We start from the raw sequence: 57,671 nt of genomic DNA on the forward strand, positions 1-57,671 counted from the left end.
CATCTAAGCGCGAAGCAAACCCCAAGATAAGGTCTCCCACTCGAAAGAGGTAAGGGTGGTTCGAGAACAGGACCTTGATAGGCCGGAGGTGGAGGCATGGCGACATGTAGAGCCGACCGGTACTAATAACCCGAGGCCTTAACCTAAAGCTCTATTCAGTTTTGAATGACTGATATGCCGGGTGGTGATACCGGACTGGGAAACACCCGTTCCCATTCCGAATACGGCCGTTAAGCCAGTTCGGGCCGATGGTAGTAAGGGGGCGACCCTTTGCGAGAGTAGGTTGTTGCCCGGCTTAGTTACAAAACTGCGGAACTCATCTTGAGTCCCGCTTTGTTTTTATTTCCTTACTGCTTTTTGATGGTAAAATATACACTATACTTAACTTATTTTAAAAGCCGAATGTTCATTTAATTTAAGCAGAGGGTAGGATGCCTCCGAGATGGCCTCCGCAGCAGCGCGAGGACCAGACATCGAGTGGGGCACCTGCCGGAGCGATGATTTTGTTAAAGTTGATCGCCTAAAAAGTCAAGAGGTTAATGGAACATATTCTTCGCCTGTTTTCAGAATATGAAAAATTTCGAAGGTAAAGGAAGGAAATGCCAATGAAAGTAATCGATGCGATGAAAAAACAGCGTATATTGTCTCTTGAAATTCTACCGCCTGACAGAGGTCAGGATATAGATGAAATTTTTTTCACGATAGACGAACTTATGAAATTTTCTCCTTCATTTATAAACATAACAAGACACGCTCCAGAGATAAGTTACGTTGAGATTGGCGATCGAATAGTAAAGATCCCAAAAGTAAGAAAGCCAGGCACCGTAGGCGTAAGTGCGGCCATTAAGAACAGATATAACGTGGATGTGGTGCCTCACGTGCTTTGCATGGGAATGAGTAAGTTTGAGATAGAAGATATGCTAATAGATTTCAAATATCTCGATATAGAAAATGTCTTTGTCATAAGAGGAGAGATCGAAAACAAAAGAGAATTTACCTTTGAAAAAGACAATTATTACCATGCGAATGAATTGGTTGAACAGATTTCAAACATGAATAAAGGAATATATCTTTATCCTGTTGACAACCCAAAGCCTACCAATTTTTGCATAGGAATTGCAGGTTATCCGGAAAAGCACTATGAGGCTATGAATTTCGATGAAGACATGAAAAATTTAAAGAAAAAAGTTGATGCGGGCGCAAATTACATAATAACTCAGATGTTTTTCGATTTCAACGTTTACAAAAACTTCGTTGAAAGGGCAAGAGAATTCGGAATAAATGTTCCGATAATTCCCGGAATAAAGCCAATAGTTCAAACAAAATCGATGTTAAAAATACCAAGCACCTTTTTTGTCGATATTCCAAATGATCTTGTTGTAGCCATGGAAGAAGCAAGAAGCCCGAAGGAAGAGTTTGAAGTTGGTACGAAATACATGGCAAGACTCGTTGAAAAACTTTTCGATTACGGTGTTTCGGGAATACACGTTTTTACCATGGGAAAAGGAAAATCGACGAAAGCCTTGCTTGAAAGAGTTTCTTACGCTTGAAATTCCGAATCTGATCACCTAAAAAGCGCCGGCTCTTTGCTTCTCTGTTCACTGATCACGCGTTACCTGTCATTGTTTTTTTCCACGTGCCACCGGCTACCCGCCATATGCTTTTTTGCTGATTACTCGTCACTTTTTACCATTTGTGGTGTTGACATTTGTGTTTTTAGGTGTTATAATCATAAAGTAAGTTAATTAACGGAGGTGAGTATGTTGAAAGTTCCTCTTTTTGATTTGACAAGGCAGTACAAAGGTATGCGAGAAGAAATGCTAAAGAAAATAGATGAAACGATATCAAACGGCGTTGTCATTTTAGGTCAAAATGTGGAAGAAATAGAAGAAAAAATAGCAAATTACGTTGGCACAAATTACGCCGTGGCTGTTGGCAACGGAAGTGATGCTTTGCTTTTGGCTCTGCAATCAATGGGAATAGAAAAAGGGGATCATGTTCTCACCACGCCTTACACTTTTTTTGCAACTGCAAGTGCCATAACAAGACTTGGCGCAATTCCGATTTTTGTAGATGTGAACGAAGATTTCAACATAAACGTCGATCTCGTTAAAAAACAAATAGAATCTGACAAATCGATAAAGGTCGTCATACCGGTTCATCTTTTTGGGAAAAGCGTAAACATGGATTATCTTAAATCGGTGTGTGACGAACATGGAATAAAAATACTTGAAGATGCGGCTCAATCGATAGGATCCGAAGCATTGGTTGATGGCAAAAAATTCAAAACAGGTGCTATCGGAGAAGCCGGTATCCTTTCTTTTTTTCCAACGAAAAATCTTGGTGCTTACGGAGATGCGGGAATGGTGCTTACCAATTCAGAAGAAATTGCAAAAAGAGTTAAATCCTTAAGAGTGCATGGTGCACGTCAGAAGTACGTTCACGAAGAGATCGGATACAATTCCCGTATGGATGAAATTCAGGCCGCCGTGTTGAACGTCAAATTTTCTCACCTTGATGAATGGATAGATGCAAGAATCAAGGTTGCAAAAAGATATTCCAATCTTCTTGGCGATTTTGTACAATGTCCCGAAGTGCCCGGAGACAGAACATACGTTTTTCATCAATATGTTATCAAAACTAAAGCGCGTGATGATTTGAGAGAATATCTCACAAATGAAGGTGTGGGCACAGCCATATACTATCCAATTCCTTTGCATCTTCAAAAATGTTTTTCGTTTCTCGGATATAAAAACGGAGATTTTCCGGTTGCGGAAAAACTTTCTCGGGAATCACTTGCCATTCCGATTTTTCCAGAAATTAAACCTGATGAACAAGAATACGTTGCGAATAAAATAAAATCTTACATGGAGGTAAGATCATGACTTTATTTGAAAAGATAACTTCAAGAAAAGCAACTGTCGGGGTAATAGGCCTCGGCTATGTTGGATTACCGCTGGCCGTCGAAAAAGCAAAAGCAGGTTTCAACGTTGTTGGATTTGATGTGCAAAAGATCAAAGTTGACATGGTGAATGCAGGCCACAATTACATAGGTGATATCGTCGATTCAGATCTCGAAAAACTTGTCAAGGAGAAAAAATTAAGAGCGACGATCGATTTTGATGAGATAAAAAATTGTGATGTGGTTACCATTTGTGTACCCACTCCTCTTGATAAGTTCAAGCAACCGGATCTTACATACATAATTGACAGCACAAAAGAAATAAAGCCACGCCTTCACAAAGGGATGCTTGTCACACTTGAATCCACAACTTACCCGGGTACGACAAATGAAGTTGTGCTTCCGATACTTGAAGAAACTGGTCTGAAAGTGGGAAAAGATTTCTTTCTTGCCTTCAGTCCGGAAAGAGTAGATCCGGGAAATCTTATGTATAAAACCAAAAATACGCCGAAAATAGTCGGTGGGGTAACTGGTGAGTGCACGAAACATGCAAAGGCGATGTATGAAGCCATATTAGAAGCACCGGTTAAAGTGGTTTCTTCACCGAGAGAGGCCGAGATGGCCAAAATACTTGAAAATACTTTCAGAATAGTGAATATAGCACTTGCAAATGAGATGGCACTTGTCTCGAATAAAATGGGAATAAATTACTGGGAAGTTGTAGATGCGGCCGCGACAAAGCCTTTCGGATTTATGCCATTTTATCCCGGTCCTGGTGTTGGGGGCCATTGCATACCAATAGATCCGTTTTATCTTACTTACAAAGCAAGGGAATACGATTATCACACAAGGTTGATAGAACTGGCAGGAGAAATAAACGATTCTATGTCTGAATATGTCGTTGAAAGACTTTCCGATCTTTTGAATGAAAGAAAAAAATGTCTTAACGGTTCTAAAATTCTTGTTATGGGAGTTGCTTACAAAGGAGATATAGATGATATAAGAGAATCGCCGGCACTTAAAGTTGTTGAGCATCTCGAGAAAAAAGGATCTATTTTGATTTACCATGATCCTTACATACCACAATTTACCCACCACGACAAAATCTACAAGAGCGTTGCGCTTACTCAGGAACTTTTAAAGTCTTTGGATGGTGTCATAATAACAACGGCACACAAGAAACATGTTGATTACAAATTTTTACTTGACAATGCCCCGCTTGTTTTTGACACGAAGAATGTCACAAAAGAATTATCTTCAGAACATGGATACCCGAACCTTTACGTTATATGAAGGTGATTCGATGAAATTAAAAGGTGGCCTTATTGGCTGTGGAAGAATAGGAACTCAAAAACATCTTGAATCTGCCATTAAAAATGCCGACATCTTTGAATTCGCCGCTGTTTGCGATCCGGTAAAGGAAAGAGCGGAAAATGCCGCTGCGATACTGGAAAAAGCAGGATTGAAAAGGCCTAAAGTTTACACGGATCACAAAAAGATGCTCGAAGAAAAGTTGGATTTTGTTTCAATTGCAACGGAATCGGGTAAGCACAAAGATTTAACGATTGAATCTTTGAAATCCGGAAAGCACGTACTCGTTGAAAAGCCAATGGCTTTATCTGTTAAAGATGCTCGTGAGATGTGTGACGTAGCCAGAACCGAGAATTTGAACTTTGGTGTTTGTTTTCAAAATAGATTTAATCCAGCCATTCAAGAATTAAGAAAAAAAATAGAGTCTGGTGCCTTCGGAAAGATCTTCCACGCTCATATCGCTGTAAGGTGGAATAGAAACAAAGCATATTACGATCAGGCTCCGTGGCGAGGTACATGGTCAATGGATGGTGGAGTGCTTTCAAATCAGTCAACACATGGCATAGATCTGCTTCAGTGGATGCTTGGTGGAAAAATGACTGAAATATATGGTTACATAACCAACCTTAATCATCCTTACATAGAAGCGGAAGATCTGGGAGTTGGAATAGTTAAATTTTCAAATGGTGCCGTCGGTATAGTGGAAGGCACATCAAATGTCTATCCAAAAAATCTTGAAGAGGTTTTTTCGATTTTCGGTGAGCGCGGTACAGTCGTAATAGGCGGTCTTGCCACAAACAGAATTTTAACTTGGAAATTCGAAAATGAAGACAAACATCCATTCATGGATCTGCCGGATCCGGAAACTGTTTATGGATCAGGCCACGTTCCGCTTTACAAAGATTTTATCGATTCTATAAAAAACGGACATCCTCCTTACATTACCGGTGAAGAGGGAATGAAGGCGCTTGAGATAATATTGGGCATCTATCAATCTTCTCTTTATGGGCGACCGGTACAATTTCCAATTGATTTTTCAACATCTTCCATGTCCCCCCTTCGAAAGTGAGAAGCACGGATTTCCGTGCTTCTTCATTTATACCAAACAAAATTCCAATTAAGAATCATCGCTGCGGTGGATATCCTCCGCTTTGGTAAATAAGCATTCGACTTTTAAAGTGAATTAAAAATTGGAGAGGTGAAATGATCGATAAAATAATTGAATTTACAAAAGGAAAGATGAATTCGGATTCGTCTCACGGCTTTGATCATGTCTTGAGAGTGGTTAAATTTTGTGAGATTATAGGAAAAAATGAAAATGCAGAAATGGAGATATTGATCCCTGCCGCATACCTTCATGATATAGCAAGGCCTCTTGAAGAAAAAGATGAATCAATAGATCATGCGAAGGTTGGATCTCAAATGGCCTTTGAATTTTTAAAAACTATCGGGTATCCTCATGCTGAAGAAATATCTTATGCTATATCGGCTCATAGATTTTCGAAGGGTCTTATTCCTCAAACGGTCGAGGCAAAGATTTTACAGGATGCCGACAAACTCGATGCGATGGGTGCGATGGGAATATACAGGACAATAGCGTATTCCGTTTTGAACAACAGAAGTTTCGAGGAAACGATAGCACATTTTGAGAATAAGATCTTAAAACTCAAAGATTTGATGTACACAAAAACGGCCAAGAAAATGGCTGAAAAGCGTTATGCAATTGTATTTGAATTCGTTCAATCGCTTAAAGAGGACATTACTTATCATTGAAATGTAATTTCATGTTAACTTTTTTGATTTATTAAATCTCTTTTAAAAGTGAAATGCAAATTTGAGTTTGGCGGAGGACAGACACCGAAAGGCAAATGCCGGAGCCAACGATATTTCACATTTAAGATGATCACTTATAAAATCAAGAAATTAATGGAATATATTCTTTTCCATATCTATTTTACACATGATTTGGTATAATTTCAAATATGGAGAAGAATTTTGATCTTATGGCTTTGACAGCCTTTGGTATTGAGAGCGTTACAAAGTTAGAATTGCAAAAACTCGGGTACGAAACGAAAGTTGAAGACGGTCGTGTGAATTTTGCCGGCGATTTTGAAGATATCGTACACGCCAATTTGTGGTTAAGGACGGCAAACCGCGTCATGATAAAAGTTGGAGATTTCGATGCTTCGGATTTTGGTACACTCTTCGATAAAACTTTTAAAATCGATTGGAGTGATTTTCTTACAATAGATGCGAAATTTCCAGTCGAAGTTTCGTCCGTTAAATCGACGCTTTCAAGTGAGCCAGCCTGTCAATCGATAATAAAAAAGGCTATCGTTGAAAAACTTAAAACACGCTACCATGTGCAAAAATTTTCTGAAGATGGAGCATTGTACAGGATCAAAGTTTATATACTCAAAGATCATGTTACAATTGGTATCGATACAACCGGTGACAGTTTAAATAAAAGAGGCTACAGAACGGAAATTTCAGAAGCCCCTTTGAAAGAAACGATGGCAGCCGCAATCATCATGTTAAGCAAATGGAATGATAGGTTCCCGCTTTGGGATGGCTTTTGCGGAGCCGGTACGATTCCAATTGAAGCCATGATGATGGCAAAAAACATTGCGCCAGGAATTTTACGTAAATTTGCATATGAAGCATGGGAAAATTTTCCAAAAGACATTGTTGCTACTGAAAAAAGAGAGGCAAAAAAGGCCGTAGTTGATTCTGAAGCGAAGATAACCGGTTCGGATATGGATAAAAAAATTATAGATTCCGCAATAAGAAACGCAGGAAGAATGGGCCTTGAAAAATACATAGATTTTCGTGCCGTAAGCGTTGAAAGATTCACGCCAAAGGATTCAAACGGTTTTTTCATCTCCAATCTACCTTACGGGAAAAGAATGGAAATTGACGCCGAAATTTACAAAACCTTAAGAGATAAATTCATCTTTCTTAAGGATTGGAATTTTTATCTTTTAACGGCCGACATAAATTTTGAAAAATCATTTCTTAAATCCAACGGAAACAGAAAGATGTTCAACGGAAGAATAGAGGTCAGGCTTTACAAGTATGAAAGGAGGAATTTGAATTGATCTTCACATTGACAATGAATCCAAGTCTCGATAGATATCTTTACATCGATGAATTGGTTCCAGATGATTCGATAAGGGTAAAAGACACTCAAGAATACGCGGCTGGTAAAGGTATAGATGTTTCACGCGTCATAAAGGAAATAGGTGGAACATCGATAGCGATATGTCCTTTGGGTGGATCAAACGGAGAAAGAATGGAATTCATGTTAGATAACGAAAGAGTGCTTTACGCGGCTGTAAGGGTGAAGCACGAAACAAGAATGAACATCATCGTTCAGAGTCGTAAAAACCAATATAGACTTAATCTTCCGGGTAAACCTCTGACCGAAACTGAATATGAGATGATAATAGATATGCTCAAGACGGTCTTAAGAGAAAAAGATGTACTTGTTGCATCCGGCAGTTTACCTTTAGGCCTTCAATCAAGTGTTTACGGTGATATCGTCAAAATTGCAAAGTCAAAAAATGTCAAAATCTACGTTGATACGGACGGTGAAAACCTCAAAGAAGCCGTTAAAGCAGGACCTTTCGGAATAAAGCCGAACATCCATGAATTGTCGCGCCTTGTTGGAAAAGAGGTTAAATTCGAAGAAGTTGAAAAATCTGCCGAAGAAGTGGCAAAAAAATATAAAATTTCGAATGTACTTGTGACTTTGGGTGGAAAAGGATCCGTATCATATATCGATGGTCATCTTTACAGGATAAAGCCAATAAACGTTAAAGTTAAAGGCGGTGTTGGTGCGGGCGATTCATTTTTGGCCGGTTTTGTATCTAAAAGGGATGAATCAATTGAAGATGCACTTAAACTCGCAAGTGCGTGCGGTGCAGCGGCCGTTATGAACGAAGGCACAACACTTTCTAAAAGATCGGATGTTGAAAAGATAATAAAAGAAGTGGAGATAGAAAAGATAAGATAAATGGATATTTTAAGAAAGATAACGATCAGACTTTCCAAAGAATGGCTTTTTTTAATTGCCTCTGCTTTTGCAATTCTGACGATCTTAATTGTCGGAAAAAATCCGGTAACTTTTATAGGGTCGGATCAGATAAGAGTACTTTGGATATTGCTTATAATGATGATCATAAATTCAGGGCTGAAAGAAAAAGGAGTCCTTGATTACTGGGGCATTCATTTGATCTCGCGATCTCAGGATATACGCAAACTTTCGGTTTTACTCTTAATTTTGACCGCGATACTCGCTCCGCTTGTCACGAACGATGTAACGTTGCTTGTCATAGTTCCTCTTACGATCAGCGTTGCAAAAAGATCCGATTTTGATCCAATGTGGCTCGTCATACTTGAATCGGTGGTGGCGAATGGAATGAGTTCGTTTACGCCTTTTGGAAATCCGCAAAATATTTACATTTACACACACTATCAATCGCCGGCAATAGAGTTCATGCTGTATGTGGGGTTATTTTCGGTTATTGCACTTGCAATTGCGATCGTTACCATCTTGTTCGTCAAAAACAGGCCCGTGAGCCGTGTTTCAAGAATCGTAACGCTTCAAAAACAATGGTGGATGTATTTACTGCTACTTTTTTTGATGATCGCGTCGATATTGAGACTTGGAGATATTTTCGTGATAGGAAGTTTTATACTTGCTTACGTGGTTCTGTCTGATAGAAAATTACTTTTTGGCGTTGATTATTTCCTGCTTGGCACCTTCATTGCGTTTTTCGTCTTATCCGGAGAGATAACTTCTATGACATGGCTCCAGAATCTTCCCTCTTTTCTGAACAACGGAAGAAATGTGTTTTTAACATCGGCATTGCTTTCTCAGATCATAAGCAACGTACCTTCGGCCATAGTTATTTCGGCCTTCACAAATCTCTGGAAACCTTTGCTTTTAGGGGTAAGTGTCGGCGGATTTGGAACTTTGGTCGGATCTTTGGCGAACATAATAGCCTTCTCCATATACAAAAAAGATTTCAAATCCAATTACCTGAAATACTTTCACCTTTACTCCATACCTTTATTTTTGGGAATGCTTGTTCTTTTCTCCTTTGTTTAAAATAAAAAGCCGGGTCTTTCGACCCGGTTATTTTGTTTCTTTGTTTTACTGGGCGGTGTCAACTGCTTTTACAAACCCCTGTTCACCATAAACATTTTGAATTCCACCGAGCGTGTGAGTGTATGCGAATTGTACTTTATCAGGTCTATATGCCTCCATAAGATTGGATGAGTATATCACAACGTACGGAACATCGTCTTCCAACATCTGCTCAAGTTGGAATGCATATTGGCGTGCCTTGCTCATATCGGTCTGTGCTATAAACTCACGTGCAATTTGCTCGAATTGTGGATTGTCATATCCTGGCGAATTGAATCCGCCGGGTACATTTTGTGATTGTGCAAAGAAGTCGTGGATGTAACTTGGATATATCGTTATACCCCAGCCAAGCATGTAGATATCGAAATTGAAATTTTCATTCCATACGGCATTAACGATGTTGTTGAAACTTGTGAGATCGGCGTAAAGCGGAATGCCTATATCGTTTGCCCATTTCTCTATCCACAAGGCTATCGTTGCCCTTATCGGGTCATACCCTGCGGATGGTGCAAGCATCGTTATTTGCTTTACGAGTTTCCCATCCGGCCCCATAAGCCCTTCTCCACGCTGGACAAGTTGCCCATTTTCTATCTTCGGTGAAATAAGCCATGTAAAGCCTGCTTTTTTAAGCACGTCTATGGCCGATTCGTACCTTTGTGCCGTATCCATGCCTTCTCCGTAATATTTAAGGTTTGGATTGTACCAGAAAGTATTTCCGGGAGGCACCAAAGAGGCAAGAGGCACTATAGAGCCCGGCAGAATTTTGTTTGCAAGCATGTTTCTGTCTATCAAATAGGCTATGGCGACTCTGAATGCTTTGTTGTTCATAGGATACTTTCTCATGTTAAATGCTATGTAATCGAAGCCAAGGTCCTGGTTTTGGACTATCTTGACATTTGGATTCGTTTGAAGTTCCTGCACAAAACCTTTCTCAAGGCCGTTCGGACTGAGCATGTAGCCGATTGTGCCATTCATGAGCGCAGCAACGGCTGCGGTCTGATTCTGGTAGATATCGTAAACTATCGAATCGACGTAAGGGCCTGTGACAAACGTATGATCGACAGTGCCTTCGGGTGTACCGTAATACGTCGCATTTATGCCGAGCGCCGGATCAACGTACTGAATGGCACCGTTGGCATATTCTATCTCTTGCTCGCCCTTAAAAGAATAATTTTGAATGGCCGTATCTTTTATAAATGCACCATGTTGCCATTGAGAAACCGTTATAGGTCCTATCGATGGCTCATCGTAGAGATTCGTATCGTAATTCATCATGTACTGGGCAGGATTGGAAGTTTTGAGAGCCGCTTCGTAAACTGGTTCCCAGAATTTTTCCTGCACTATTGGAGCCATAAGCGTTTCATATATGAATTCTCCGCTTGGCTGTTTGACGTAAAGATCGACGGTGTAGTCATTAACCTTTGTCGCCTCTATGAAGTTGTAAGGTGCCGGCGGATAATCTCCACCCCAGTTGCCGGGCATGTTTAGTTCATATGGCACGTTATAGGAGAAGACCACGTCATTTGCGGTGAAAGGTGTTCCATCCGACCATTTTACGCCTTTGAGCAAATGCACGGTTGTAACGTATGCGGATGTTCCCTCTACGGTAGTTGCTTCAAATGTTGACCACATTCCATCCGCAAGAGATGGCACCAACTGATTTGTGACGTCCGACAAGCCGTAAAGCGATCCATACTTGTCAATTGCCGGATAAAAGTTCCACGAAGTTGCGTTCGGTCCTAACATGGACCAGATGTTTAGAGATGTGATATCGGAGTACATTCCGAAATTCACAACTCCGCCTGCGAGTGCTACACCAATGAACATACTGCCAATCAATAATAATACAAGCACTCTTTTCATTACCAAAGACCTCCCTTCAAAATGTAAAGATGCGGCGAATACCGCCATAATATTCAAAATAACCGTAAAAGCAGAATTAAAGGGATGTTGTTTACTTTAATTGACATAATTGTTTAATATTTATTACTTACAAGTACCTGCAACTTAATCTATATCTTAACTCTTAACAAATTTGATGTCAATTAAGAAATGTTGTAGAATAAGTAAAAAAAAAATTACGATCATGATTTGAATCGTAATTTGCTAAATTTTAATCAATTGTTCTTTTTCTATTTCCGTTTTACCTACTTCAACATGGCTGAGATCTATCTTTTCGTCTTCGGGGATAAAGAGTTTTATCTTCACATTTTCACCGAAGACAGGCGGAGATAAGTAAAAATATCCTGATTTCTTGAATTTGTATCTTAACTTATCGAATTCATCGTATTTACATTGAATCTCGACTATGCGCCCTTCAAGAAATCTTTTTTTTGTTCCATCTTCAAGGGCGATTTTTGTGGCATAACAGTAAGCATCGATTAAGCCTCTTATGCCAAGTTTTATTCCACCGAAATATCTTGTCACGACTACAACAATTCTGTCTAAATTGGAGGACTTTATCGCGTTAAGAATGGGCTTGCCCGCCGTTCCGGATGGCTCACCGTTATCTGAGCACAATTCAAATTCTCCAACCTTGTAAGCCCAGCAGTTGTGATTTGCATCGTTGAATTCTTTTGAAACCGCGGATATAAATGATTTCGCTTCGTCGACGTTTTCAACGTGTTCTGCCGTTGATATGAAGATCGATCTTTGAATCGTTACCTTTTCTCTTGTTCTTTCGATAGATAGGAATGAACCGAAATTTTTTTCGTTTTCATCCTTCATAGATAATGGGTTTTCTGAAATCATCTTTGCAAATATTCGTGTTGGATTTCAAATGAAGTTTGTAAAGATTGGAAACTTTAAGATCGAAGTTTAATTGTTCCTGAGCAAGTGCTATATCGACATTCCTGTTTTGGATTGCGCTTTTAAATTCGGAAAGATTTGAGATCAAAGGTATCGAAGATCTGTCAGAGATAAGTCGTAAAACGCCTCTTGATTGTTTTCTGAAACCTAAAAGTCTTAAATATTGAGGTCCTGACTCGTTTGACCTCGAAATGAATGATTTTTCAATTTCAAAGATGACATATACCATTCTTCTTTTTATCCTTGTGATGGTAAAACGTTTTGTGTTGACGAGTTGGAGAAAGGATTTTGAATCCTTTGCAAAACAGGCTGCCCTGAAAAATCTTTCGGATAATCCTTCGTTGAAGCCATAGATGTTTTCAAGGCCTTCCCTTCTCAAGAGTATGATCTTTTGGCGCACAAGATCGAAAAAATCTTCAAAAAATACCGGCCCTCTGCCGTTTGAAAACTCCCTTTGAAGTATCTCAGCGGAAAAATCAGGTAAACCTTCGATCTGTTTTCCCTGAAATATTGCTTTTCTTATCGCCGTCGCACTCGGAATGGAAGTTATGTTTTCATCGTTGTAATTTGATCCTATTCTTTTTATGGTATGGGGCGTAATTTTAGATCTCAATTTTTTTAAAGCGACCACATATTCTATGCCAAGAATGTTGTTTGAATATCTCATCTCTTCGGCTTTTTCATCTATTAACCTCGAAATTGCAAGTCTTCTTGCGTTTGGAAAAGATAAACCCGCCTTAAGATTTTCTTTGAGTCCGTTTTTGAATTCTTCAGGCTCTTCAAAGACCAAAGATGCTATTTTTTCAATATTTTCGATATCATTGCTTTCAGAACCAAAGACGATATCGTCAACCACATTTGTGGAATTGAGTATTCCAATGGCACCCTTTGCAAAACCGCTTGCGTCCTGAATCGCGTAAATGGCCGGAAGTTCAAAAACAACGTCCACTCCGGCACGCAAAGCCATCTCCGTTCTTGCAAACTTTTCAACGATCGCGGGTTCTCCCCTTTGAACAAAATTGCCGCTCATCACGGCAATCGTGAAGTCAGGCTTTACAAGATCGATGGCATTTCTCAAATGGTACAGATGGCCTGCGTGAAACGGGTTGTATTCGACTACTACGCCGAGCACTTTCATGATTCACCAACTGCGTATATGAGATCAAGCATGGAAATGATTGTCATCAGAACGGTGTAAAGAAAGATAAGAAACCCTATCAGATCCAAAAGAGAATTGTCCGTCTGAACTCTGAGAAAATCAAATCCAAACCAGTTCATGCCGTATAATAGCATCTCAAAGGTTTCAAATATCACGGCAATTGAATTCGCTATAACGGCAATAGAAGAGAAAAGATACCCTTCATACCCATCTGTTAACCTTTTAACGTTTGATAATTGGATGGATATGCCTGCGATTACCATTGAAATCAAAATAACCAAAAAAAATCGAGAAAGGTAGACAGTTGAGCCAAAAAATTGACTCATCGAAAGCGACAACGTGATTATCGTTATGAAAAGCACAAGAATAGCACCCGCAACGAAAATCTCGATTTCACCCGAAAAGAAATTGATGAATGTCCTTAAAGTTTGCAAAGTTAAAACACCTCGAAATCTTTATACCCATGAACTGGAAATTCTTCAAATTCAACAGAGTCAACTGTTGAAAAAGCAGAACCTTCATACAGATACCCCTCAAATGCCGACAAATCGGAATCTTCTCCTTCGGCAACCACTTTGACCGATCCATCGTCAAGATTTTCAACATATCCCTTTATTTCCAGTGCTTTCGCACGGTTGTATATGAAAGATCTGAAGCCAACACCCTGAACGGTTCCCTTGATGATGTAAACTCTTGAAATCATCATATCTCTCCAATCGATTCAAGATATTTAAGAGATCTGAATGCACCCATTCCATCATCGTTATCGGTTATGTAAGTCGCAACTTTTCTAAGTTTTTCATTTCCCGGAACCATGGCAAAACTTATTCCAGATTTTTCAAGCAATTCCGAATCATTTTCCCCATCTCCGAAAGATATCGTATCTTTGAAAGAAAAATTCAATTTTTTGGAAACGAATTCTACGGCGGATCTTTTGTTGACGCCCTTTTTTACGAACTCAAGGTAAACCTTTGAAGATGTGAAAATATCGGCATTTTGTTGAATGGCTTTAACTGCCTTTGTTTTTGTGAGATCGATTTTGTCTGACGTATCGAAAGCAAGAATTTTAAATATACATCCCGATTTAGCGACTTCGTCAAGATTTTGAACAACTTTGTATTCGATCTCAGCCTGTTGAGAATAAGCACGGGAAAATTCATTTTCTTCTTCGACATAAAGCAGATCATCAACATAAATTTGCCTGTGAATTTTTTCTTTCCTCAGGAAATTCAAGATTGAAAGTGTATCGACTTTATCAAGGCAAAATTTGTAAAAGGTACCGTCGAAATAAATCAAAGACCCGTTGTAAGCGATCTCTATTCCCGAAAGATCATTTTTTTTGAGCAGTTGATCCATAGATGAAAACATTCTTCCGGACGCGAAGATCACCGTGTGTGATTGTGACAAATTTTTAATCAGATCTCTTAATTTTGGATCTATTCGAGAATTAACGACAATTGTCCCGTCAAGATCAAAAATGAGGATCTTTTTCATTTTATAAGCCCCGCTTTGCATTCAAATCAATCAAATTATACCAAATATCCTTTAAAATTAAACAGTGACGCGTGACGCGTAATCAGTGATCGGCAAAAAGCGATTCCTTGTTGAGCGATGATTCGGAATTTAAAACTGGTTCAGTATATTTCAACGAACAATTGTCTGTCCTCATCTTTCTGGCTTCAGATCGGGAGATTTTTCAAATATGGCGTAAGACAAACCTATGACAATGGAAAATATCCCAAAAAAGAGGTATCCATTTGCCACTCCAAAAGTGTTTGAAATCCATCCGCCGAATATATCTCCAAAAACCATTGATAAGCCACTCGTTGTCATCCAGAAGAGTGCGTGAGCATCAGACCTTTTGGATGAATTGATTTTTGAATTGACATAGTAAAAGACGGCATAATATATGGCCACCCAGTTGAAAAATTCAAAAGATTGAAGTGCCACGACTATGAAAGGATTCATGATCAAAAAGGTCAAAATCCATCTTATTCCGAAGGTGATGGCTCCTATCACGAGCATTCTCTTAACTCCTAATTTTTTTACTATTCTGTCGGCCAGAAAGAAAAAAGGAATTTCTGCCAGCGCTTGTATGGCTATGGATATACCTGCAAATGATACTGGATATCCCCTCGATTTCATAAAAATTGGCATGAAATAAAGTCCAAAGGCATTTGAAGAGACTATGAGAATTTCAAAGATCAACATTCTGTAAAATTGAACAGGCAAAGAAAATGAAAATTTTGTTCTCTGACCCGTGTTGTAACCTTGAGTTTTTGGAACCAAAAAAGAAATAATTCCTATAAAGGCAAAAGAAAGAGATCCCATCATAAAGAATGTGAAATTGTTTGTGACGTAACCGAAGGCAAACATCACGAGCGCATAACCCAAAGATCCCATCATACGGGCTTTTCCAAAAGAAAAGCCAAATTTATTTGCGTTGTAACTTGCCATGGATTCTGCAACGGGAATTATAGAAGTCCATAAAAATCCTATTGATGTGGCAAATATGAAAATCAACCAAAAATCTTTGAAGATGTAAATTAACCATAAAGATAAAGCCGTTGTGAAAGAAAGGAGGGCGAGAATTGAATTTTTAACCCTTCTATCGGATACATGCATCCAAAAAGGATTTGAAACTAAAATGATGATCGCTGCCGTACTTCCAAGTAAACCATTCTGAAGATCCGAAAAACCAAGTTGGTTAAAATAATTGCCTATAAATGTAAAAAAAGCCATGGGAATGTATATCGAAAACTCAAGAAGCCAAAAAGACCAGATCATAAAACCTCCAATTAAAATGAGGAAATGGAACTGTAAGCCGGATTCTGTTTTAGATGATCATCTATCTTGGAGATACGTTTCCGTATCCCTCGAGCGACCTACCAGAGGGATTGGCGGGCCACCTTATAGCCCCTCGACTTGGTCTTGCTTCGGGTGGAGGTTACCAGGCCGGTCCGTTACCAGACCGCCGGTGAGCTCTTACCTCGCCTTTCCATCCTTGCCCTTTCGGGCGGTTTTCGTTTCTATGGCCCTGTTCAAGGATCACTCCTTCCGGGCGTTACCCGGCACCCTGCCCTTAGAAGTCCGGACTTTCCTCGGCTTTCGCCGCGATCATCTGTTCCATTTCCTCTTCTCAATGTTCAAAAAAACTTTCTTTTTTCAAAATCTTCATGAATTCGGGATCGTTGTGAAACATCGTTATAGGTGTTACGGAAACATATCCCTGTTCAACCGCATGATAATCTGCCTGTGGATCTCTGTCATCCTCTACGATCTCACCCAACATCCAGTAGTATGTATTTCCAAAAGGATCTTGCCTTGCTTCAAAAAAGTCTCTGAACCTTCTCTTCGATTGATGAGTTAACTTGAATCCTTTGAGATCATCGTAATCGACTGCCGGGACGTTCAAATTTATGGCAGAAAATTTTGGAAAATTACTGAAATCTATGTGCTTTATCAATTCAACAAGCGCTTTGGTGGCCGACATAAAATTAGGATTGCTTGTCGAACAACTTGAAATCGCTATCGATGGCACTTCCATCATGGCACCTTCAAGTGCTCCAGAAACTGTTCCTGAATACATAACATCTGTTCCCAAATTTGCTCCTTTATTTACGCCACTCAAAACAAGATCAACTTTTTTGTCACCTAAAATAGCCTGAATTCCGAGTTTGACGCAATCTGCAGGCGTCCCGTTAACGGCATATCCAAAAAATTCATTGCCAAATTTAACCTCTTTGGCCCATAAAGGATTTCTTATGGTTATCGCATGCCCTGTTGCACTTCTTTCTATGTCCGGCGCGACAACGTGCACCTCTCCTACTTCTGATAACTTTCTGGCAAGAATTATAATTCCCTCTGACATTATACCATCATCATTCGTTATGAGTATTCTCATCAGATCACCTCCAAAATTTGTTCATTTATTTTACAACAAAAACCCACCTCTTAACAAGAGGTGGGTAACGTGGCGCGCCTGACAGGAGTTGAACCCGCAACATTCGGATCCGAAGTCCGACGCTCTATCCAATTGAGCTACAGGCGCAACTTTGGGGTGGCTGGTGGGGCTTGAACCCACAACATTCGGATCCACAGTCCGACACTCTACCAATTGAGCTACAACCACCACGCTCTGGCGCGCCCAGCAGGAATTGAACCTGCAACCTACGGATTAGAAGTCCGTTGCTCTATCCAATTGAGCTATGGGCGCTTACGTGAAAAATTATATCACATCGTTTTTTCGATTACAAGTTCAATCTGAATTTTTCCATTAAATCTTTTGATATAATCCCATCTATTTCAAACATGGTGAGTCTTGTGTTTATTTCTTCGATCGGCGTCGATAAAAGCATCGAAATTTCTTCTGAAGTTTTTGGCCCGTCCTTCAGAGTATCGAGAATCGGATCGGAAGGAGATCTTTTATTTTCAACTCTTTTTACGTAACCAAATTCTTCTAATATATCTTCCACCGAAGAGACGCATTTCGCTCCATGCTTTATAAGATTATTTGTACCCTCGCTTGTTGCGGAGAAAATAGAACCTGGGACCGCGAAAACCTCTCTTCCTTCTTCGAGAGCAAGGCGTGCCGTTATCAAAGAACCACTTTTGTAAGATGCCTCAACGACGACAACACCCATTGAAAGGCCTGCTATGATTCTGTTCCTTTTCGGGAAAGTCCATTTATTCGGTTGAGTTCCAAGCGGAAATTCACTTATCAAGCATCCTTTTTCCATGACTTTCTGAAAAAGCGTGGCCTTCGATCTGGGATAAATTATGTCTATTCCCGTTCCCAACACACCTATCGTAAGGCCATTTTTCACCGCTTCTTCGTGTGCCACCGAATCTATGCCGTGTGCAAGGCCGCTTACTATCACAACGCCTGCTTTGGAAAGTTCGGCGGATATTTTAGCCGCAACAGCCCTTCCGTAAGAAGTAGCCATCCTTGAACCAACTATGGCTATCGAAAAATTGTTCATCGCACTCTTTTCATTTCCAATAACGTAAAGTACCGACGGTGGATCGCTTATCTGTGAGAGCGTAACTGGATATCTTTCGTCTCCGATCGGAATAAGATCGATCTTAAGTGCCTCACATCTTCTTATTTCTTCACTTACCTCTTTTGAATAGGTGCTTTTGTTTAAAAGTTTTGAAATCGCCTCTTCTACTCTCATGATATCCCCCATGAATTTACTATCGATCAATCACAAAGGTGAAGTGCTTTTTCTGCTCACTGCTTACTCGTTACCCGTGACTGTTTTTTTTCACGTGCTACCCGCCACCTGCTATGCGTTGCTTTGCTGATCACGCGTTACGTGTCATAAATTTCTCTAATCTCTGATCCCTGATCTCTTTTTACTACGTGCTACCGGCTACGAACCAGGCGCCGTATTTCTTCGGCTCTTACCATATTGATGATATCACAACAGATGACATAATTTTCTCTTCAAATGGAATTATGATATAATTTTTTCAGATTTCGATGTGTGGTGATCTGAGTGGGAATGATCAAAAGTCCTGAATTTGTTAATCTTGTATGTGTTGTTTTTGGAAATGATGTAAATTACAGGATAAAGGATGTAGTTGATACTTTAGAGTATAGATTTGGAAAGATCGATTTTATATCCAGACCTTTAGATTTCTCTGAATTCACGTCTTACTACGAAGAAGAGATGGGTAAACCACTTCAAAGCAGAATATTGAGTTTTGAAATTCTTATTCATCCTTCCGAACTTGCTGACGTAAAGTTGATCACAAATCAAATAGAGATGGACTTTTCGATCAACGGAAAAAGAGTTTTTAACATAGATGCCGGTTACATCTATCACAGTCAATTTGTGCTTGCATCCACAAAGTCATGGGGAAGCAGGATATATCTTAAGAATGGCATATATGCGGAAATAACCTTACTTTTTCTCAACGGTCATTTTCGTGCCTGGGAAATGACCTATCCCAATTACAGAACGCCAGAGTACATCGAAGAACTTGAAAAAATAAGGACTTTGTACATGGAAAAGAAGAGAGATTTAAAAAGGTCATGAAAGTATGGATGGATGTACTTGGTTGCCCAAAAAACGAAGCAGATTCTGACGTCGTAAAAGCCATACTGATGGGAAGAGGTCATGAAATTGTAGATGATCTTGAGGATGCAAACGTGGCTGTAATAAACACGTGTGCTTTTGTGTCCGACGCAAAAAAAGAATCCATTGATGAGATATTCGATGTTATAAAATTCAGAAAAAATAAGTCATTTAAAATAATAGTGCATGGATGTTTGGCGCAACGTTATTTTAAAGCGCTCAAAGTGCAAATACCGGAAGTTGATGCATTTCTTGGCGTAGTGTCGCCCCAGCGTGTTGCCGATGCGGTAGAAAATTTTTCTGAATTTTATGGATCACCGGAACCCGTTTACGGTTTTTTGGGAAGGACTTCAACCGATACGCCTTACGCTTATGTCAAGATCGGAGATGGATGTGACAGAAAGTGTACGTTTTGTGCCATCCCGTCAATAAAAGGTCCTCTGAAAAACAGGGATTACGAAGACATTCTCAAAGAAGTTGAATTTTTGGTTAAGACCGGTAAAAAAGAGATCATACTCGTTTCACAGGATTCCACGGGATATGCTGACGGGGGGAAAACTTTAATCGACTTGCTTTTGGATATGGATAATATACCGGGAGATTTTTGGATTCGCCTGCTTTACCTTTATCCAGACGGTGTGAATGAAGCATTGGTCGAAACTATTGCAAAATCGCGAAAAATTCTTCACTACTTTGACATACCCGTTCAACATGCCTCAGAAAGAATTCTCAAAATGATGAAAAGAAATCCGGATGTCAAACTTTTAGAGGATAAAATTTCTTACATCAGAGAACGCATTCCAGATGCGATCTTTAGGACGTCGTTCATAACCGGATTTCCGTCCGAAAATGATGAGGATTTCGAAAAAATTCTCAATTTTCTCGGAGATGTGAAATTCGACAGAGTAGGTGTTTTCATTTATTCTGACGAAGAAGGAACGGTAGCGCATGGTTTGCTGCCAAAGGTCAAGAAGACCGTTGCACAGTCAAGATTTGAAGGCATTATGGATTTTCAAAGAGAGATAAATATTCAAAAAAACAAATCTTTCGTTGGTAAGCAGTTCAAAGTGATCGTTGAAGGAATTGAAGATGGGATGTATGTAGGAAGAACTTACATGGATGCACCCGAAATTGATGGTGCAATACATTTCTCTTCGGCAAACAAGGTTGAAATGGGAGAATTTGCGAATGTGGCCGTGAAATCATATGAATTCTACGATCTTGAAGGAGAGGTTGTATGAAAATCACCCTTGCCACAAGACTTACCCTTTTGAGAATTTTGTTTGTAATTCCTTTCATGTACACCGCATTGATTCATGATAAAAGTATGGCTCTTGCCGCTCTTATATTTTTTGTCGTAGCGTCTATAACGGATTTTCTTGACGGAAGAGTTGCAAGATCCATGAACGAAGTCACAACGCTTGGAAAGTTTTTCGATCAGATGGCCGATAAAATACTTGTAGATGCGGCTTTGCTTGTTTTTCTTCAGATGGGTTACGTTGCAAGTTGGTTTGTGATAACCATAATAGCAAGAGATTCCGCCGTTAGTGGTCTCAGGATGATGGGAGCAGCCAACGGAAAAGTGATCGCGGCAAGTTGGTGGGGCAAGTTCAAGACGACATTCCAGATGCTTTTCATAATTTTTGTGCTATTTTACAACGTGAATTCCGTCTTTGGATGGACTTTAAACATCATTTTGATGTGGATTGCCCTGATCATGACGGTCGTATCTGGAATCGAGTATTTCGTCAAAAATTGGGAGGTACTCAAAGATTGAGAACGTTCATGGCCATAAGAACAAATGTAGGAGTGGAAACACAGATAACGAAAATACAAGATTTTCTCAAAACCAACGGCTTTTTCGGCAGTTGGCCAAAAAAAGAAAATGCCCATCTCACGCTTTTCTTTTTTGGAGATATCGACAACCGAGAAATCTCAGTTGTCAAAGTCCTTATGGACAGGATAATTCCGCCCTTTAAACCATTTTTGATGAAGGTAAGCGGAATAGGTTTATTTCCTTCCAAGGGGCTTCCCCGTGTCGTTTGGTTGAAATGCGAAGGAAGTGAAGTTTTAAATCTTTACGAAGAATTGAATGTTGAACTGAAAAAGCATGGTTTTGCGTTTCAAGAAAAATTTACACCTCATCTTACAGTTGGAAGGTTGAAAGGAATACCGAAAAACTGGGGCGAGATTATCTCTAACATCACTTACGAGCCTGTGAGTTTTGAATGCAATGCTGTCGAACTTTTTTCATCGACTTTAACTCACAACGGCTCGGTGTACAGTTCCGTTCACAAAAGCATATTTGGAGGTTAAAAATGGCTGAAGATTCAACTGGAAAGGAAAAGGCTCTTGAAAGCGCTATAAAACAGATAGAAAGGGATTTTGGAAAAGGATCGATAATGATATTGGGTGAAGAAGAGATCGTCAAGAATATAGAAACGATTCCAACGGGTTCTATATCGCTCGACATAGCACTCGGAGTCGGAGGATATCCTCGTGGCAGGGTTGTGGAGATATACGGTCCTGAATCAAGCGGAAAAACAACCCTTACGCTTCATGCCCTTGCTCAGGCTCAAAAACTTGGGGGAACGGTTGCTTTCATAGATGTTGAACATGCCCTTGATCCATCTTACGCGCGAAATCTTGGCGTTGATGTGGGAAGACTCGTGATATCGCAGCCTGACAGTGGAGAACAGGCCTTGGAAATAGTCGACACTTTGGTGAGATCGAATGCCATAGATATGGTCGTCATAGACTCTGTCGCTGCCCTGACACCAAGAGCCGAAATTGAAGGAGCCATGGGAGATACTCAAATAGGCCTTCAAGCCCGTCTCATGTCACAGGCTTTAAGAAAACTCACCTCAAATGTCAGTAAGTCAAGGTCGATAGTACTCTTCACAAACCAGATCAGAATGAAGATCGGAGTTATGTTTGGAAATCCGGAAACCACCTCGGGTGGCAACGCCCTTAAATTTTACGCGACCGTGAGGCTTGATATAAGACGCGGAGAAGCAATAAAAGAAGGCGACAAGGTAATTGGAAATGAAACAAGGGTTAAAGTTGTTAAAAACAAGGTTGCTCCCCCGTTTAAAGAAGCGCATTTCGATATAATCTACGGAAGAGGCATAGTCAGGGAGAATGAACTCGTTGACTTAGGCGTTAACGAAGGATTCATATCGAAGAAAGGATCATGGTTCAGTTATACCGGCCTTGACGGAAAAGAAATAAGCATAGGGCAAGGTAAAAACAACGTAGTTCAATATCTTGTAGACAACAAAGATATTGCAGATGAAATTGAAAAAAGAATAAGAGAGGCTCACGGCCTTTTGAGAGTTTCCGATGGAGAAGGAAAAGAATCTTGAAAACGCAAGGAAAGATGCCTTTAGACTTTTGAAATCAAGGGCTCGATCCGAATTTGAAATTTCTAACAGATTGAAAGAAAAAGGATACGATCAAAATATCGTAAATGATTTGGTTTCAGAACTTAAGCGGAAAGGTTTTTTAGACGATCTTAAATTCGCGAAACTTTACGCTTCAGATCAGATCGAAATTAGATTTAAAGGGCCAAAATACGTTGAATATGAATTAAAAGAATTTGGAATAGAAAGGGAGATCATCGCAAAGGTAATTGATGAAGTTTTAAATGACATCGATCTCAAAGAAATTTTTAAGCGCTTTAAAAAAGCGCATCAAAAAGATCCGGAAGACAAACTTTTTCAAAAACTTGTAAACAGAGGATTCGATCCTTACATCGTAAAACGATTGTTGCGTGAGATCTCCAAAGAAATGGAGGCATGATGATGAATAATGTAATTTTGATGATAATTATTCTGGTTCCAAGTGTGATACTTGCAGCCTTAATAGGATATCAATTCGGAAAGTCAAAAATTCTCAAAGATCAAAGAATTGCAAAATCAGATGCAGATAGCATCGTTAAAAATGCACAAGAAGAAGCCCAAAAAACAAAGAAAGAGATGATCATAGAGGCAAAACAGGAAATAACCACTTTACGGGAATCTTTCTCAAAAGAGGTCAAAAAACAGCAGGATGATCTAAAACAGGTCGAAGACAGGCTTGTAAGACGTGAAGAAACCGTAGCCAAAAGAGAAGAATCGCTTTCTAAAAAGGAAGAAAAGATAGAAGATTTGAGGTTGAACCTTGAGAAAGAAAAAGATAGAGTAGGCCAACTTGTAAAAGAACAAGAAGACAAATTGCATGAAATAGCGTCTTTGAATCAAGAACAGGCAAGACAACTCGTCATAAACATGACAAAAGAAGAGATGGAAAGAACAATTGCAAAGATGTACGCCGAAATGAAAGAAAAATACGCTGAAGAGGCGGAAAATGAAGCAAAATGGGTGATAAGCACCGCAGTTCAAAGATACGCCAGTAATTACGTCGGAGACATAACCGTATCGTCCGTAGAACTTCCGAACGATGATATGAAAGGAAGGATAATAGGAAGAGAGGGTCGTAACATAAGAGCCTTCGAAAACCTTACCGGCGTCGATATAATAATAGATGATACTCCCGAAAGTGTCGTACTTTCTTGCTTCGATCCGCTCAGACGTGAAATAGCCAAAATGACGCTTGAGAAACTCATAGAAGACGGCAGAATACATCCGGCAATGATAGAAGAATTTTACGACAAATCGAAAAAAGAGATCGAAAAGATGATACACGAAGAAGGTCAAAAGGCCATACTGACGGTTGGAATATCCAACATGCATCCCGAACTCATAAAATTGCTTGGAAGATTAAGATTTAGAACGAGTTTCGGTCAAAATGTGCTTTACCATTCCATCGAAGTCGCACAAATAGCCGCGATGATGGCGGAAGAAATAGGTCTTGATATCGAAAAGGTCAAAAGAGGTGCACTCTTACACGATATAGGCAAAGCGGTAGATCACGAAGTACAGGGAACTCACGCCATGATCGGTGGTGAACTTGCCAGAAGGTACAGAGAAAAGGATGCCATCGTTAACATGATCCAAGCGCATCACGAAGAAGTTCCGTTTCAAACGCCGGAGTCAGTGTTAGTTGCCGCCGCCGATTCGATAAGTGCTTCAAGACCCGGTGCAAGAAGAGAAAGCATAGAGATATACATAAAAAGACTTCAGAAACTTGAAGAAATAGCGACAACACACAAGAATGTGACAAAGGCATATGCGATTCAAGCGGGCCGTGAAATCAGAATTATCGTTGAACCTGACAAGATCGATGATCAACTGGCGGACAAGATGGCTTACGATATCGCCAAAGAAATAGAATCTTCGATGGAATATCCTGGTCAGATCAAAGTTGTGGTCATAAGAGAAAAAAGAAGCGTTGAGTACGCGAAATAAACCATGACGGGATTAAAATGTAAGGAGGAAAATTCTTGAAAAATGGCGCTTTGATTCTCAAGATTGTCGTTGTTTTAGCCATGGTAGTTGTGGGTTTACTTTTAACCTTTTACGTAAATGGTTACTTTGCCGCATGGTCATCGAATTTAAGGGTTGATAAAGTCAATGTGACCGTTAACGTCGATTCAAACGGAGTTGCCCACATATCCGAAAATGATTATTACACATTTACCAAACCTTACCATGGCCTTGCTCCTTACACGCAATTTCCGAATGGCGTTTCAATGAGTAATTTCAAATTATCTGTTCAAGGGGCAACCATCCAAAAAACCGAAGGAAATTTAAATCAATCCGGCTTCGATCTGCTTGTCTATTTGAACAACGGATATACCATTCCGAAGCCGGGGGGCGATAACGTTGTGATGAACCTTTCTTACGATGTTACCGGTGGCTTTCAAAATGGAAGTGATTTTTCTCAATTCTTTTACAAATTCTGGGGTAAAGGCACACCTTCCTGGGTGCCGTTGTTGACGGTTCATTACATTTTCCCCTCGAATTTCAACATCGATAAGATCTTCCCTCACCCGCTTGATCTTCAGCACCAGATCGTGATGAACGGAAAGCATGATTTTACCATAACATATCACAACATCCCTCCCAACACCTATGCCGAAGCAAGGGTGGTATTTCCACTCACAAACGTTAAATATGCTTCCCCTCTTTCGATGACGCTGAATCAAGTTGAAGGGATCGAAAACGCATATTCACACGGCATTTTCTGGCAATGGTTTTGGATAGCGCTGCTGATAGTTCTGATACCTTTAATTCCTTTACTTTTTAGAAGACTTTTTGGGATCGAACCAAAAGTTGATGTTACGGAATACGAAAGAGAGATTCCATTTGACGATCCTCCCGAACTTGTGAATTCGGTTGTCAAAAGACTCATATCCGAACCGGATTCGGACGGATTCGCCGCCGCAATTCTTAACCTTGTCGATAAAGGTTATCTCGAGTTTTCGGGTGAAAATGCTTTTAAAGTGCTTGATGGCAAGAAGCCTTTGAGTGAAAGCGAAAAAATGCTTTTTTACAACGTAATCAAGCCATTTTCGATAGATGGAATTTTCGATCCGCGTGCTATCGGAGAATCGATGAAAGGAAATATTCAAAAAGCGCAAAAATTCAACAACGCTTTTGTTGATTGGAAAATGAAAGTCTTGACCGATGCAGAAACCAGAAATTACCTGCTTACCTTCGGCAACACGATAACGAAGGTCGTCACTGTTTTTGCCTTGATGATCCTTCCAATCGTACTGGTTCTCTTGAACATTTATGACGGTCGGGCATATCCCAATCTTTTGATGATTCTGAGTTGGGTAACTTTTGCGGATTGGGTCACCTCCTGGATAATACTCATGCTTCCACGGGACATTTTTGGAAGATGGACAAAAGATGGCAGAACTTACTATCTGCGATGGAAACATTTTGAAAAATATCTTATGGATTACTCTTTGATAAAGGAAAAACCTCCGGAATCGATACTTATCTGGAAACAATATCTTGTTTACGGAACGAGCCTCGGAATAGCGAAACATGTCATAAAAGCCATAAAAGAGGTTAATCCGCCAGAGATCGTGGAATCCGATCCGTTTTTCCCTGCCTTTACAACCATGATCTGGTACGATTCTTTGATAATGTTGCCACAGAGTGCGATGATAAATGCCAACGTTCAGCAGGTTGGAAACATGGGTAATTTCGGTGGAGGAGGTTTTGGCGGTAATGTTGGCGGTGGTTTTGGCGGCGGTGGAAGAGGAGGCTTTTGATGAAAAATTTTGTGCTCGTCGTAGGATCCGGTCTTGCCGGCGCAACCTCAGCAAGAATACTTGCAGAAGCGGGATTTCGTGTTTTGATCGTTGAAAAACTCAACCATGTTGCCGGACATGCTTATGATGAATTTAACGAAGATGGAATTTTGATTCATACCTACGGCCCTCACATTTTTCACACAAAAAACAGGCCTGTCTTTGAATTTATGAGCCGTTTTACGTCGTGGAATTATTACCAGCACAGGGTCTTAAGTTATGTGGACGGTATGTACGTGCCTTTTCCTATAAACAGAGATACGATTTCTCAAATATTCGGAATAGATCTGTCAATAGAAGAAGTTGATGAATTTCTTAGCACTGAGGTCAAACGTTCGGAGTTCAAAAATCCTCCCGCCAATTTTGAAGATGCGGTTATTTCTCAGGTGGGCAGAAGGCTTTACGAGAAATTTTTCATGAATTACACTAAAAAGCAATGGAACAGAATGCCATCTGAACTTTCTTCTGAAATTGCGAAAAGAATTCCGACGAGATCTAACCGTGATGGTAGATATTTTTCAGATCCCTATCAAGGACTTCCGATTCACGGATACACAAAGATGGTTGAAAAGATGCTTGATCATCCCGATATATCGATTTTAACGAATTGCGATTATTTTGAAATAAAATCTGAAATGAAGCCTGTTATGACGGTTTACACCGGCAAGTTGGATGAATTCTTCGGAAAAATTCACGGAGATCTCGAATACAGATCTCTGAAATTAGATTTCAGGACCTACCGTCAAGAGTACTATCAGCCTGTCTCGGTCGTTAATTATCCAAATGACTATGATTGGACACGTATAACGGAGTTTAAACACATGACAGGCCAGAAATCAGACCTTACAACTGTCTGTTACGAATATCCGCTTGACAGCGGAGAACCGTATTACGTCGTAATGACAGAAGAAAATGCTAACAAAAGCAAACTTTACACGAAAGAAGTCTCGAAAATCGAGAAGTCTGGAGAGTACCTTTTCATCGGCAGACTTGCAGAATATAGATATTACAACATGGATGAGGTTATCGCAAGAACTTTTAACAAAGTGGAAGAATGGCTAAGGAGGAAAAAATGAGAACTGTAAATTTGAAAAACAAAGGCAAAATATTCACGGTTATAAACAGTACGGGTAAAAATACCCCTGTCGTTGTCATGTTCCACGGCTTTACCGGAAGTCATGTGGAAGCGCATTTTATCTTCGCACGGCTTTCTAAGGCTCTTGAAAAGGCCGGCATATCGTCTGTAAGGTTTGACTTCAGAGGTTCCGGAAATAGCGATTGGCCTTTCGAAAAGATGACACTTTCTTCTGAGATTTCCGATGCGCTCAAAGTCATTGAGTACACGAGAATGAACTTTGACAACAAACTTGGCGTGCTGGGCCTTTCAATGGGTGGAACGATCGCGCTTTTGACTGCCGAACGAATTGATCCGGATGCGCTTTGCCTGTGGGCGCCGGCGGCGAAAAATAAAGAAGTGTTTTCAAAGGGTATTCCATCTGTTCCTAAAGATCTCCGCTTTTTTGACGTCGGTGGAATAAGGGTATCCAAAGAATTCACCAAAGAAGTTTTGACATTCGATGCCTTTGACGAGGCAAAGAAATACAAAAAACCCACCCTTATAATTCATGGCACATCGGATCAATCTGTACCTTTTGAACATAGCCAATCACTCGTTAAAGAATTCAAAAAAGGAACGCTTCTTCCAATTGAAGGATCGGATCATGTTTTCAGTTCTTACGATTGGTCAGAACGCGTTATAGCGGAAACTGTGAAATTTTTTGAAAGTAATCTGTAAAAAGGCGGAATACTTTCCGCCTTTTTCAGATACTTATGAAATGCATCAAAGCACTTTGGAAATCTCCATGCCTATATGGAATGGTTATTCCCTCAAAGGTAAGTTCATCTCCACCGTAAATTTCGTCTGTGCCTTCCAATTTGTAATTTTTATCAGTTGATATGCCTTTAAGCCTCAATCTTTTGTTTTTCGCGTTTGGCATGCCCAGTATTTTGAAGTGATAAAGTAAAAATTCATCCTTTTTTTCGTCGATAATCATCCATGCGGCTTCGTTTCCATCAAAAGGACTCAAAAGCCTGTAAAAATTACCGAATTGAATCAATTTTCTCATTTTCTTGTATTCGGAGATGTACGACTTGACCTTCACTTTTTCATCTTCAGAAATTTTTGTCAGATCAAGTTCAAAGCCCATGTTCGCACTCATCGCCACATGTGATCTGATCTCTACGGATGTAACCCTTCCAACCTGATGATTTGGGACATCGGATACATGACTTCCCATCATTACCTGTGGATAGACATAACTTGTTCCGTACTGAATTTTAAGCCTTTCTATCGCATCGGTATCATCGCTTGTCCATGTCTGAGGCATGTAATAAAGCATACCCGGATCAAATCTTCCCCCGCCTCCTGCGCAACTTTCAAAAAGCACATTTGGAAAGGACGAAGTTACGACATCCATAACCCTGTAAAGGCCAAGAATATACCTATGGGCTGTCTCTCTTTGTCTCTCGGGAGGCAAAGCATCAGATCCTATCTCTGTCATGTTTCTGTTCATGTCCCATTTGACGTAACTTACATTTGCACTTCTCAAAAGTTCTGATATCGTCTTTATCATGTAATCACATACGTCCTGCCTCGAGAAATCTAAAACGAGTTGATTTCTGCTCAAATTTCTTTCTCTGCCATTGACGTGAATGCACCATTCCGGGTGTGCCCTGTAAAGATCGCTATCAGGTGAAACCATCTCGGGCTCGATCCACAGACCGAATTTCATTCCGATCTCGTTTATCTTTTTAGCAAGGCCATCAAGACCTTCAGGCAATTTTCTCTTGTCAACGAACCAGTCTCCGAGAGAAGAATTATCCGCATCTCTTCTTCCAAACCAGCCGTCATCAAGGACAAAAAGTTCTATGCCAAGCGTTTTTGCCTCTTTTGCGATTGTAAGTAATTTTTCCTCGTTGAAATTGAAATACGTGGCCTCCCAGTTATTCACGAGTACCGGCCTTTCCGCGTCTCTGTATTTGCCGCGTGCAAGTCTTGTGCCGTAGAGTTTGTGATATGTTTGAGACATACCGTTGAAGCCTTCATATGAATAGGTTATAACTGCCTCCGGTGTCTGAAATGTTTCGGATGGTTCCAAAAGCCATGAAAAGTCAAAAGGATTTATGCCAATGGATGCCCTTGCACTTTCGTATTGACCGACTTCAACCTGAGCAAGGAAATTTCCGCTGTAGACAAGGCTAAATCCGTAAACTTCTCCTTCCCATTCATCTGTGTTTGGTCTTGCAAGCGCGATAAAAGGATTTTGTTGATGGCTGCTTGCACCTCTTCGACTTTCGATGGATTGAATGCCGGACACAAGATGCCTTTTTACGATGTTTCTTTCACGTGCCCACGCACCAGAAAGTTGAATCATCACAAAATCATCGTCTTCAAAATCCACATTCGCGCTGGATGCCCTTAATATCTTTATCTGTTTTGAACTTTCATTTTTGAATCTTACACTTCTTGCGATGGCCTGAAATTTTTCAAACACGGTGTAAGTTAAAGTTACGCCTAACCCTCCGATGCCGTCGTGCAAATAAATTTCGATGGTTTGGGCTTCGTCTTCGTCTTCAACGTAAGTTGCGGGTAGACCGTCTAATTTTGGTTTTCCATCGTAAATTTTATAGCCTGCGTATTTCAAATCCGAGACCGTAGATCCATCTTCAAATTGCACCTGATAGGCAGGACTTCTGAAATCCGTTCCTCCGTAAGCGGGATATTCCTGAGGAAGAAGTTCAAGGGAAAGATTTGATCCATAAGCCATTTTGTAAAAATTGGCGATATGATCGATATCAAGCGCCCTTATCTTTTTTCCCCAGTAAGCATGACATAACCTTTCATTTTGATCGACGTACATCGTGTACTGCATGTCTTTCGAAAAAAGGTTAAAGGTTTTTTTGGATTCATCAAAAAATATGGGCATGATCATTCCTCGTTCTTAACCTTAAAAACCTCAGGCGAAAAGACACTTCTTCTGTAATGGCAGTATGGAACTTTGTGGGTCTTTTCGTAATAATCCTGATGGTAATCTTCCGCAAGCCAAAAGTCTGAAGCACGTCTTATTTCCGTGGCAACAACTCTTCCCATCTTTTGAAGTTCTTTTTTCACGGATTCGGCGACTTGCCTTTGAGCATCGTCCGTGTAAAAGATCACGCTTTTGTACTGTTCACCTATATCGGGTCCCTGACCGTCAAACTGGGAAAAATCGTGAATTTCAAAGAAAAATCTTACAAGAGTTGCATAATCGACTTCTGAAGTATCGTATATTATCTCTGCCGTTTCGAAATGTCCTGTGGTACCTGTACATACCTGCTCGTAAGTGGGATTTTTCTTTTTTCCACCCATGTATCCCACCCTCGTGTCAAGGACACCCTTGAAAGTTTTGAACATGTACTCTGTTCCCCAAAAACATCCTGCGGCAAAAAACGCCCTATTCCTTTGGACTTTTTCTCCATCCGGCACAAATTCCATCGACACTGAATTAACACAATGTCTTACATTTTTTGAGGTGTACCCTTCTCCTTCAAAAACATGGCCAAGATGTGATCCGCAATAGGCACATGTTATTTCCGTTCTTTGACCATCCGCATCCATCTGTCTCTTTACGGCACCGGGTATTTCTTCGTCAAAACTTGGCCATCCGCATTCAGATTTGAATTTGCTGCTTGATTTATAAAGTGGCAACCCGCATCTTTTACAAACGTAGGTTCCCTTTTCGTAGAAATCGTTGTATTTACCGGTGAAAGGCTTTTCAGTTCCTTTCTTGATTATCACAAATTCTTCATATGGATCGAGTTTTTTAAGCATGTCTTTTTTCATCATAATACCTCCACGTTATATGAACTACATGACAATTATATTATACTATACTAAACATATACTGAGCCAACTTTAACCAAATCACCGCTGCGGCAGGTGCCCTTAATGGCAGGTAGCGTATGGCTCGTAGCACGTAGAAAAAACAGTGATGCGTGATCGGTAACGAGTAAGTAGTCAAAGGCAATCGGAATTTGAACTTTGTTTAGTATAATTAGGAAAGGAGGTTCAAATGAAGATAGGGATAATAGGTGTCGGAAACATAGGAACGATAATTGCAGAGGCACTGATCGACGATCACGATCTCGTGCTTGTGAACAGAAGAACGGAGAAATTGAAACGATTTCAAAATAAAGCGCAAATATTTTCAAAAATAGAAGAAATGCCGGATGTGGACATTTTGTTTTTTTGCGTAAAGCCTCAGGATGCGATAAGCGCACTCAAAAGGATAAAAGTAAAAAGCGGTATAATCGTAAGCACCGTAACAGGTTTGAAGATATCGACGATAAAATCCCATTTAGATGGGAACATCGTCAGGATCATGCCCAACATACCGATATCGATAGGAAAGGGTGTTGTAGGCATAACGTATTCCGAAGAATTCACCGACGATAAAAAGCAAATCGTCAAATCTTTGCTTTCAAACTTTGGAGTACTTGTGGAAATAGAGGAAAAACACTTCGCAGCCGTGACGGCCTTAAGCGGAAGCGGTCCTGCCTTTATCTTCGTCATAATAGAGGCGCTTGTCGATGCGGGCATGAAACTTGGCCTTTCTTACGATACATCGATGGAACTCGTCATAGAAACGATAAAGGGATCTGCGGAGTTACTTCAAAAAGAAGGAAAACATCCCGGAGAATTTCGCCATCTTGTCACCTCTCCGGGAGGAACGACGATAGAGGGCATATACTCTTTAGAGCGTGAAGGATTGAGGGGAATACTCATGAAGATGATCTTCGACACCTACAAAAAAGCGCTGGAGTTACAGGATGATTCACATGAAAGTTGAAGAACTCGCAAGAAAGGTCGCGCAGTCAAAAAAATCGATCGGCCTTATGAGCAGTCAAAGGAAAAATGAGGCTTTGAGATCGATCGCCGGTGCCATAGACAAAAACAGAAAAAATATCCTTGAAGGTAACAGAATAGACGTTGAAGCCTCAAGAAAGAACGGGATGGTTGAGTCCATCATCGATAGGTTACTTTTGAACGATAAAAGGATAGGTTCGATGATAGATTCGATAAAGAGAATCGTAGATCTCGATGATCCTGTTGGGAAAATAGAAAATGGATGGACCCTGCCGAATGGATTGAGAATAACGAAGGTTAAAGTTCCGATAGGTGCCATCGGCATGATCTACGAGGGCAGACCAAATGTCACGGTAGACTCTGCGATACTGTGTTTAAAAAGCGGCAACACCGTGCTGCTAAAGGGCAGTGCCTCGGCCCAGAACAGCAACGCGGCACTTGTTGATGCGATAAAATCAGGCCTTAAAGCGGCAGATTTCGATCAAAATGCGGTAGAACTCATCGAGGACACATCGCATAACGCCGTCGAAGAGATGATAAAGATGAGGGCATATCTCGATCTTGTAATTCCGCGAGGGGGCAAGTCCCTCATAGATTTCGTAGTTCAAAATGCGACCGTTCCAACCCTCGAGACTGGCGCCGGAAATTGTCATATCTTCGTCGATGAATCCGCGGACTTAAATATGGCGCTGAGAATAATAGAGAATGCCAAAGTTCAAAGGCCCGGTACATGTAATGCCGCAGAGAAGGCCTTAATCCATCAAAAGGTGGCCGGAATTTTTCTTCCCATGCTCTACGACAAACTCAAAGCGCTAAACGTCGAAATGAGAGGATGCGAGGAATCGCTGAAGATAATTCCATCCATGAAAAGGGCAACGGATGAAGACTGGCCGACCGAATATCTTGATCTCATACTCGGCATCAAAATCGTCAAAGACATAGACGAGGCGATAGATCACATAACGAAATACGGCACAAAGCATTCGGAGTCCATAATAACGAACAATTACCAAAATGCCATGAAATTCACATCTGAAATCGATGCGGCGGCAGTCTACGTCAATGCCTCGACGAGATTTACCGACGGTGGAGAGTTCGGATTTGGCGCCGAGATAGGCATAAGTACCCAAAAACTCCATGCCCGCGGTCCAGTCGGGTTGAACGAGTTAACATCTTACAAATACGTAATTCACGGTGAAGGACAGATAAGGTCATGAAATGCGTCGTTAAATTCGGAAGCAACCTGCTTGTCGCAAAAGACGGAAAGATAGACGAAACCTTTATCGAAAAAATTGCATCCGAAGTTTCAAAGGCCATGGATGCGGGCCACGAGATCTTCATAGTCTCATCCGGTGCGAAGGCCGGCGGGTATGGGATACTCAAATCGAAGGGCGCAAAACTTTCAGAAAAGCAGGCGCTTTGCGCCATAGGTCAGATAGAACTCATGAAGATTTATTCGGAGAAATTCCAAAAGTTTGGCAAAGTGGTATCGCAGTTGTTGCTTACGAGAGAAGATTTCTCAAACAGAAAAAGATTCATAAATATAATGAACACGATCGATTCGTTGAAGCATTTTGGAGTTGTTCCGATAATAAACGAAAATGACACTGTCGCAACTGAAGAGATCAAAGTCGGAGACAACGATACGCTTTCGGCCTATTTATCCATCGGGCTGAAGGCAGACATGCTTGTGCTTTTTTCGGTCGTGAATGGAGTCTTCGATCAAGGGGGAAATGTGATAGATGAATTCGATGAAAGAAAAATTATAGCAAACTTAGGAAGAACGAATTGGGGAAGCGGCGGGATCTCAACGAAGATAAAGGCTGCAAAGATGGCATCGGAGGCCGGCATAACTGCCATCATAACAAATGGAAAAAAGATGAATTTGACAAAGATGTTAAACGGAGAAGCGGAAGGAACGATCTTCAGGCCCTCAAAAAGGCCGAATGCGAAAAAAGCATGGATTGGTTTTGTTGCCCAGCCCAAAGGGAAAATTTACGTAGATGACGGTGCGAAAGCGGCAATCTTCAAAGGAAAAAGTCTTTTGCCGGTAGGAGTTATTTCGTGCGAAGGAAAGTTTTCAAAAGATGATACGGTCGAGATAATAAACAAAGATCAGACCATAGCAATGGCCACCGTCAATTGTTCCAGCAGTGTTGTGGAAAACACGGTTAAAGGAAAGTTAAAAGGTCATGATGAAATTTGCCATGCCGATAAAATCATGGTGTTGATAAAATGAAAAAGACATTTCTTTTCTTGATTTTTTTGATTTTTTCTTGTTTGTCCGCCTTTGCATGGGAAGTGTTTTTTAATCTTCCACCTGATGCGGGTCAACTCAAAAATTCGGTACTCGAACTCATCGGTTCGGCACACAGATCCATTCATATCTCCATTTACAGTCTTGACGATGAGGATGTGATCTCACTTTTGAGGGCAAAATCCTTTGAAGGTCTTGATGTTAGAATTGTCATGGAAGGAGAAAATTACGTTAAAAACATAAAGATGCTTTCCGATCTTGATATCGTTGCCGATCCTTTGAACAACGGCCTTATGCACTCGAAATACATGATAGTGGATGGTAAATATGTATGGTTTGGTTCCACAAATTTGACAAATTCCGGGTTTTACCAGGATTTCAACAATTCCATGATTTTTGAATCACCAGAAATCGCCGATGTTTTTGAAAAAGATTTCCGAAAGATGAGAGAAGGGTACTTTGAGAATTCAAAAGACGATGAATCTGGAATGCTCTTCGTCGATAACGTCAGAATGAAGGTATGCTTTTCACCTTCCGAAGAAACATTCGAATCTATTCTTGAAATGCTTAAGCATGCGAAGTCAGAAGTGGATGTTGCCATTTATTCCTTTTCAGATCCTCGAATTGCACTTACACTCGCTACCCTTGATGAGAAAGGAGTGAAGGTAAGAGTGCTGGCCGATGAAAGTTGGAATTCATCCTCTTACAGTTTTGTGCCAGAGATGAAAGAATTTTCATTTGTCAAAAAATATCATCTGTCCAAAGGCCTGTTTCACCACAAGTACATCATCATCGATCCACGTGGAATCGATCCGGTAGTCATAACAGGATCTTACAATTTAACTCTTTCTGCTGAAAGGAAAAATGATGAAACGGTAGTCATCCTTCATTCCAAAGAAATTTCATTGAGGTATCTTGACAATTTTGAGGCACTTTACATTTCAAACTGAAAAATGTTATAATCTCTCAAACTTCAAATAAGGGGGTATACACATGAAGAGTGCTGTTGTTGTCGTGGTAATGATTTTGGCGATAAGTGTTGCGAGTTTTGCTTTGATGATCGGATTTACAGACGGGGTAGTTTCTTATGCACTTTCGGTTGGAACAGAATTAACTCCTTCTACCTTTGCTTACGTTGGATTTTCCTTTCCTCTTGGTGCGATGATCGGTGGCGGGATGAAACTCGGAGATCTTTACAATTTCGATTTCGGAAAAGCCACAAATGGCCAGGAAATAGGCAATTTGAATATCGGATACGGCGCTGTTGCCGACGCCGAACTTGATGCTTTTTACGGTTTTTATCCCGCAGTTTTTGTTGGCCCGGCCGTTATCTTAAACGCTAATTTGCCCTTTATAAGCAGTAAAATACTTTCTTACACGGCAATTGGATTGGGCTGGCCTTTGCAATCTTCGCCGGGATTTAGTTGGACAACAGGATGGTTCTACGTTTTCTAAATTGATTTTGATACAAAGGTCCTCCGTAGAGGAGGACTTTTTGTTTGCTTTGCGGTATAATCGATCTTGGAGATGATTGAATGAAAAAAGTGGCGCTACTTTCTATTTTGATTTTTTCAATTTTAGCGCTTTCCGTTTTTGCAAATGGTCAAATTATCGTGGATAAAGTTTTAACTGGTAAAACCATAGTTTTGGATCCCGGAAATGGAGGATCCGATCCTGGCGCGATAGGACCGACAGGCTTACTTGAAAAAAACATAAATCTTATCGTTGCATTCGATCTTGCCCAGTTACTTAAAATTCAAGGTGCAAATGTGATTTTAACGCGATCTACGGATACTTACGTACCGCTCAGACAGAGAATAGAAATCGCAAATCAAGCAAGCGCCGATCTTTTTATATCAATCGCGCACAATTCCATTCAAGGAGCGCCAAACGTAGACAGACCTCAGGTTTTCTACTGGAGCACTTCCAACGCTTCGAAGTTTGCCGCCGGTATATTTCTCAAAGCATTCGAAAATTTTTTTGGCACAAATGGAAATTTAATAAGAGAAGAATTCACGGTGCTGAGATATGCTCAAGTTCCGGCCATTCTCGTTGAACCGTGCTTTATGTCCAATCCAGCGAGAGAACAATGGCTAAAGAGCAGCAAAAATCTCTGGCGTGAGGCTGTCATATACGATATGGCGATACTCGAATATTTTGAAACACTTGGATCATGATCCCATGACGAATTTTCTTGTGCCCGGTTTGACGAGAGGAATTCCTTGCTTGCAAAGAGGACACTCCGTCGCTTTGTAATTGTTCAAGGGCAATTCCACAAGTGTTGCTATTGGAAGTCCTTCTATTTCAATTAGATTCCCTCTATTTGCGATTGAAGCGGTGCAAATGGCGGAAACGCCGTGTTTTCGAAGTAGTTCTATCACTTCTTTCGTAGATTTTCCTGTGGTTATAACATCTTCAACTATTGCAACCCTTTTAAATGTGGAAGGATCGAAATCGCGCCTGAATTTCATCAGGCCGTCATCTTCTCTTTCGGTGAAAAGAAATGGGATATTGAGATGCTTTGCAACTTCGTATCCTATTATAATTCCTCCTATTGCAGGTGAAACTATACAGTCTGGGTTGTAAGCGGAAATTTTAAGAGAAATTCCGTAACCCAATTCTTCGGCATACCATGGGAATCTAAGTGCCTTTGCACATTGTATGTAAGAATCCGAATGCAGTCCGGAAGACAGCAAGAAATGCCCATGAATTAAGGCATCCGTTTCTTCAAGTATTTTTTTGTAATCCATCATTTCACCTCATATAGAAAGCATTTTGGAATATTCACGTGCCGATTTTGAAGGATCTTCTGAAAAAATTATGGATCTCGAAACATTCACGAGAATTCTGTCATGTTCAACCGAGTTCATGGTGGCTTCAACGTCTCCCCCTTGTGTGCCTATACCCGGAATCAATATAATGCTTTCTTTTGCCATTAGGGATATCTCAAGAAGTTTTTCGCTAACGGTAGCACCGACGACAAGGCCGCAATTTCCGTATTTTTTGTTTTTATCATCGACGAATTTCGCCACTTTTGCGTAAAGCGGCGGTGTCCCATGATACTCAAAATCAATTGCGCTTTTATTGGAAGAAAGGCATACGACGAAAGCATATTTGTCTTTGTAATTCAAGAAAGGATCTATCGCATCTGCCCCCATGTACGGAGAAAGAGTTACGGCGTCAAAGTTAAAAAAATCAAAGACGGCTTTTGCGTAAGATCTTGCCGTCGATTCTATGTCACCACGTTTTACATCGTATATCACCGGAAGATCCCCGATGAGATCTCTCGTCTTTAAAAGCGCGTTCATTCCTTCGGGGCCGAGTGCTTCGTAAAATGCTGAATTGATCTTGTACGCACATACAATATCTCCGGTTTTTTCGATGATCGATTTGTTAAATTCATATATGCCCTGGGCATTTTGGGGGAATTTTTTTGGCAGTTTTTCAACGTCCGAGTCAAGGCCTATGACCAACACATTTCCAACCTTATGCATTCTGCTTCTTATCTTTTCTGTGAATTTCATCGGAATCCTCCTCTGTGCGAAACATTTACAACCTCTTTGAAATCGAGTTTAAGCGCTTCAAGCATATTTTTGAGATCTTCAATTATTTTTTGAATAGATTTTGGATCTATCATGGCCTGAGTTCCTATTTCAACAATTGACGCACCGGCGATCGCGTATTCCATGACATCTTCGGCTTTTGTAACTCCGCCAAGCCCTATTACCGTGAGATCTTCAAAGGCTTCTTTTACCTGATAAACTTTCCATAACGCGATCGGCATAAATGCAGGACCGCTTAATCCGCCTTTTACATTCTTAAGAAATGGCTTTCCCGTTTTGAAATTGAATTTTGCACCCTGAATTGAATTTCCGATATTCACGATCTTGATACCTGAATCTATGGCAATTTGAGATTGTCGTATGACATCTAAATCGAGTGATAATTTGGCTATCAAAGGTTTTTTCGTCATCGCTTTGCAACCCGACAATATCTCTTTTGTGAGTTGGGAATCTGAAACTATCACTTTTCCACCGACGTTTGGGCATGACAGGTTTACCTCTATCATATCGGCGAATTTTTCCACTTTTCTTGTTACATCTGCAAAATCTTCGGGATTTTCTCCTCCGACCGAAATTATTCTGACACATTTTTCGGGAAGAAATGGCGCTGTTTTTTGGATAAAAAGATCAACTCCTGGATTTTGAAGGCCTATCGAATTCAAAAGACCATTTTGAATGTAAACAAGACGCGGAGGCATGTTACCTGTTACCGGCTTTGGTGTCACCGTTTTTGAAGTAAAACCGCCTATGATGCCTGGAGAGACGTATTTGAAGAACTCATCTCCAAACCCCAAAGGACCGGAGGCCGTTACAATTGGATTTTTAAAATGAATGCCCTCTATTTCTACTGATAAGTCCATTCTAAATCAACCTCCGAAATTTTAAAAGTCGGACCATCTTTGCAAACAAATTTCACACCGTCTTTCGTCATCACGGCGCAACCTTCACACATGCCGCGTGCACATGCCATTTTCTCTTCCATTATCGCGTAAAGTGTACTCTCGGGCAGATCACGCTTGAGCCCCTTTATCATTTCATGAGGGCCGCAAACTAAAATGTTTTTCAGAGGAGATAATTTTGCCAGATCCACAGGAGTCGTTGGGTTTACAACGCATACGCAATGATCCGGTATATCCACAAAATCGAAAAGTTCATCATCCAGCATCCCTATTATCATTTCTTTAAAACCATAGGCAAGAGCGTAAAAATGGATTGGGGCATATCCTACCCCTCCTGCTATGAGCAGCACGTCATCGATCTTTGAAATGGGGTTTCCGAATGGTCCATCAACGATGATGTCCTCATCGAGAAATTGCTGTATTTCTCCTCCGGTTTTGATGAGAAATTTCAAATTGCCATCTTTTAAGTCGTATACACTGAAAGGTCTCGGAATGTAAGGACCTGTTTTGGTTTTTATCGTGAAAAACTGACCTGGCATGGCTTTGCCGTTGTACGGCAATTCAAGCAAGACGTAAGATCCCTTTTCCGAAACTTTCAACATTTCCATACACCTGCCTTCCATTAACGTAAGTCGCTATAACTTTGCCGTTCATGGTTTTGTTTAAAAATGGCGTGTTTGCTGATTTTGATTGTATCGTATTTCTTGAAATGGTCCACTTTTGGTCCGGATCGAAGATGACAAAATTCGCCGGCAAACCTTTTTGTATTCTGCCCTCGTTTAATTTGTACAATTTTGCAGGATCTGATGTAACTTTTTTCAAAAGCAACTCAACTTTTATGCCTTTTTGAGAGGCCATCAAAATTTCGTTGAGGAGTGTTTCAAAGCCGAGAATTCCAAATGGTGCCGATTGAAATTCGACTTCTTTTTCCTCGACCGTGTAAGGTGCATGATCTGTTATTATCGCGTCTATCGTTTCATCTTCAAGGCCTTCGTAGAGCGCAACCTGATCCTCTGCCGTTGGGAAAGGAGGATTTATCTTTTTTGATGTATCGTAATCGTGAAGGTCTTCATCCGTGAAAACAAGGTGGTGAATACATACATCGCACGTGATGTTTATTCCGTCTTTTTTCGCCTGCCTTATGAGTTTTACAGACCTTGCCGTTGACACATGGGCTATGTGCACATGTGCCTTTGTCAGATAAGAAAGTTCTATCTCGCGCGAAACGGCTATCGATTCTGCGACATCCGGCATGGCATATATGCCGTAAAGCGTCGAATACCATCCTTCTCTCATGTGTCCGGCTCCGAGATCTCTGTCCTGACAATGAGAGATTATTGGAAGATCGATCTCATGTGCGTACTCCATCGCATGGCGTGCCAGGGAAGCATCGCTCAAAAAATTTCCGTCATCTGAAAATCCAACGACACCTGCGCGCGCCATTCTGTGCATTTCGGTGAGTTCCTTTCCTTCTCTCCCTTTTGTTATGGCACCCACGATTTTAACGTTTACTTTTGCGTGCTGTGATTTTTCTTTGATGTAAAGCACCATTGCCTCGCTGTCTATGGCAGGAGTGGTGTTAGGCATGGCAAAAACCGTCGTTATTCCGCCGTGAGCGGCGGATCTGGTACCGGAGATGAGATCTTCTCTTCTTGTCTGGCCGGGATCTCTTAAATGTGCGTGTGTATCAACAAGACCCGGCAAGACCCAAAGTCCGTCGAGATCCAATTTTTCATCGTCTTGATCCTCAAAATATGTGTTAAAAGCAAAAGATCCTTTATGAAATCTTTCTCCATCGAAGATATTTGCGTTATCAAAGATCATTCGACAACACCTCCAAGCATTTGATTTAACAAAGCCATTCTTACAAACACACCGTTTGTCACCTGTTCTTCAACAAAAGATGAATCCGAATCGGAAACCGATTCGATTACCTCCACACCTCTGTTCATAGGACCGGGATGCATGAAAATCGAATTTGGTTTTGCATATTTCATGATTTCTGGCGTTATGCCGTAAAACTCGTTGTATTCGTCAAGCGATGAAAAAAATGTGCTGTTTTGACGTTCAAGTTGCATCCTCAATCCCATAACTATGTCTGAATTTGAAACCGCCTTTTTAACATCGTAAGAGACTTTGACACCGTAATTTTCAACGTTTAACGGCATTAAGGTCGCCGGACCCGTGAGAGTTACCTCTGCTCCCATACTTGTGAGCAATTTGACATTCGATCTTGCTACCCTGCTGTGAAGTATATCTCCGACAATTGTGACTTTCAGCCCTTCTAACTTTCCGAATTTTTCCCACATGGTGTATGCGTCTAAAATCGCCTGAGTCGGATGGCCTCGAATTCCGTCTCCCGCATTTATGACAAGTGATTGGGTGTATTTTTTCAACATCATCGGGCTTCCGGGTTCGGAATGTCTTATGACGTAAAGATCTATTCCCATGGCGTCGAGAGTTTTGACGGTATCTTTGAATGATTCTCCTTTATTGAGTGAACTCGTTGAAGCGGTGAAATTCACAACATCGGAGCCGAGTCGTTTGGCCGCAATTTCAAAAGAAATCCTCGTTCTTGTCGAGGATTCGAAAAAAAGTGTACATATCGTTTTGCCCTTCAGAGACGTCCATTTCTTTGTAAAACCACTTTCTTTGAACTTTTTTGCCATTTGAAATATCGACATGACGTCATCTCCGGTTAAGACATCGACATCAAAAAGATCTTTTCCAAGAATACTCATTTTTTCCTCCCTTCGTTATATGCTAAACTGGTTTAGATTCAAAATATTAGCTCCGGCAGATGCCTCGCTCGATGTCTGGTCCTCGCTGCGCTGCGGAGGCCATCTCGGAGGCATCCTGCCCTTCGCTCACAGTAAATGACTATTCGGCTTTTAAAATGAGTTTGGTATATATGCCAAACTGGTTTAGATTCAAAATATTAGCTCCGGCAGGTGCCACTTCGGAATCTGTCCTCGCTGCGCTGCGGGGGCTTCCTCATGGGCATCCTACCGAAGCTAATATCGGAACTTAATAGATATTCGATTCTTAAGGTTAATTCCGCATATAAAAAAAGGACACCTTTAAAAGGTGTCCTTTGTATATTCAAATGTTGAAAATCAATTGGAAAGGAAAACCACTGCTGATCTCCTTTGCAAGGAAAGGTAATATAAACCATACTTTCCCAAAAATTCACGTAAGAAATCATCTTTTCCTCCTTAAGCCAAAGAGGATTATACTCCCAAAAATTTTCAATGTCAATTGCTTGACAAATTCTTTCGATATGTTGTAGAATACGCAAGGAGTGCCAGCGTAGCTCAGTCGGTAGAGCAACTGATTTGTAATCAGTTGGTCGGGGGTTCAAGTCCCTTCGCTGGCTGTTAAAGGAGAGGTGCCCGAGTGGCCAATGGGGACGGACTGTAAATCCGTTGGCGGATCGCCTTCGATGGTTCAAATCCATCCCTCTCCACCATTGAGAGGTGCAAAATGGCTAAAAACACTAAAAATTTCGTGTCTTTGGAATGTACTGAATGCAAATCGAGAAATTACGTTGTGAAAAAAAGCAAAGGGCAAAAAGAAAAATTAGAACTTAAAAAGTATTGTCCGAAATGTAAGAAGCATACTGTTCACAAAGAAGTTAAGTGAAAAGTAGGCCCGTAGCTCAATTGGCAGAGCACCGGTCTCCAAAACCGGGGGTTGTGGGTTCGATCCCTACCGGGCCTGCCATGTTTTTGCGAGGTGAATGAGATGGCAGATGTAGGTAAATTTGTAAGAGAAGTCAGAAGTGAGGCTCAAAAGACCAATTGGCCGACAAGGGCGAAGTTGTTTTCTTCGGCCGGAATAGTGCTTTTGATCTTGATCGTGACGGGAGTTTATTTTTGGCTTCTTGATCTTGGATTTTCAAGTTTAACGACGTGGTTGCTTTCGGCGCTTGGCATAAGATAAGCGAATCGACAGATCAACTCAAGGGTGATCAAATCACTCTAAAATTTTGTTTTTGGAGTTAAAATGAAAAAATCATGGTATATAGTCCAGACTTATGCTGGTCTGGAAGAAACGGTAAAAGAATCGATAGAACAAAAACGTGATCAGATGAATCTTTTCGATTTCATAGGAAGAGTTTTTATACCGCAGGAAAAAGTTGTTGACATAAAAAGCGGACCTGTTGAAAAGATAAGGATTCCTTCGACGGCAAAATTTCACGTTAATTCAGGTGAAGACATCACAAAAGATCAAATGATAGCAGAACTTCCAGAAGTGCATTCGAAGCATGATGGAAAGATAATCGAAGTCAAAAATATGAGAAAACTCGTGATAGAATCTATCGATCGAAAAAATAGCAGAACTTATTATATTCCTTCCACTACCGGTATAGAAAACGGTATAAGGTTGGGTGCCAAACTGACCGAAGGAATGCCAATCGCAAAGGACAAGTCCGTTTTTTGCGAGATCGATGGTAAGGTCGTTCAGAACGATCGCGTCAAAAAAGTTGTAATTCATCCTCAAGATGGAGAAGAAGACGATTTTTATTTTGTTCCGCTTGAGTGCTTTAATAAATCTATAAGAATTAACAAATCGATACGTGCCGGAGATAAAATAGCAGACAAGAAGATATTCACATCTCCGACGGCCGGTATAGTTGAAATAGATGTTTTCGGTGCTTACAAGGAAGTCAAGATCTCCAAAGTTATATCCAAAAGGCTTTTTCCTGGATACGTTTTCGTTGAAATGTTTATGAACGAAGAAAGTTGGGAGATAGTCAAAAATACCGAGCATGTGATAAATTTCGTTTCAAATGCAGGTCAGCCCATTCCACTCAAGACAAGAGATGAAAAATTGATCTCAAGTTTGATGGTTGAAAAGAAGAGTTCCAAGGCTTCTGAAGAGGTAAAGGTTAACATAAATCTTGAGATAGGAGAACGTGTCAAAATAAAAAGCGGGCCTTTTGAAGGCTTTGCCGGCACCGTTAAAGAGGTCAAACCTGATAAAAAAGAGATAACAGTTATGGTTACGATCTTCGGAAGGGAAACTCCGGTTGTTTTAAGCGTTTCCGAAGTTGAGAAAGCAGTTTCATAGAATCAGTGGGAGGGTTTAGTTCCCGAAAATACCACAAGGAGGTTTTTATGGCATCAAAAAAGTTGATAAGGCAAGTGAAACTTCAGATTGCCGCAGGTAAAGCAACACCAGCCCCACCGGTAGGGCCGGCCTTAGGACAGCATGGCGTGAATATAATGGCTTTTTGTAAACAATTCAACGCCGAAACGGCAAAACAAGCCGGAATGATTTTGCCGGTGATAATAAATGTTTACGAGGATAGGTCTTTCACTTTCATAACAAAGACTCCTCCGGCTTCGATATTGATAAAAAAGGCCGCCGGAATAGAAAATGGATCTGGAGAACCTAACAAGAACAAAGTTGGAAAAATAACCAAAGCCCAACTTCTCGAAATAGCAAAGGTCAAAATGCCTGATCTCAATGCTCAGGATCTTGAATCTGCCGCCCGTATAATTGCCGGAACTGCCAGAAGCATGGGCGTAGAAGTAGTCGGGTGAGGTGAATAAAATGGCAAAGCATTCTAAAAGATACACCGAAGCAGTCAAAAAGGTTGACAGAAACAAATTATATTCTCTTGAAGATGCCGTTAGATTGATAAAAGAAACTTCAACCGTCAAATTCAACGAAACGATTGAAATGTCCGTCAAAACAGGCATAGATCCGAAAAAGAACGAACAGCAAGTTAGAAATACAATAACCCTTCCGAACGGCACTGGTAAAAGCGTTAAAGTGCTTGTTTTTGCAGTAGGGCCAAATGCCGAGGCCGCAAGGGCTGCCGGAGCGGATTACGTTGGCGGTGAAGAACTTGCCCAGAAAATAGCGTCCGAAGGATTTTTGGATTTCGATGTTGCCATAGCCTCTCCGGATACCATGGGTTTTGTGGGTAAACTTGGTAAAGTGCTTGGTCCGAGAGGTCTTATGCCTTCTCCAAAATCAGGTACCGTTACGCCTAACATCGCCGAGGCCGTAAAGTCTTTTAAAGCCGGCAGGGTTGAAGTGAGAAATGATAAGACTGGCAATCTCCATTTACCGGTTGGAAAGAAAGAATTTGAATCTGACAAACTAAGCGAGAACATAAAATCAGCCGTTCAACAGATAAATGCGTTGAGGCCGCAGGGAGTTAAAGGAAGATTTTTACAAAAATTAGTCGTGAGTTCTACCATGGGTCCTGGCATAAAACTGGATATCAGTCAGTTTGAAGCCTGATTCACAGCCAAAGACAGCGGGATTTTAAAGGTTGATGCCTTCCCGCCGAGGCACGTGATCTTGAATTTTCAGATAATGAAGATCAACGGCCTTAAAGGGGCCGTTTTTTTTGAAGGAGGTATACCATGCAAAAACAGCAAAAAGCCATGATAATCGATGAACTTACCGATTCGCTTTCCAAGTCTCAATTGGTACTTTTCACCGATTATAAAGGTATGAGCGTCGAGACGATAAGCAAGTTGAGAGAAGAACTTTCAAAGGTTAATGCACAATACAGAGTTGTAAAAAACACGCTGTTGAAAATATCGTTGAAAAAGATCAATCTCTATCCGGATGGAGTCGAAGATCATCTTCAAGGTACAACGGCGATAATGTATGCTCAAGATGATCCTGTTTTGGCTCTCAAATCGCTTTACAATTTTCTTGATGAAAACGCAAATGCTTTAGTTGTGAAATCAGGTTTGTTCGAAGGAAATTTCATAACCGCCGATCAGGCAAAAGAATTTTCCAATCTGCCACCGAGAGATGTGCTCATCGCTCAACTCGTTGGCCAATTTCAGGCACCGATATACGCTTTACACGCTGTGCTTTCCGGGACGCTTAAAAAGTTGCTTTACGCTTTGAATGAAGTTGGAAGTAAAAAATCAAATTGATTTTTGAATATCATGGAGGTGTTTTAAAATGACGAATGAAGAAATAATAAAGGCAATTGAAGAAATGAGTGTAGGGGATCTTGCGAAACTCGTAAAAGCGCTTGAAGAAAAGTTTGGCGTTAGCGCTGCTGCACCTGTTGCGGTTGCCGCTGCACCTGCGGCTGGAGACAAGAAACCAGTTAAGGAAGAGGAAAAAACATCTTTTAACGTTGTGCTCAAGGAATCCGGAGACAAGAAGTTGCAAGTCATAAAGGTCGTCAGAGAAATAACGAATCTTGGACTTAAAGAAGCAAAGGATCTTGTTGACAAGGCCGGTGCTCCAGATGCCATCGTCAAGCAAAATGCAGCGAAAGAAGAGGCAGATCAAATAAAGGCTAAATTAGAAGAAGCAGGAGCGGTCGTAGAGTTAAAATAATTTGATCTAATCTTTTCGTACAAAAAATCATATTCAAATTGAAACTCAACCTCATCGGAATTGTAAAGATTCTGATGGGGTACTTTTGCTTAAATATAGTGAGAGAGGTTTTGCATTTAAAAGAAAGGCATGGTGAAAAGGTGGAAAAACGGGAAAGGTACTCTTATGGAAGAATGAAAGATGCCATTGATGTCCCAAACCTTATATCCGTACAAATCGATTCTTACAAAGAATTCGTTGAAAAAGGCATAATGGAAGTTTTGAAAAAATTTTCTCCGATAGAATCAAAGCCGCACAAGGCCGATGTTAAGAAAGGAGAAAAGGGTTTTAAACTCGAATTTGTAAGTTCGAGAACAGGTGAATCGAAATACACCGAAGAAGAATGCAAACTGAAAGATACCACTTACAGCGTGCCGCTTTACATAACGATAAGGATAAAAGACATCCATTCAAACGAAATAAAAGAAGACGAAGCTCTTTTCGGTTATCTTCCGATCATGACAGAACGTGGCACCTTCATAATAAACGGTGCCGAGAGAGTCGTTGTTCATCAACTTGTCAGATCTCCAGGTGTCTATTTCGTTCAGGAATTCGAAGGTTCTGAAAGAGTTCCAACTTTTTTTGCGCATTTTCTTCCCGAAAAAGGTGCATGGCTTGAGATTTTGCTGAACGTTAAAAAAGGCATCCTTCAGGCAAGAATAGACAGAAAGAAAAAGATAAAATTACCTTTGTTGCTTAAAATTTTTGATTACGTCACACCTATGGAAATGATGAAACTGTATCCCGTTGCTATTCCGGCAGATGAAGATGAACTTGTTTTTCGAAGAGGTTCTGTGTTGCTTGAAGATGTAACCGATAAAAACGGAAATGTCCTGATACATGCCGGTGAAAAACTTGAGGAAGAAATGATTCCTTCAATACTTGAGGCCAAAATTCAGAAGATGACCATAGCACATCCTTACCTGCAAAAAACCGTTGAGAATCTTGATGACGTTGAAAAAGACATGACTTCGGATGATGCGTATATAGAATTCTTCAGAAAATTAAGACCTGGAGAAATTCCGAGGATAAACGTGGCTAAAAGTTATTTTAACAGTCTTTACTTTGATCCCGAGCATTACGATCTCACAAAAATAGGAAGGGCAAAGATAAACACAAAACTCGGACTTAAAAATGATTCGATGGTACTCACCAAAGAAGACATAATCGCATCGATTAGGTACTTGCTTGACATAGAAAATCACGAAGAAAGGCTCGATACCAAAGATCATCTTGGCAACAAAAGAGTCAGAACTGCCGGAGAACTCATGAAACTCGAATTTGAACGCGGCTTTTCGAGAGTTCAAAAGATGATAGAAGACAAAATGAACATGTACAATTCGCTTGATAAGATAAACATTCAAAGTCTTATAAACGTAAGGGCGGTAATGGCGACGCTTCAACAATTTTTTGCTTCAAGTCAACTTTCTCAATTCATGGATCAGGTGAATCCTCTTGCAGAATTGACACACAAAAGAAGGATATCTGCCCTTGGGCCGGGAGGATTAAGACGTGAAAGGGCAAGATTTGAAGTACGCGACGTTCACCATTCTCATTATGGACGTATGTGCCCGATAGAAACTCCAGAAGGTGCAAACATAGGTCTTATAACCTCGATGGCCATATTTGCCGAGATAGATGAATACGGCTTTTTGAGAACTCCTTACAGAAAAGTCGATAATGGTAAAATAACCGATAAAATAGATTACCTTATGGCTGATGAAGAGGGAAATTACAACATAGCACCGGTAAACGTCAAGATAAATCCCGATAACACTTTGGCGGATGAAAGGGTAACGGTAAGATTCATGGAAAGTTATCGTTACGTCAACAAGGCAGAAGTTGACTACATAGACGTTTCCTCAAGACAAATCGTCAGCATATCGGCCGCTCTGATACCATTTCTTGAAAATGATGATGCCAACAGGGCTTTGATGGGTTCGAACATGCAAAGGCAGGGTGTGCCTCTTGTGAATCCTCAAGCACCTTTGATAGGAACCGGAATGGAAAAATATGTTGCAAGGGATTCCGGTTTGATAGTCATGGCAAAACATGCCGGAAAGATAAAAAAGGTTTCCTCAAATGAAATAATCGTTGAAAAAGATGATAACTCCGGAGAAGATGTTTACAAACTCATAAAATATTCACGAACAAATCAGGACACATGTATAAATCAGATACCGATAGTTGATGTTGGAGATCATGTTGACGCCGGAGATTGTATAGCGGATGGACCGGCCATGGATATGGGAGAACTTGCCTTAGGCCGAAATGTATTCGTCGCTTTCATGTCGTGGGAAGGATATAATTTCGAGGATGCCATAATCGTCAATCAGTCTTTGATAGAAGAAGATGCTTTCACATCTGTGCATGTTGAGGTCTATGAAACTTACGCGCGCGAAACGCGTTTGGGGCCCGAAGAAATAACCGCTGACATACCGAATGCTTCAAAAGAGTTGTTGAAAAATCTTGATGAAAACGGCATAGTAAGGGTCGGTTCACTCGTCCATCCAAAAGACATCCTTGTTGGGAAGGTAACGCCAAAAGGAGACAGCGAATTGACAGCCGAAGAAAAGATCATGAGATCGATCTTCGGAGAAAGAGGAAGAGACGTCAAAGACACATCGCTCAAATTGCCTCATGGAGTCGATGGAAGAGTTATAGGAGTGCATATATTCGAAAAAGGCGATATCTCCGAACTTGATTCAAGTGTAAACAAAATGGTGAAAGTTTACGTTGCGACCAGAAAGCCTCTTGCCGTTGGAGATAAACTTGCCGGACGCCACGGAAACAAAGGTGTCGTCTCCAGAATTGTCGCAAAAGAGGATATGCCGTTTTTACCTGATGGAACACCGATAGAGATGATATTAAGTCCGCTTGGAGTTCCGTCAAGGATGAACATAGGGCAGGTGCTTGAGACGCATCTCGGATGGCTTGCAATGTTAAAGGGCATGTATTTTTCCACGCCTGTTTTCAACGGTGCTACCGAGGGCGATATTTTTACGCCTCTTTACGAAGAGCGCGCAAAATACGGCTTAACGGAAGGAGACGACGCGAATTATCCGAATGGAAAGGTTGTGCTTAGAGACGGCAGAACTGGTGAGGTGTTTAACAGTCCTGTCGTAGTTGGTGTGATGTACATGATGAAACTCATTCATATAGCGCAAGACAAGATCCACGCGAGATCTATAGGCCCCTATTCTTTGATACATCAACAACCTCTCGGTGGAAAGGCTCAATTTGGAGGCCAGAGGTTCGGGGAAATGGAGGTCTGGGCGCTTGAAGCGCACGGCGCGTCTCATACACTTCAGGAAATGCTTACCATAAAATCAGATGATATCGAAGGAAGAAATGAAGCCTACAAAGCGATAATGCGCGGGAAAAACATTCCGATTTCTAATCTTCCTGAAAGTTTTAAAGTGCTCGTGAAAGAATTGCAGGGTTTGGCCCTTGATATTAAGGTTTACGATGATAACGGCAACGAAATTAAATTGGATCGTTAAGGAGGGGTAAAATGGCAGAAGATAACCCCAAGATAGTTTTGAACCCTTCTCAAAATAAGATAGGAAGGGTGGAAATAGGACTTGCCTCACCGGAAACAATTTTGAAATGGTCTAAAGGTGAGGTGAAAAAACCGGAAACCATAAATTACAGAACTTTCAAACCTGAATCCGATGGCCTTTTCAGCGAGCAAATCTTCGGACCTGTCAAAGATTACGAGTGCGCTTGTGGAAGGTACAAAGGAAAAAAGTACGAAGGCACAACTTGTGAAAGATGCGGTGTCACGGTTGAATCAAAAACGGCGCGCAGGAGAAGAATGGGACATATCGCGCTGGCCGTGCCGGTGGTTCATATCTGGTATCTAAAAAACATTCCCAATTACATATCCACCTTACTCGATATAGCCCCAAAAGATATAGAGCAGATAATATACTTTGGATCGAGAAGAACTGTCGAAGCGTCTTACATGGTTACAAATCCTAAAAGCACGAACTTTGAGATCGGAGATAAACTTTACATCACTGAATACAACATATACAAAACCAAATTTGAATTCGACGTTGAGAATTCCGTGAGGATAAAGGCTCCCCATGGCCCTGTGAGATCGGAGATAGACGGATTTGTTTCTATAAAGGCCGAAAAGACAAACACCGGCAGGATCATCACATGGGTTAACGTTTCTCAATCCATAAAACCAGAAGATTCTAAAAGCGTTGAATACAACATTTACCGTGGGATGGAATTGGTTGTCAAAGAGGGAGATAAGGTTAAGACCGGAGATATCATAGCAAATGAACTCAAAGTTGAGCCTTTCAAGGCTCCTTTCGATGGAACGTTCGAAATAGACGAGATAACATCGACCATAAAAGTGCTTCCGCTCCCGACATCCAAATTTCAACCGGTAACTTACACACTTCCTTACGGATCAAAAGCAACTGTTCAAAGCAATCAAAAAGTTAAAAAAGGAAGAGTGCTTACCACGGGCACCCATATAGATGCTGTAAGAGCCACAATGGATGGAACGATATTCTACGGGAAAAACCTTTCCGTCGTTCAAAGAGAAGACGGCAAAACCGTTGCAAACTCGAGTGACAAGATAAGCATCGTGGAAAAAGGAGAATTGAAAAGAGTTGAAAGATCATACCCGCTTTTTGAAGGCATCACGCCTTACGTTGAAGACGGACAGGAGATAAAAGCGGGAGATTACGTAGCCGATAGATTCGTTTACGAGGACGAAGATCTGACGGTTAAAGAACTCGAAGTGTTTGAAAAATATTATCCCGGAATGTTTGACAAAGAGTTTGAGATAGAAAACGACAGAACGGTCGTCATGATAACGGACATAGACGAAGCGGTGGCAAGTGAAATAGGCAAAAAGATCGGGGATGTTATCCTTGATAACGAGTACGATGCTTACAAAAACATCTACGAAGATAAAATAACGGCAGATGTCGGAGCCTCTGCGATCAAAAGATTGCTTGAGAAAATAGATCTCGGAGAACTTGAGACCAAACTTGAAGCGGAATTGAAAAATATCCCGGAATCCGCTTCAAACAAAAAAATGAAGATTCTCAAGCGTCTTCATGTGGTAAGAAGTCTTATCGAAAGCGATCAAAGACCTGAATGGATGGTGCTTGACGTGATACCTGTCATTCCGCCGGATCTTAGACCTATGATTCAGATCGATGGAGGTCGTTTTGCCACAACAGATTTGAACGATCTTTACAGAAGAGTCATAAACAGAAATAACAGACTGAAAAAACTGCTTGAATTGAACGCTCCGGATATAATTGTAAGAAATGAAAAGCGTATGCTTCAGGAAGCGGTTGATTCTTTGGTCGCCAACGGAAAACGCGGCAAGTCAGTTATGGATAAATCCAACAGACCTTTGAAATCTTTGACCGATCTGCTTAAAGGGAAAAGAGGCAGATTCAGAAGAAATTTGCTCGGCAAGCGTGTCGATTATTCCGGTCGTGCGGTTATAGTCGTAGGGCCTACTTTGAGGATAGATCAATGCGGTATTCCGAAAAAAATGGCCATGGAATTGTTCAAACCATTTGTGCTTCAGAAACTTGTCAAAAGCGATCCGGACAAGTCGGCAAGAAAATGGGGACGTATGATGATAGAGCGAGAAGTGCCGGAGGCCTGGGAAGTACTTGAAGATGTCATAAAAGGGCATCCAGTTTTGCTCAACAGGGCACCTACTCTTCACAGAGTCAGCATTCAGGCATTTGAACCAAAATTGATAGAAGGGGACGCAATTCAACTTCATCCGCTTGTTTGTCCTCCTTTCAATGCCGATTTTGACGGAGATCAGATGGCAGTCCATATACCACTTTCCGCGGCAGCGCAGGCTGAAGCGAAGTTCCTGATGCTTTCCAAATACAACACCATCAGTCCGGCTCATGGTCAGCCACTTTCGATGCCAGGCAAAGACATCATACTCGGAATGTACTACCTGACCATGAAAAACGATAAACTTCGAAAACCGAAAACCGTTTTTTCGTCCGCGGAAGAAGCGATGCTGGCGTACAACACAGGTTACATAACCTTGCATACGCCGATCGATGTGCTGTTGCAATTTACCAGCTGTGAAAAACTTGTGAAAGACACAACGGTTGGTCGTGTCATATTCAACGATGGATTAGTTGAAGAACTTGTCGATTACACAAAAACTTACGATAAAAAAGAGATAAAAAACATCGTTTCCAAAGCCTTCAAAACTTTTGATATAGATGCAACGGCCGATGTACTTGATAGAATAAAAGATTTCGGATTCAAATATGCGACAATCTCCGGTGTTACGATTTCCGTCAGAGACGTGCTTATATCCGAAAAGAAGCCAGAGATAATAAATAAATCTCAGCAAAAAATAGATAAAGTTGAAGAGGCATTTTCCAACGGTATGATAAATCAACAGCAAAGGTACGAGCAGATCGTCAGAATTTGGGAAGATGCAACCAAAGCGATTCAGGATGTTACTTACGATGAATTGTCCAAAGATATATTCAATCCTGTTTTCATGATGGTCAGATCCGGAGCAAGGGGAAGTATTGACCAGATAAAACAAATAGCAGGTATGAGAGGTCTTATGGCAGATCCATCCGGCAAAACGATAGAAGTTCCGATACTTTCCAATTTCAGAGAAGGTCTAAACGTCATGGAATATTTCATATCCACACACGGTGCTCGAAAAGGATCTGCAGATACGGCTTTAAGAACATCCAATTCCGGTTATCTCACCAGAAGACTTGTCGATGTTGCACAATCGATGACGATAAAAGAAACAGATTGTGGAACCAAAAATGGCGTAGAACTCAAAACCTTGAGAGACGACGATGTCGTGATAGAAAAATTGGAAGATTCTCTCTTTGGTCGCGTGCTTGCCGAAGACGTCGTTAATCCAAAAACAAAAGAGGTCGTTTACGAGCGTGACACGATGATGGAAGAAGACGATGCACATAAGGCCGTCAGCACAATAGAAGAAGTTCAAGTGCACAAAGCCGAAGATGTCAGGATCGATACGATAAACGATCTTAAAGATTATGCCGAAATTGCCGATGATCTTTACGATGATGATAAAGGCACGTCTTCCGGGGTACCATCCAAATTGATCTTCAAAAAAGGTGAACCTTTGAAGAATGTCGTAAACGTGGCCAGAAAGTTGGGCCTTTCCAAGATAAAAGCGGATATCTATCCTTGCGTTGGCGGGGTAACGGTTTCCCCGATACTTTCCAAAAATGGTAAAAAAGAGGTCGCAACGTACGAAGAAAGGGTTACACCAGAATTGGCCAAGAAATTCTTCGAAGAGGATATCGATACGATTACGTTAAGACCTTACATAAAGATAAGATCTCCTATGACTTGCGAACTTTCTAACGGCGTTTGCGAGAAATGTTATGGAATGGACCTTTCAAACCACAGGATCGTCCATGTAGGTGAAGCCGTCGGAATAATAGCGGCACAGTCAATAGGAGAACCCGGTACCCAACTTACCATGAGGACTTTCCATACCGGAGGAATAGCGACAACAGGAGACATAACTCAGGGTCTTCCGAGAGCCGAAGAATTGTTTGAAGCAAGAAAGAAACTAAAGGATGTTTCAGGCATATTCAGCCATGTATCCGGTTACGTCAAACAGATAAGTCAGGAAGAAAACAAAACCGTTAAAATATACATCGAAGATGATGAAGGAAATCTTCATGACTACACGGTTCCTAAGAAAACCCAGATACGCGTAAGGGAAGGACAGCGAATCATAGGTGGTACTCCTTTGACAACCGGAACGATAAGGCCAAGGGATTTACTCGAAAAAGTAGGAACCGAAAGTTCTTTTCAATATTTACTTCGAGAAGTCAAAAGAGTTTATGCTGAACAGGGTGTGGACATCCATGACAAACATTTTGAAGTCATAATAAAACAGATGTTCAACAAAGTCGAAGTCACAGATGCCGGAGATACAAACATACTGCCGGGCACTTTGCTTTCTTTGGAAGAGGCCAAAAAGGTAAACGAAGATATAAGGAAAGAAAATTTAAAAGTCGATGAAAACAGAAAAAAGATCGTCGGAAAAGAACTTGCCTACTCAGTCCTTAGCATAGACGAAGTTGGCAAAGAAATTGCCAAAGCAGGAGAAATTCTGACCGACGCTGTTGTTTCAGATATGGTGAAGGCAGGCGTAAAGGCAGTCGTAACCAAAGATGGAGAAAAACGTGATAGATATATAATAAACACGAAGAACGAGATCGAGTACAAACAAAAACTACTTAGAATAACAACGGCCTCGCTTGAAAGCGAAGGATTTTTAAGTGCAGCGTCGTTCCAGCAGACACCGCAAATACTTGCCGAGGCAGCAGTTGAGGGAAGATCTGACTTTCTCAAAGGGTTAAAAGAGAATGTCATAATAGGCCAACTTATACCATCCGGTACAGGACTTTCAGTATACAACAACATTCAAATCGAAGAACACCCTGCCGCAAAAATATCGAGAGAAGAGATGAAAAAAGAACAGCAGGCGTAAAGATAAATTGGTAAAACCAAAGGGGCATGTATGTGCCCCTTTTTTCATACTCTAATGTCCTTTTTTATACACCATTGGCCATTCGCCGTATTTCGTCGACCCCAGCATTCGCCTCTGTCCGTCATTCCAGTCGAAGAACTGGAATCGCCTTTTGTTTTTGGCTGCTTACTCGTTACCGGTTACGCGTTACCCGTCACTTGTATGCTTTAACATTTTCGAAATTCACCTGTGATTGAGTATAATAATTTGACGGGAGATGATTTCTTGGCAGAAGATATCGGTAAAACCCTTGACTTCATGGTTGATACCGCGGCTGCTCTTATGAGAACGGGTTCTCCTACGACAAGAACGGAAATATGGATATCCAAAATCGGAAATAAATTAGGTTTTGAAGTTGACGTCGCGATAATTTACACGGTCATATACATAACGATAAAAGACTCGAACGGGAATGTCATGACGATGACGAAAAGAACCGGTAATCTCTCAAGTGATTTTGACAAATTCATAAAAATAGATGCACTTGTAAAAAAATTCGTTGATGGAAAGATGAATCTTTCAGATGCGCATTCCCAGTTGAAATTTATCCTCAGCACCGATTTTTCATATCCGATTTTCGTTCAATTAATAGCCGCCGCTCTTGCCTGTGGAGGCTTTGAATACATACTTGTCGGAGGATTGATGAGTGCTCTTGCATCGATGGCGCTGGGGGCCATAGTTTACGCGGCAACGAATTACATCCGTTTACTTGATAACAGATTTTTTCAACAATTCAGTTCAGGCGTGATTATAGCAATAGGATCATGGATATTGATGCCTATTTTCAAAGGGTCCACATTGAACGGGATCATATCCGGCGCGATAATGTTGTTTGTACCCGGTTTACTTATAACCAACGGATTTTCAGAGATATCTCAGGGAAGTGTCATATCCGGGACCATAAAAGAAAGTGAAGCACTCGCACTGTTGGTGGCCCTCGTTTTTGGAATATCAGCAGGCAGTGTCTTTGTTGGAGGCATGAAATTTTGAATTTACTCGTTCAATCACTTATTGCGGGTCTTGCAAGCGGAAGTTTTACGCTGCTTTACAATGCCAGCCCTTTGGATGCGGTACTTGGCGGAAGTATAGGCTTTATAGGGTGGTTGGTCTACTCTTTAACCCTCGGATATGGCATGGTGGCATCGGCTTTACTTGCGGCATTGGTAATTGGATTGGTTGGAAGAATTCTTTCACGTCTGAGGCATATTCCATCTCAACCTTTGATAGTTGGCGGAATAGTGGTTTTGGTACCAGGTTTTATGGCATTCAAAGCCATGAACGCCTTTGTGATCGGCAATTCAACCGAGGGCACAACGATGATGCTTAACGCGTTTTTGGTTGCCGCTTCGATAGGTACAGGCCTGGTGGTTGCCGTTGCGATCACGACGATAATCTTCAGAAAGAAGTAGGAGGTTATGTATGGAAAAAATAACTTTTTTAAGTTACGACGGATTAAAAATAGAAGCAGAAATTTTTGGTAAATCGGATCATGCGGTCATTTTAGCACACGGTAAGATTTTCGATATGCAAAGTTGGGAGGCACTCGCAAAATATCTTGAAGATCAGGGTTTTTCCGCTATCCCCTTTAATTTTCGTGGCTATGGTAATTCACAATCTAAAGATTTTAAGTATGAGTTTGATGTCGTTGGAGCGATAGATTACGCGCTGAAAGATCACAAACGTGTTTCTGTCATCGGGGCAAGCATGGGAGGCGCCGCAACTCTCAGGGCTTTGGAAATCAGCAAACCTGTTGATGGTCTTGTGCTACTTTCACCGGCCGGCTTGCCAAAGAGTTTTTCAGATCTTGAAGGAAAAGCCAAAAAAGCGCTTGTCGTTTTTTCAAAAGGAGATTTTGTCTTTGACACGGCCACCGAGATTTCAAAATCACTTCCGTTTGAGACGGAAACCCTTATTTTCAACGGGAATCTCCATGCTCAAAACCTTTTTAGAGATTCGGAGATTGCTGCCGAACTCAAAAGCAAAATATCGACGTTTTTAAGATCGGTTGAAAGGATTTAAAAATGCAGGTCAAATTCTCTGATTTTTTGAATGCAAAAGTACCGATGCTTGAGGAAATCGTCACCGCTCTTTCTAAGACTTACGGATATGCTTCAATCCTTGGAAGTGATACCCACGGGAAAAGATATTTGGTAACAGATGTTGAGACAAACGTAAGCGATAGCAACTGGAACGAAAGAGGCTTCGTCCTTAGAGTCTTCAATGGGCTTAATTACTCGGAGTTTTCTTTCAACGAAATTAAAAATCCTTCTTACGTAATTGACTTTGTAAACGATGATCTCGTCAAATCGTTCGAAGAGTTTAAAAATCACGGTAAGGTTTTAAAATGCCCTTGCGTGATCGAAGAACCGGTTAAAAGCAGTTTTGAAGGTGAAGTTGAGATTCTTCCTGAAGATGTTGATCCCGGCACAAAAATAGAAAAACTTTTGAAGATGAAAGCGCATGCCCATCAATTGTCAACGAAGATCGTGAATTTTTGGTC

General features: G+C 40.9%; 54 protein-coding genes, 6 tRNA genes, 2 rRNA genes and 1 other RNA gene (1 of these 63 running past the window's edge). 42 read left to right on the forward strand and 21 right to left on the reverse strand.

Annotation, left to right across the window (positions count from 1 at the left end; all coding sequences use genetic code 11):
* The 10 genes from ACP5NR_RS03585 to ACP5NR_RS03630 all read left to right on the forward strand — a co-directional run.
* Window positions 1-146, forward strand: a 23S ribosomal RNA gene (locus tag ACP5NR_RS03585); the annotation flags it as partial.
* A 31-nt stretch (window positions 147-177) separates the two neighbouring features.
* Window positions 178-295 (forward strand): 5S ribosomal RNA (gene rrf, locus ACP5NR_RS03590).
* Between the two features lie 310 nt (window positions 296-605).
* On the forward strand, window positions 606-1,550 hold the full coding sequence (locus ACP5NR_RS03595; protein ID WP_428005991.1) for a methylenetetrahydrofolate reductase: 945 nt from the start codon (window positions 606-608) through the stop codon (window positions 1,548-1,550).
* 255 nt (window positions 1,551-1,805) lie between these two features.
* Window positions 1,806-2,885 carry a DegT/DnrJ/EryC1/StrS family aminotransferase gene (locus ACP5NR_RS03600; protein ID WP_428004915.1) on the forward strand — a complete coding sequence of 360 codons (1,080 nt, stop codon included), beginning with the start codon at window positions 1,806-1,808 and terminating at the stop codon, window positions 2,883-2,885.
* On the forward strand, window positions 2,882-4,195 hold the full coding sequence (locus ACP5NR_RS03605; RefSeq protein WP_428004877.1) for a nucleotide sugar dehydrogenase: 1,314 nt from the start codon (window positions 2,882-2,884) through the stop codon (window positions 4,193-4,195). Before ACP5NR_RS03600 ends, ACP5NR_RS03605 begins: the two co-directional genes overlap by 4 nt.
* Before the next feature lie 10 nt (window positions 4,196-4,205).
* The gene (locus ACP5NR_RS03610) at window positions 4,206-5,282 is read left to right on the forward strand and encodes a Gfo/Idh/MocA family protein (RefSeq protein WP_428004878.1); all 1,077 of its coding nucleotides are present in this window, start codon (window positions 4,206-4,208) and stop codon (window positions 5,280-5,282) included.
* Window positions 5,283-5,416: 134 nt separating this feature from the next.
* On the forward strand, window positions 5,417-5,986 hold the full coding sequence (locus ACP5NR_RS03615) for an HD domain-containing protein (protein ID WP_428004879.1): 570 nt from the start codon (window positions 5,417-5,419) through the stop codon (window positions 5,984-5,986).
* 230 nt (window positions 5,987-6,216) lie between these two features.
* On the forward strand, window positions 6,217-7,311 hold the full coding sequence (locus ACP5NR_RS03620) for a THUMP domain-containing class I SAM-dependent RNA methyltransferase (RefSeq protein ID WP_428005992.1): 1,095 nt from the start codon (window positions 6,217-6,219) through the stop codon (window positions 7,309-7,311).
* A complete protein-coding gene (locus ACP5NR_RS03625; protein WP_428004881.1) occupies window positions 7,308-8,228 on the forward strand; it encodes a 1-phosphofructokinase family hexose kinase in 921 nt (306 codons plus the stop codon). Before ACP5NR_RS03620 ends, ACP5NR_RS03625 begins: the two co-directional genes overlap by 4 nt.
* Window positions 8,229-9,326, forward strand: coding sequence for an SLC13 family permease (locus tag ACP5NR_RS03630; RefSeq protein WP_428004882.1), 1,098 nt, complete (start codon window positions 8,229-8,231; stop codon window positions 9,324-9,326).
* A gap of 45 nt (window positions 9,327-9,371) precedes the next feature.
* On the opposite strand, the gene ACP5NR_RS03635 is transcribed toward ACP5NR_RS03630, so the two are convergent.
* The 13 genes from ACP5NR_RS03635 to dprA form a co-directional block, all read right to left on the reverse strand.
* The gene (locus ACP5NR_RS03635) at window positions 9,372-11,228 is read right to left on the reverse strand and encodes an ABC transporter substrate-binding protein (RefSeq protein WP_428005993.1); all 1,857 of its coding nucleotides are present in this window, start codon (window positions 11,226-11,228) and stop codon (window positions 9,372-9,374) included.
* Between the two features lie 243 nt (window positions 11,229-11,471).
* Window positions 11,472-12,092, reverse strand: coding sequence for an IMPACT family protein (locus ACP5NR_RS03640; protein ID WP_428005994.1), 621 nt, complete (start codon window positions 12,090-12,092; stop codon window positions 11,472-11,474).
* The gene (locus tag ACP5NR_RS03645) at window positions 12,082-13,311 is read right to left on the reverse strand and encodes a nucleotidyltransferase (protein WP_428004885.1); all 1,230 of its coding nucleotides are present in this window, start codon (window positions 13,309-13,311) and stop codon (window positions 12,082-12,084) included. The genes ACP5NR_RS03640 and ACP5NR_RS03645 overlap by 11 nt, the downstream gene beginning before the upstream one ends.
* Window positions 13,308-13,766: a hypothetical protein gene (locus ACP5NR_RS03650; RefSeq protein ID WP_428004886.1), complete on the reverse strand. Its 459-nt coding sequence runs from the start codon at window positions 13,764-13,766 to the stop codon at window positions 13,308-13,310. The genes ACP5NR_RS03645 and ACP5NR_RS03650 overlap by 4 nt, the downstream gene beginning before the upstream one ends.
* 2 nt (window positions 13,767-13,768) lie before the next feature.
* Window positions 13,769-14,035, reverse strand: coding sequence for an acylphosphatase (locus tag ACP5NR_RS03655; RefSeq protein ID WP_428004887.1), 267 nt, complete (start codon window positions 14,033-14,035; stop codon window positions 13,769-13,771).
* Window positions 14,035-14,826: an HAD family hydrolase gene (locus ACP5NR_RS03660; protein ID WP_428004888.1), complete on the reverse strand. Its 792-nt coding sequence runs from the start codon at window positions 14,824-14,826 to the stop codon at window positions 14,035-14,037. Before ACP5NR_RS03660 ends, ACP5NR_RS03655 begins: the two co-directional genes overlap by 1 nt.
* 171 nt (window positions 14,827-14,997) lie before the next feature.
* Window positions 14,998-16,119, reverse strand: a complete 1,122-nt coding sequence (locus ACP5NR_RS03665) for an MFS transporter (protein ID WP_428004889.1) — start codon at window positions 16,117-16,119, stop codon at window positions 14,998-15,000.
* A 17-nt stretch (window positions 16,120-16,136) separates the two neighbouring features.
* Window positions 16,137-16,465, reverse strand: an RNA gene (gene rnpB, locus ACP5NR_RS03670) — RNase P RNA component class A.
* A gap of 6 nt (window positions 16,466-16,471) precedes the next feature.
* Window positions 16,472-17,236, reverse strand: a complete 765-nt coding sequence (gene surE / locus ACP5NR_RS03675) for a 5'/3'-nucleotidase SurE (protein ID WP_428004890.1) — start codon at window positions 17,234-17,236, stop codon at window positions 16,472-16,474.
* 70 nt (window positions 17,237-17,306) lie between these two features.
* A tRNA-Arg gene (locus tag ACP5NR_RS03680) sits at window positions 17,307-17,383 on the reverse strand.
* A gap of 5 nt (window positions 17,384-17,388) precedes the next feature.
* Window positions 17,389-17,464: transfer RNA gene (locus ACP5NR_RS03685), tRNA-His, on the reverse strand.
* 7 nt (window positions 17,465-17,471) lie between these two features.
* Window positions 17,472-17,548: transfer RNA gene (locus tag ACP5NR_RS03690), tRNA-Arg, on the reverse strand.
* A 34-nt stretch (window positions 17,549-17,582) separates the two neighbouring features.
* A complete protein-coding gene (gene dprA / locus ACP5NR_RS03695; protein WP_428004891.1) occupies window positions 17,583-18,509 on the reverse strand; it encodes a DNA-processing protein DprA in 927 nt (308 codons plus the stop codon).
* A 330-nt stretch (window positions 18,510-18,839) separates the two neighbouring features.
* On the opposite strand from dprA, the gene ACP5NR_RS03700 reads away from it, so the two are divergent.
* The 10 genes from ACP5NR_RS03700 to ACP5NR_RS03745 are packed head-to-tail and all read left to right on the forward strand — an operon-like array spanning window position 18,840 to window position 28,417.
* Window positions 18,840-19,376: a DUF4416 family protein gene (locus tag ACP5NR_RS03700; protein WP_428004916.1), complete on the forward strand. Its 537-nt coding sequence runs from the start codon at window positions 18,840-18,842 to the stop codon at window positions 19,374-19,376.
* Window positions 19,373-20,656: a 30S ribosomal protein S12 methylthiotransferase RimO gene (gene rimO / locus ACP5NR_RS03705; RefSeq protein ID WP_428004892.1), complete on the forward strand. Its 1,284-nt coding sequence runs from the start codon at window positions 19,373-19,375 to the stop codon at window positions 20,654-20,656. Before ACP5NR_RS03700 ends, rimO begins: the two co-directional genes overlap by 4 nt.
* The gene (gene pgsA / locus ACP5NR_RS03710; protein ID WP_428004893.1) at window positions 20,653-21,192 is read left to right on the forward strand and encodes a CDP-diacylglycerol--glycerol-3-phosphate 3-phosphatidyltransferase; all 540 of its coding nucleotides are present in this window, start codon (window positions 20,653-20,655) and stop codon (window positions 21,190-21,192) included. Before rimO ends, pgsA begins: the two co-directional genes overlap by 4 nt.
* On the forward strand, window positions 21,189-21,731 hold the full coding sequence (gene thpR, locus ACP5NR_RS03715; protein WP_428004894.1) for an RNA 2',3'-cyclic phosphodiesterase: 543 nt from the start codon (window positions 21,189-21,191) through the stop codon (window positions 21,729-21,731). Before pgsA ends, thpR begins: the two co-directional genes overlap by 4 nt.
* A gap of 2 nt (window positions 21,732-21,733) precedes the next feature.
* Window positions 21,734-22,780: a recombinase RecA gene (recA, locus tag ACP5NR_RS03720; RefSeq protein WP_428004895.1), complete on the forward strand. Its 1,047-nt coding sequence runs from the start codon at window positions 21,734-21,736 to the stop codon at window positions 22,778-22,780.
* Window positions 22,758-23,216: a regulatory protein RecX gene (locus ACP5NR_RS03725; RefSeq protein WP_428004896.1), complete on the forward strand. Its 459-nt coding sequence runs from the start codon at window positions 22,758-22,760 to the stop codon at window positions 23,214-23,216. The genes recA and ACP5NR_RS03725 overlap by 23 nt, the downstream gene beginning before the upstream one ends.
* 20 nt (window positions 23,217-23,236) lie before the next feature.
* Entirely contained in the window at window positions 23,237-24,763 is a 1,527-nt protein-coding gene (gene rny / locus ACP5NR_RS03730; RefSeq protein ID WP_428006002.1) for a ribonuclease Y, read from the forward strand.
* A gap of 35 nt (window positions 24,764-24,798) precedes the next feature.
* A complete protein-coding gene (locus ACP5NR_RS03735) occupies window positions 24,799-26,583 on the forward strand; it encodes a DUF2207 family protein (protein ID WP_428004897.1) in 1,785 nt (594 codons plus the stop codon).
* Window positions 26,583-27,698 carry a UDP-galactopyranose mutase gene (glf, locus tag ACP5NR_RS03740; protein ID WP_428004898.1) on the forward strand — a complete coding sequence of 372 codons (1,116 nt, stop codon included), beginning with the start codon at window positions 26,583-26,585 and terminating at the stop codon, window positions 27,696-27,698. The genes ACP5NR_RS03735 and glf overlap by 1 nt, the downstream gene beginning before the upstream one ends.
* Window positions 27,695-28,417, forward strand: coding sequence for an alpha/beta hydrolase (locus ACP5NR_RS03745; protein ID WP_428004899.1), 723 nt, complete (start codon window positions 27,695-27,697; stop codon window positions 28,415-28,417). Before glf ends, ACP5NR_RS03745 begins: the two co-directional genes overlap by 4 nt.
* A 25-nt stretch (window positions 28,418-28,442) precedes the next feature.
* Here the strand turns inward: ACP5NR_RS03745 and ACP5NR_RS03750 are convergent, their stop codons facing one another.
* On the reverse strand, window positions 28,443-30,608 hold the full coding sequence (locus tag ACP5NR_RS03750; protein WP_428004900.1) for an alpha-galactosidase: 2,166 nt from the start codon (window positions 30,606-30,608) through the stop codon (window positions 28,443-28,445).
* 2 nt (window positions 30,609-30,610) lie between these two features.
* Window positions 30,611-31,504: a bifunctional methionine sulfoxide reductase B/A protein gene (locus ACP5NR_RS03755; protein ID WP_428004901.1), complete on the reverse strand. Its 894-nt coding sequence runs from the start codon at window positions 31,502-31,504 to the stop codon at window positions 30,611-30,613.
* Window positions 31,505-31,733: 229 nt separating this feature from the next.
* Here ACP5NR_RS03755 and proC point away from each other — a divergent pair, with 229 nt between their 5' ends.
* The 6 genes from proC to ACP5NR_RS03785 all read left to right on the forward strand — a co-directional run bounded on the left by proC (window position 31,734) and on the right by ACP5NR_RS03785 (window position 36,961).
* Window positions 31,734-32,510: a pyrroline-5-carboxylate reductase gene (proC, locus tag ACP5NR_RS03760; protein WP_428004902.1), complete on the forward strand. Its 777-nt coding sequence runs from the start codon at window positions 31,734-31,736 to the stop codon at window positions 32,508-32,510.
* Window positions 32,500-33,744: a glutamate-5-semialdehyde dehydrogenase gene (locus tag ACP5NR_RS03765; protein WP_428004903.1), complete on the forward strand. Its 1,245-nt coding sequence runs from the start codon at window positions 32,500-32,502 to the stop codon at window positions 33,742-33,744. The genes proC and ACP5NR_RS03765 overlap by 11 nt, the downstream gene beginning before the upstream one ends.
* A complete protein-coding gene (gene proB, locus ACP5NR_RS03770) occupies window positions 33,741-34,766 on the forward strand; it encodes a glutamate 5-kinase (protein ID WP_428004904.1) in 1,026 nt (341 codons plus the stop codon). The genes ACP5NR_RS03765 and proB overlap by 4 nt, the downstream gene beginning before the upstream one ends.
* On the forward strand, window positions 34,763-35,734 hold the full coding sequence (locus ACP5NR_RS03775; protein ID WP_428004905.1) for a phospholipase D-like domain-containing protein: 972 nt from the start codon (window positions 34,763-34,765) through the stop codon (window positions 35,732-35,734). Before proB ends, ACP5NR_RS03775 begins: the two co-directional genes overlap by 4 nt.
* Before the next feature lie 43 nt (window positions 35,735-35,777).
* Window positions 35,778-36,239 (forward strand): hypothetical protein, encoded by a 462-nt coding sequence (locus ACP5NR_RS03780; RefSeq protein ID WP_428004906.1) that lies wholly within the window; start codon window positions 35,778-35,780, stop codon window positions 36,237-36,239.
* An 80-nt stretch (window positions 36,240-36,319) separates the two neighbouring features.
* A complete protein-coding gene (locus tag ACP5NR_RS03785) occupies window positions 36,320-36,961 on the forward strand; it encodes an N-acetylmuramoyl-L-alanine amidase family protein (RefSeq protein WP_428004907.1) in 642 nt (213 codons plus the stop codon).
* On the opposite strand, the gene pyrE is transcribed toward ACP5NR_RS03785, so the two are convergent.
* The 6 genes from pyrE to ACP5NR_RS03815 are packed head-to-tail and all read right to left on the reverse strand — an operon-like array spanning window position 36,956 to window position 41,987.
* Window positions 36,956-37,534: an orotate phosphoribosyltransferase gene (gene pyrE / locus ACP5NR_RS03790; RefSeq protein ID WP_428004908.1), complete on the reverse strand. Its 579-nt coding sequence runs from the start codon at window positions 37,532-37,534 to the stop codon at window positions 36,956-36,958. The genes ACP5NR_RS03785 and pyrE overlap by 6 nt on opposite strands.
* Window positions 37,535-37,543: 9 nt before the next feature.
* On the reverse strand, window positions 37,544-38,308 hold the full coding sequence (pyrF, locus tag ACP5NR_RS03795; protein ID WP_428004909.1) for an orotidine-5'-phosphate decarboxylase: 765 nt from the start codon (window positions 38,306-38,308) through the stop codon (window positions 37,544-37,546).
* The gene (locus ACP5NR_RS03800; protein WP_428004910.1) at window positions 38,305-39,207 is read right to left on the reverse strand and encodes a dihydroorotate dehydrogenase; all 903 of its coding nucleotides are present in this window, start codon (window positions 39,205-39,207) and stop codon (window positions 38,305-38,307) included. Before ACP5NR_RS03800 ends, pyrF begins: the two co-directional genes overlap by 4 nt.
* Window positions 39,192-39,854 (reverse strand): hypothetical protein, encoded by a 663-nt coding sequence (locus ACP5NR_RS03805; protein ID WP_428004911.1) that lies wholly within the window; start codon window positions 39,852-39,854, stop codon window positions 39,192-39,194. Before ACP5NR_RS03805 ends, ACP5NR_RS03800 begins: the two co-directional genes overlap by 16 nt.
* The gene (locus ACP5NR_RS03810; protein ID WP_428004912.1) at window positions 39,808-41,070 is read right to left on the reverse strand and encodes a dihydroorotase; all 1,263 of its coding nucleotides are present in this window, start codon (window positions 41,068-41,070) and stop codon (window positions 39,808-39,810) included. Before ACP5NR_RS03810 ends, ACP5NR_RS03805 begins: the two co-directional genes overlap by 47 nt.
* Window positions 41,067-41,987, reverse strand: a complete 921-nt coding sequence (locus tag ACP5NR_RS03815; RefSeq protein WP_428004913.1) for an aspartate carbamoyltransferase catalytic subunit — start codon at window positions 41,985-41,987, stop codon at window positions 41,067-41,069. The genes ACP5NR_RS03810 and ACP5NR_RS03815 overlap by 4 nt, the downstream gene beginning before the upstream one ends.
* Before the next feature lie 562 nt (window positions 41,988-42,549).
* On the opposite strand from ACP5NR_RS03815, the gene ACP5NR_RS03820 reads away from it, so the two are divergent.
* From ACP5NR_RS03820 to ACP5NR_RS03895, 16 genes are all read left to right on the forward strand, one after another.
* Window positions 42,550-42,622: transfer RNA gene (locus ACP5NR_RS03820), tRNA-Thr, on the forward strand.
* Window positions 42,623-42,628: 6 nt separating this feature from the next.
* Window positions 42,629-42,715: transfer RNA gene (locus ACP5NR_RS03825), tRNA-Tyr, on the forward strand.
* A 14-nt stretch (window positions 42,716-42,729) separates the two neighbouring features.
* Complete coding sequence (rpmG, locus tag ACP5NR_RS03830) at window positions 42,730-42,888, forward strand: 50S ribosomal protein L33 (protein WP_428005995.1); 159 nt, start codon at window positions 42,730-42,732, stop codon at window positions 42,886-42,888.
* 5 nt (window positions 42,889-42,893) lie between these two features.
* Window positions 42,894-42,969, forward strand: a tRNA-Trp gene (locus ACP5NR_RS03835).
* 21 nt (window positions 42,970-42,990) lie between these two features.
* Window positions 42,991-43,188 (forward strand): preprotein translocase subunit SecE, encoded by a 198-nt coding sequence (gene secE, locus ACP5NR_RS03840; protein ID WP_428005109.1) that lies wholly within the window; start codon window positions 42,991-42,993, stop codon window positions 43,186-43,188.
* Window positions 43,189-43,251: 63 nt separating this feature from the next.
* The gene (nusG, locus tag ACP5NR_RS03845) at window positions 43,252-44,319 is read left to right on the forward strand and encodes a transcription termination/antitermination protein NusG (protein WP_428005108.1); all 1,068 of its coding nucleotides are present in this window, start codon (window positions 43,252-43,254) and stop codon (window positions 44,317-44,319) included.
* 47 nt (window positions 44,320-44,366) lie between these two features.
* Entirely contained in the window at window positions 44,367-44,795 is a 429-nt protein-coding gene (gene rplK, locus ACP5NR_RS03850; protein WP_428005107.1) for a 50S ribosomal protein L11, read from the forward strand.
* 10 nt (window positions 44,796-44,805) lie between these two features.
* On the forward strand, window positions 44,806-45,504 hold the full coding sequence (gene rplA / locus ACP5NR_RS03855; RefSeq protein WP_428005106.1) for a 50S ribosomal protein L1: 699 nt from the start codon (window positions 44,806-44,808) through the stop codon (window positions 45,502-45,504).
* Window positions 45,505-45,629: 125 nt separating this feature from the next.
* Window positions 45,630-46,157 carry a 50S ribosomal protein L10 gene (gene rplJ / locus ACP5NR_RS03860; protein WP_428005105.1) on the forward strand — a complete coding sequence of 176 codons (528 nt, stop codon included), beginning with the start codon at window positions 45,630-45,632 and terminating at the stop codon, window positions 46,155-46,157.
* A gap of 28 nt (window positions 46,158-46,185) precedes the next feature.
* Window positions 46,186-46,572, forward strand: a complete 387-nt coding sequence (gene rplL / locus ACP5NR_RS03865; protein WP_428005104.1) for a 50S ribosomal protein L7/L12 — start codon at window positions 46,186-46,188, stop codon at window positions 46,570-46,572.
* 140 nt (window positions 46,573-46,712) lie between these two features.
* Window positions 46,713-50,114, forward strand: a complete 3,402-nt coding sequence (locus tag ACP5NR_RS03870; RefSeq protein ID WP_428005103.1) for a DNA-directed RNA polymerase subunit beta — start codon at window positions 46,713-46,715, stop codon at window positions 50,112-50,114.
* Between the two features lie 11 nt (window positions 50,115-50,125).
* Window positions 50,126-55,132 (forward strand): DNA-directed RNA polymerase subunit beta', encoded by a 5,007-nt coding sequence (gene rpoC, locus ACP5NR_RS03875; protein WP_428005996.1) that lies wholly within the window; start codon window positions 50,126-50,128, stop codon window positions 55,130-55,132.
* A 264-nt stretch (window positions 55,133-55,396) separates the two neighbouring features.
* Window positions 55,397-56,161, forward strand: coding sequence for a threonine/serine ThrE exporter family protein (locus ACP5NR_RS03880; RefSeq protein WP_428005102.1), 765 nt, complete (start codon window positions 55,397-55,399; stop codon window positions 56,159-56,161).
* Entirely contained in the window at window positions 56,158-56,580 is a 423-nt protein-coding gene (locus ACP5NR_RS03885) for a threonine/serine exporter family protein (protein ID WP_428005101.1), read from the forward strand. The genes ACP5NR_RS03880 and ACP5NR_RS03885 overlap by 4 nt, the downstream gene beginning before the upstream one ends.
* 10 nt (window positions 56,581-56,590) lie before the next feature.
* A complete protein-coding gene (locus tag ACP5NR_RS03890; RefSeq protein ID WP_428005100.1) occupies window positions 56,591-57,190 on the forward strand; it encodes an alpha/beta hydrolase family protein in 600 nt (199 codons plus the stop codon).
* A 2-nt stretch (window positions 57,191-57,192) separates the two neighbouring features.
* A protein-coding gene (locus ACP5NR_RS03895) for a TldD/PmbA family protein (RefSeq protein WP_428005099.1) crosses the window boundary here: on the forward strand, window positions 57,193-57,671 show its 5' portion. It continues 940 nt past the right edge of the window; only the first 479 of its 1,419 coding nucleotides appear in the window; the start codon lies at window positions 57,193-57,195; its stop codon lies off the right edge, out of view.

The organism is Athalassotoga sp., assembly GCF_049965695.1.
In the GTDB taxonomy this organism is placed as follows: Bacteria; Thermotogota; Thermotogae; order Mesoaciditogales; family Mesoaciditogaceae; genus Athalassotoga.

What these genes read in the sequence shown, in the direction of transcription:
- ACP5NR_RS03595 (WP_428005991.1), top strand. Translation starts at nt 606, where the DNA reads ATGAAAGTAATCGATGCGATGAAAAAACAGCGTATATTGTCTCTTGAA.
- ACP5NR_RS03600 (WP_428004915.1), top strand. Translation starts at nt 1,806, where the DNA reads ATGCGAGAAGAAATGCTAAAGAAAATAGATGAAACGATATCAAACGGC.
- ACP5NR_RS03605 (WP_428004877.1), top strand. Translation starts at nt 2,882, where the DNA reads ATGACTTTATTTGAAAAGATAACTTCAAGAAAAGCAACTGTCGGGGTA.
- ACP5NR_RS03610 (WP_428004878.1), top strand. Translation starts at nt 4,206, where the DNA reads ATGAAATTAAAAGGTGGCCTTATTGGCTGTGGAAGAATAGGAACTCAA.
- ACP5NR_RS03615 (WP_428004879.1), top strand. Translation starts at nt 5,417, where the DNA reads ATGATCGATAAAATAATTGAATTTACAAAAGGAAAGATGAATTCGGAT.
- ACP5NR_RS03620 (WP_428005992.1), top strand. Translation starts at nt 6,217, where the DNA reads ATGGCTTTGACAGCCTTTGGTATTGAGAGCGTTACAAAGTTAGAATTG.
- ACP5NR_RS03630 (WP_428004882.1), top strand. Translation starts at nt 8,229, where the DNA reads ATGGATATTTTAAGAAAGATAACGATCAGACTTTCCAAAGAATGGCTT.
- ACP5NR_RS03635 (WP_428005993.1), bottom strand. Translation starts at nt 11,228, where the DNA reads ATGAAAAGAGTGCTTGTATTATTATTGATTGGCAGTATGTTCATTGGT.
- ACP5NR_RS03640 (WP_428005994.1), bottom strand. Translation starts at nt 12,092, where the DNA reads ATGAAGGATGAAAACGAAAAAAATTTCGGTTCATTCCTATCTATCGAA.
- ACP5NR_RS03645 (WP_428004885.1), bottom strand. Translation starts at nt 13,311, where the DNA reads ATGAAAGTGCTCGGCGTAGTAGTCGAATACAACCCGTTTCACGCAGGC.
- ACP5NR_RS03655 (WP_428004887.1), bottom strand. Translation starts at nt 14,035, where the DNA reads ATGATTTCAAGAGTTTACATCATCAAGGGAACCGTTCAGGGTGTTGGC.
- ACP5NR_RS03660 (WP_428004888.1), bottom strand. Translation starts at nt 14,826, where the DNA reads ATGAAAAAGATCCTCATTTTTGATCTTGACGGGACAATTGTCGTTAAT.
- ACP5NR_RS03665 (WP_428004889.1), bottom strand. Translation starts at nt 16,119, where the DNA reads ATGATCTGGTCTTTTTGGCTTCTTGAGTTTTCGATATACATTCCCATG.
- surE (WP_428004890.1), bottom strand. Translation starts at nt 17,236, where the DNA reads ATGAGAATACTCATAACGAATGATGATGGTATAATGTCAGAGGGAATT.
- dprA (WP_428004891.1), bottom strand. Translation starts at nt 18,509, where the DNA reads ATGAGAGTAGAAGAGGCGATTTCAAAACTTTTAAACAAAAGCACCTAT.
- ACP5NR_RS03700 (WP_428004916.1), top strand. Translation starts at nt 18,840, where the DNA reads ATGATCAAAAGTCCTGAATTTGTTAATCTTGTATGTGTTGTTTTTGGA.
- rimO (WP_428004892.1), top strand. Translation starts at nt 19,373, where the DNA reads ATGAAAGTATGGATGGATGTACTTGGTTGCCCAAAAAACGAAGCAGAT.
- pgsA (WP_428004893.1), top strand. Translation starts at nt 20,653, where the DNA reads ATGAAAATCACCCTTGCCACAAGACTTACCCTTTTGAGAATTTTGTTT.
- recA (WP_428004895.1), top strand. Translation starts at nt 21,734, where the DNA reads ATGGCTGAAGATTCAACTGGAAAGGAAAAGGCTCTTGAAAGCGCTATA.
- ACP5NR_RS03725 (WP_428004896.1), top strand. Translation starts at nt 22,758, where the DNA reads ATGGAGAAGGAAAAGAATCTTGAAAACGCAAGGAAAGATGCCTTTAGA.
- rny (WP_428006002.1), top strand. Translation starts at nt 23,237, where the DNA reads ATGATAATTATTCTGGTTCCAAGTGTGATACTTGCAGCCTTAATAGGA.
- glf (WP_428004898.1), top strand. Translation starts at nt 26,583, where the DNA reads ATGAAAAATTTTGTGCTCGTCGTAGGATCCGGTCTTGCCGGCGCAACC.
- ACP5NR_RS03745 (WP_428004899.1), top strand. Translation starts at nt 27,695, where the DNA reads ATGAGAACTGTAAATTTGAAAAACAAAGGCAAAATATTCACGGTTATA.
- ACP5NR_RS03750 (WP_428004900.1), bottom strand. Translation starts at nt 30,608, where the DNA reads ATGCCCATATTTTTTGATGAATCCAAAAAAACCTTTAACCTTTTTTCG.
- ACP5NR_RS03755 (WP_428004901.1), bottom strand. Translation starts at nt 31,504, where the DNA reads ATGAAAAAAGACATGCTTAAAAAACTCGATCCATATGAAGAATTTGTG.
- proC (WP_428004902.1), top strand. Translation starts at nt 31,734, where the DNA reads ATGAAGATAGGGATAATAGGTGTCGGAAACATAGGAACGATAATTGCA.
- ACP5NR_RS03765 (WP_428004903.1), top strand. Translation starts at nt 32,500, where the DNA reads ATGAAAGTTGAAGAACTCGCAAGAAAGGTCGCGCAGTCAAAAAAATCG.
- proB (WP_428004904.1), top strand. Translation starts at nt 33,741, where the DNA reads ATGAAATGCGTCGTTAAATTCGGAAGCAACCTGCTTGTCGCAAAAGAC.
- ACP5NR_RS03775 (WP_428004905.1), top strand. Translation starts at nt 34,763, where the DNA reads ATGAAAAAGACATTTCTTTTCTTGATTTTTTTGATTTTTTCTTGTTTG.
- ACP5NR_RS03780 (WP_428004906.1), top strand. Translation starts at nt 35,778, where the DNA reads ATGAAGAGTGCTGTTGTTGTCGTGGTAATGATTTTGGCGATAAGTGTT.
- ACP5NR_RS03785 (WP_428004907.1), top strand. Translation starts at nt 36,320, where the DNA reads ATGAAAAAAGTGGCGCTACTTTCTATTTTGATTTTTTCAATTTTAGCG.
- pyrE (WP_428004908.1), bottom strand. Translation starts at nt 37,534, where the DNA reads ATGGATTACAAAAAAATACTTGAAGAAACGGATGCCTTAATTCATGGG.
- pyrF (WP_428004909.1), bottom strand. Translation starts at nt 38,308, where the DNA reads ATGAAATTCACAGAAAAGATAAGAAGCAGAATGCATAAGGTTGGAAAT.
- ACP5NR_RS03800 (WP_428004910.1), bottom strand. Translation starts at nt 39,207, where the DNA reads ATGGACTTATCAGTAGAAATAGAGGGCATTCATTTTAAAAATCCAATT.
- ACP5NR_RS03805 (WP_428004911.1), bottom strand. Translation starts at nt 39,854, where the DNA reads ATGGAAATGTTGAAAGTTTCGGAAAAGGGATCTTACGTCTTGCTTGAA.
- ACP5NR_RS03810 (WP_428004912.1), bottom strand. Translation starts at nt 41,070, where the DNA reads ATGATCTTTGATAACGCAAATATCTTCGATGGAGAAAGATTTCATAAA.
- ACP5NR_RS03815 (WP_428004913.1), bottom strand. Translation starts at nt 41,987, where the DNA reads ATGAGTATTCTTGGAAAAGATCTTTTTGATGTCGATGTCTTAACCGGA.
- rpmG (WP_428005995.1), top strand. Translation starts at nt 42,730, where the DNA reads ATGGCTAAAAACACTAAAAATTTCGTGTCTTTGGAATGTACTGAATGC.
- secE (WP_428005109.1), top strand. Translation starts at nt 42,991, where the DNA reads ATGGCAGATGTAGGTAAATTTGTAAGAGAAGTCAGAAGTGAGGCTCAA.
- nusG (WP_428005108.1), top strand. Translation starts at nt 43,252, where the DNA reads ATGAAAAAATCATGGTATATAGTCCAGACTTATGCTGGTCTGGAAGAA.
- rplK (WP_428005107.1), top strand. Translation starts at nt 44,367, where the DNA reads ATGGCATCAAAAAAGTTGATAAGGCAAGTGAAACTTCAGATTGCCGCA.
- rplA (WP_428005106.1), top strand. Translation starts at nt 44,806, where the DNA reads ATGGCAAAGCATTCTAAAAGATACACCGAAGCAGTCAAAAAGGTTGAC.
- rplJ (WP_428005105.1), top strand. Translation starts at nt 45,630, where the DNA reads ATGCAAAAACAGCAAAAAGCCATGATAATCGATGAACTTACCGATTCG.
- rplL (WP_428005104.1), top strand. Translation starts at nt 46,186, where the DNA reads ATGACGAATGAAGAAATAATAAAGGCAATTGAAGAAATGAGTGTAGGG.
- rpoC (WP_428005996.1), top strand. Translation starts at nt 50,126, where the DNA reads ATGGCAGAAGATAACCCCAAGATAGTTTTGAACCCTTCTCAAAATAAG.
- ACP5NR_RS03890 (WP_428005100.1), top strand. Translation starts at nt 56,591, where the DNA reads ATGGAAAAAATAACTTTTTTAAGTTACGACGGATTAAAAATAGAAGCA.